Here is a 57,671-nt window from a genome sequence, read left to right as displayed (position 1 = left end):
GAAAAAGAACCTGAATAGAGATGTTTGCCCACGCCACGCAGTGAGCCAGGGCTGAATAACGAAAGCGTGGTTGTTTATTAGCTTTTTTAAAACGTGACATTGAGATAATTTCCTGATGAACGAATTAACGAACATAAGCAAACGCAAATAAAATGTTTGCTTGTCAGAAAAACCGGGTATTTCCCGGTTTCCTTTTCCGCAGAAAAGGAAATACCTTTATGAAAGAAAGCGCATCGCCACCCTGAATATTCAGTGGTTGCAATAACTCGTCTGGTGACAGGGCCGGGATTATATTTTTGTTTGTAAATATGAATTTAGCTTTTTGTGCAAGAGCTAATATAAAGGGGCAAGTTCTATTGGATGCTGACTAAATTATGGTTACCTGGTTATTTAGAATTGGATTGTTTAGGTATCGTTACTGGCCTTTTATAGCGGAAAGGCATTTCAGTCAAAATAAGTCAATAAGCCTTCGGTGGTATGCCAATCCTCATTTATAGTCATGTGTTCTTCGATTAGGAAATATCTTAATCACTCGCGATAGACATTACTTAATTTTTCTCATAGTCATTATCTGCATACATCTATACTGGACGATTGCTGAAGGAATAAAAACCTCACCCGCCAGCATGGTTGGCAGAGATTTCAGTAATAACCTTTGTTATTTGACAATCTTATCCATCGCTTTCATAAATTAATGACGAGCGAATAATGATATTTTACGAGCTGATTTTTATGTGATAATCATGCCGCGTAGTAAAATCACAGAAAAATAACAACATATCACTCAAAACCCCTTATCGGAAACTGTTGTATCTCATTGTAATTAATTATGAAAAATACACTGCGCTTATTCCGAAAATCAAAAATCGGTTAGGATTTTGTTATTTAAAACCCAAGCCATTACGCTTGCTTACTTTATCGATAAATCCTACTTTTTTTAATGCGATCCAATCATTTTAAGGAGTTTGAAATGGATAAGAAGCAAGTAACGGATTTAAGGTCAGAACTACTCGATTCACGTTTTGGTGCGAAATCTATTTCCACTATCGCGGAATCTAAACGTTTTCCGCTGCACGAAATGCGCGATGACATCGCATTCCAGATTATCAATGATGAATTATACCTGGATGGCAATGCCCGACAAAACCTTGCCACATTTTGCCAGACCTGGGACGACGAAAATGTTCATAAGCTGATGGATCTGTCGATCAACAAAAACTGGATCGATAAAGAAGAATATCCGCAGTCCGCAGCTATCGACCTGCGTTGTGTAAACATGGTTGCCGACCTGTGGCACGCGCCTGCGCCGAAAAACGGTCAGGCCGTTGGCACCAACACCATTGGTTCTTCCGAGGCCTGTATGCTCGGTGGGATGGCAATGAAATGGCGTTGGCGCAAACGAATGGAAGCCGCAGGTAAACCGACCGATAAACCCAACCTGGTGTGCGGGCCGGTGCAAATCTGCTGGCATAAATTTGCCCGCTACTGGGATGTGGAACTGCGCGAGATCCCTATGCGCCCCGGTCAGTTGTTCATGGATCCGAAACGCATGATTGAAGCCTGCGACGAAAACACCATCGGCGTGGTGCCGACTTTTGGTGTGACCTACACCGGTAACTATGAGTTCCCGCAACCGCTGCACGATGCGCTGGATAAATTCCAGGCCGACACCGGTATCGACATCGACATGCACATCGACGCCGCCAGCGGTGGCTTCCTGGCACCGTTCGTGGCTCCGGATATTGTCTGGGACTTCCGCCTGCCGCGCGTGAAATCGATCAGTGCTTCAGGCCATAAATTCGGTCTGGCTCCGCTGGGCTGCGGCTGGGTTATCTGGCGTGATGAAGAAGCACTGCCGAAAGAACTGGTGTTCAACGTTGACTATCTTGGCGGGCAAATCGGGACTTTCGCCATCAACTTCTCTCGCCCTGCCGGTCAGGTGATTGCGCAATACTATGAATTTCTGCGCCTCGGTCGTGAGGGTTACACCAAAGTACAAAACGCCTCTTATCAGGTCGCCACTTACCTGGCGGATGAAATCGCTAAACTGGGGCCGTATGAGTTCATCTGTACAGGTCGCCCGGACGAAGGTATTCCGGCGGTTTGCTTCAAACTGAAAGACGGGGAAAATCCGGGATACACCCTGTATGACCTCTCTGAACGTCTGCGTCTGCGCGGCTGGCAGGTTCCGGCCTTTACCCTCGGCGGTGAAGCCACCGACATTGTGGTGATGCGTATTATGTGCCGTCGTGGTTTCGAAATGGACTTCGCTGAACTGTTGCTGGAAGACTACAAAGCTTCCCTGAAATATCTCAGCGATCACCCGAAACTGCAGGGTATTGCCCAGCAGAACAGCTTTAAACATACCTGATAACGTTTAAGTGGTAACGGTGTCCCGGAACGCTCTCGTTTCGGGACAAATTCCAAAGTCTGTTCACTGGCATTAGCAATGGAAAATATTGCTCTGAATACGCTTCAGAACAAGACAGGCGCGGTTCCGACAGGAATACCGTTTTAGGGGGAAAATATGGCTACATCAGTACAGACAGGTAAAGCTAAGCAGCTAACATTACTTGGGTTCTTCGCTATTACGGCATCGATGGTAATGGCTGTTTATGAATACCCTACCTTTGCAACATCCGGTTTTTCATTAGTTTTCTTCCTGCTATTAGGCGGGATTTTATGGTTTATCCCCGTTGGACTCTGTGCTGCGGAAATGGCTACCGTGGACGGTTGGGAGGAAGGCGGCGTTTTCGCCTGGGTATCGAATACCCTGGGGTTAAAATGGGGATTTGCAGCGATCTCATTTGGTTATTTGCAAATCGCTATCGGCTTTATTCCGATGCTCTATTTCGTGTTAGGGGCACTCTCCTACATTCTTAAATGGCCAGCACTGAATGAAGACCCGGTAACAAAAACCATTGCGGCACTCATCATTCTTTGGGTTCTGGCATTAACTCAGTTTGGCGGTACTAAATATACAGCGCGAATTGCTAAAGTCGGCTTCTTTGCCGGTATCCTGTTACCCGCATTTATTTTGATTGCATTAGCGGCGATTTATCTGCACTCCGGTGCGCCAGTTGCTATCGAAATGGATGCAAAAACCTTCTTCCCGGATTTCTCTAAAGTTGGCACCCTGGTTGTGTTTGTTGCCTTCATATTGAGTTATATGGGTGTAGAAGCCTCCGCAACCCACGTCAATGAAATGAGCAATCCGGGGCGAGATTATCCGCTGGCAATGTTATTGCTGATGGTGGCGGCAATCTGTTTAAGCTCGGTTGGTGGTTTGTCCATTGCGATGGTCATTCCGGGTAATGAAATCAATCTGTCCGCTGGGGTAATGCAAACCTTTACCGTTCTGATGTCCCATGTGGCACCGGAAATTGAGTGGACGGTTCGCGTGATCTCCGCACTGCTGCTGCTGGGTGTTCTGGCAGAAATCGCCTCCTGGATTGTCGGTCCTTCTCGCGGGATGTATGTCACAGCGCAGAAAAACCTGCTACCTCCAGCGTTCGCCAAAATGAACAAAAATGGCGTGCCGGTCACTCTGGTTATTTCTCAGCTAGTGATTACCTCTATCGCCTTGATTATCCTCACCAATACCGGTGGTGGTAACAACATGTCCTTCCTGATCGCACTGGCGCTGACGGTGGTGATTTATCTGTGTGCTTATTTCATGCTGTTTATTGGCTACATTGTGTTAGTCCTTAAACATCCTGACTTAAAACGCACATTTAATATCCCTGGTGGTAAAGGCGTGAAACTGGTTGTGGCTATTGTCGGCCTGCTGACCTCAATCATGGCGTTTATTGTTTCCTTCCTACCGCCGGATAATATCCAGGGTGACTCTACCGATATGTATGTCGAATTACTGGTCGTTAGCTTCCTGGTGGTACTTGCCCTGCCCTTTATTCTCTATGCCATCCACGATCGTAAAGGCAAAGCGAATACCGGTGTGACACTGGAGCCAATTAACAGCCAGAACGCACCGAAAGGTCACTTCTTCCTGCATCCACGTGCTCGTTCACCGCACTATATTGTGATGAACGATAAGAAACATTAACAATCTCTGAAGGGGATAAGACAAGGGAGCGATAGTTAATCGCTCCCTTTTTCGTACCTGTTATCGTATTGACTTGCCCCAGATAAGTACGAGAATGAGCAACACATCTGTTTACCGGAAACCAGCATATATGGATATCTGCTCCCGAAACGTGAAATTAACGATCAAAAAGCCAGCCACACTCGTTGCTCTGGCTCTTTTACTGTGTAGTTGTAAGACCACACCGCCAACGCCAATAACTACACCACCAGCAGGTTCAAAACCACCAGCGACAACACATCAACCAGCGCAGCCGATGCGAGGTATCTGGCTGGCTACTGTCTCTCGCCTCGACTGGCCCCCCGTTTCCTCGGTTAATATCAGTAACCCCACCAGCCGAGCCCGCGCACAACAACAGGCGATGATTGACAAGTTAGATCATCTACAACGTCTCGGCATAAATACGGTCTTTTTCCAGGTAAAGCCCGATGGTACAGCCCTTTGGCCATCGAAAATTTTACCGTGGTCCGATCTTCTGACCGGCAAGATTGGTGAAGATCCAGGTTACGATCCGCTGCAATTTATGCTCGACGAAGCCCACAAGCGTGGGATGAAAGTGCACGCATGGTTTAATCCCTACCGCGTGTCGGTTAATACAAAACCCGGAACTATCAGGGAATTGAATAGCACCCTGTCACAGCAACCAGCCAGTGTCTACGTGCAGCATCGCGACTGGATCAGAACGTCGGGCGACCGTTTTGTTCTCGACCCTGGTATCCCTGAGGTTCAGGATTGGATCACATCAATAGTTGCGGAAGTGGTTTCCCGTTATCCGATAGATGGCGTGCAGTTCGACGATTATTTCTATACTGAATCACCGGGTTCGCTGCTGAACGATAACGAGACGTACCGCAAATATGGGAGAGCTTTTGCATCAAAAGCAGACTGGCGGCGCAACAATACTCAGCAATTAATTGCAAAGGTATCGCACACCATCAAAAGCATTAAGCCTGAGGTTGAATTTGGCGTTAGCCCGGCGGGCGTCTGGCGCAACCGATCACACGATCCGCTCGGTTCCGATACACGAGGCGCAGCAGCCTATGACGAATCCTATGCAGATACCCGCCGTTGGGTAGAACATGGTTTACTGGATTATATTGCCCCACAAATTTACTGGCCTTTCTCACGTAGCGCAGCACGCTATGACGTACTGGCAAAATGGTGGGCAGATGTCGTCAAACCGACCAAAACCCGGCTATATATCGGCGTTGCCTTCTATAAAGTGGGTGAACCCTCAAAGATAGAACCTGACTGGATGGTTAACGGCGGCGTGCCAGAACTAAAAAAGCAGCTTGATCTTAACGATGCTGTACCCGAAATTAGCGGCACGATTCTGTTCCGCGAAGATTACCTTAATAAACCACAGACCCAACAAGCCGTTAGTTATCTGCAAAGTCGTTGGGGAAGTTAAACGCCCTCTTTTACTGTGTCATGCCGGTGATGCAAGCACCGGCTTGTCACCCTGCAAAAATGCCGTAACCTCTTAAATAAAATTATCTCCATATAAGCCGATTGCTATAATCCTCTGATTAATTAGTATCAACATGAAAAACAATACGATATTCGTCACCACCGAAAAATAATCACGATGGGCTATACTCTTCAGAAGAACAGTAGCGTAGATTAAAACTGTCTAATCCGTTTATTTCTTTTCATTATATCCTCATATTTCAGGAGAATATGGTGCGATAAGTCTGTCCAGTATGTTGCGTTTCGTTTTTCGATCCCATCTGCCTTTCCAGTCGTATAAGGGGCTGAATTATGGAGATGTACTTTAAAAGAATGAAAGATGAGTGGACTGGATTAGTTACCCAGGCTTCCCCTCTCATTCGCGCTAAAGCCGCAGAAATTGCTGTTGCACATGCCCATTACCTGAGCAATGAGTTTTATCGTATTGTACGTACTGACCCACATGCCGAAGAGTTTTTGAGTAACGAACAGGTTGAAAGGCAGCTTAAAAGTGCTCTGGAAACATGGATTATCGATGTGCTCTCTGCGCAAGCGGACGATGTTGATAGGCTTATACAAATCCAACATACCGTGGCCGAAGTACATGCCCGTATTGGCATTCCCGTAGAAATCGTTGAGATGGGTTTTCGTGTATTGAAGAAAATCCTCTATCCAGCGATATTTTCCTCTGATTATTCGCCAGCGGATAAACTTCAGGTTTATCATTTTTCGATTAACAGTATTGATATAGCCATGGAAGTTATGACCCGGGCGTTTACCTTTAGCGACAGTAGTGCGGCTAAAGAAGACGAGAATTATCGTATCTTCTCACTACTTGAAAATGCCGAAGAAGAAAAAGAACGGCAAATAGCCTCATTACTTTCATGGGAATTAGATGTTATTTATAAAGTCCTGTTGGATTCTGATTTAGGCAGCAGCTTACCGTTAAGCCAGGCTGATTTTGGCTTATGGTTTAACCATAAAGGTCGGCATTATTTTAGCGGTATTGCCGAAGTCGGTCATATCTCCCGCCTTATTCAGGATTTCGACGGGGTTTTTAATCAGACAATACTCCATGCCAAGAATCTGAGTAACAAAAGTCTGCGAGTGAAGTTTTTATTGCAGATACGAAATACCGTATCGCAAATTACAACCTTATTGCGAGAACTGTTTGAAGAAGTTTCTCGCCATGAAGTGGGAATGGATGTGTTGACTAAGCTACTTAACCGCCGTTTCCTGCCGACTATCTTCAAACGTGAAATTGCCCATGCCAATCGGGCTGGCACGCCGTTATCTGTTCTCATCATCGATGTTGATAAATTCAAAGAGATCAATGATACATGGGGACATAACACCGGCGACGAAATTCTGCGTAAAGTCTCGCAGGCGTTTTACGACAACGTCCGTAGTAGTGATTATGTTTTCCGCTACGGTGGTGATGAATTTATCATTGTACTGACGGAAGCCTCAGAAACTGACACTTTACGTACCGCAGAACGTATTCGCAGTCGGGTAGAAAAAACCAAACTGAAAGCTGCAAACGGCGAAGATATTTACCTCTCTCTGTCCATTGGTGCCGCCATGTTTAATGGACATCCGGATTATGAACGTTTAATTCAAATAGCCGACGAAGCTCTGTATATCGCCAAAAGACGAGGTAGAAACCGTGTTGAACTCTGGAAAGCCAGTCTTTAGATTCGCCCGGATGCAGAGGTAATCATGAAGCTAACCGATGCAGAAAATGCCGCTGACGGCATTTTTTTCCCCGCGCTTGAGCAAAATATGATGGGCGCGGTGTTAATCAACGAAAATGATGAAGTCATGTTTTTCAACCCCGCTGCAGAGAAGCTTTGGGGATATAAACGCGAAGAGGTCATTGGCAATAACATCGATATGCTGATTCCCCATAATTTGCGCCCAGCACACCCTGAATACATCCGGCATAACCGCGAAGGAGGTAAAGCGCGTGTCGAAGGAATGAGCCGGGAATTGCAGCTGGAGAAAAAAGATGGCAGTAAAATATGGACACGATTTGCCCTGTCAAAAGTGACTGCCGAGGGGAAAATTTATTACCTGGCGTTGGTGCGAGATGCCAGCGTTGAAATGGCGCAGAAAGAACAGACCCGGCAGTTGCTCATTGCCGTGGATCATCTCGACCGACCTGTGATTGTGCTTGATCCTGAGCGTCATATCGTTCAGTGCAATCGCGCGTTTACAGAAATGTTCGGCTATTGCATCAGCGAAGCCAGCGGTATGCAGCCCGATGCGCTGCTTAACATTCCTGAATACCCGACAGATAACCGCATCCGCTTACAGCAGCTTTTGTGGAAAACCTCCCGCGATCAAGATGAATTTTTGCTATTAACGCGCACGGGTGAAAATATCTGGATTAAAGCGTCTATCAGTCCGGTCTATGACGTGCTTGCTCATCTACAAAACCTGGTAATGACCTTCTCAGATATCACTGAAGAACGGCAAATCCGCCAACTGGAAGGCAACATCCTCGCCGCCATGTGCAGCAGCCCGCCGTTTCACGAAATGGGTGAAATCATTTGCCGTAATATTGAAGCCATTCTTCATGAATCGCATGTGTCACTGTATGCATTGCGTAATGGGATGCCAGTGCATTGGGCGTCGTCCTCTCATGGGACAGAAGTAAAGAATGCACAAAGCTGGGCTGTTACCATTCGCCAGCGCGATGGCGCACCAGCGGGAGTTCTGCAAATCAAGACGGCTGCAGGGACAGAAACCAGTGCATTTGTCGAACGCGTGGCAGACATCAGCCAGCATATGGCCGCACTGGCGCTGGAACAGGAGAAAAGCCGCCAGCACATCGAACAGCTAATCCAGTTTGATCCGATGACCGGTCTGCCAAATCGCAATAATCTGCACAATTACCTCGATGACCTTGTCGATAGAGCTGTATCTCCGGTGGTTTATCTTATTGGCGTCGACCATATTCAGGATGTGATCGACAGCCTCGGCTATGCGTGGGCCGATCAGGCATTGTTAGAAGTCGTTAATCGCTTTCGCGAAAAACTCAAACCCGACCAGTATCTCTGCCGCGTTGAAGGTGCACAGTTTGTCCTCATTAGTCTGGAGGATGAAGTCAGCAACATTACCCAAATCGCTGATGAACTACGCAACGTCGTTAGCAAACCGGTCATCATTGACAATCAGCCTTTTCCTTTAACCTTAAGTATTGGTATCAGTTACGACGTTGGCAAAAACCGTGACTACCTGCTTTCTACCGCCCACAATGCGATGGATTTCATTCGCAAAAACGGCGGTAACGGCTGGCAGTTCTTTAGCCCGACAATGAACGAGATGGTTAAAGAGCGGTTGATATTAGGCGCGGCGCTGAAAGAAGCAATCAGCAACAACCAGTTGAAGCTGGTTTACCAGCCGCAGATCTTCGCCGAAACGGGCGAACTGTATGGTATTGAAGCTCTTGCTCGCTGGTATGACCCGCAGCATGGACATGTTCCCCCTTCCCGGTTTATTCCCCTCGCAGAAGAGATTGGTGAAATTGAAAATATTGGTCGTTGGGTAATTGCTGAAGCCTGTCGCCAGTTAGCAGAATGGCGAAGCCAGAATATTCATATCCCGGCGTTATCCGTAAACTTATCTGCGCTGCATTTTCGCAGTAATCAGCTACCCAATCAGGTTTGCGATGCGATGGAAGCCTGGCAGATTGACGGCCACCAGCTGACGGTGGAAATCACTGAAAGCATGATGATGGAACACGATACGGAGATCTTTAAACGCATCCAGATCCTGCGGGATATGGGCGTAGGTTTATCTGTCGACGATTTCGGTACAGGCTTTTCCGGCCTGTCACGCTTAGTCAGCCTGCCGGTAACGGAAATTAAAATCGATAAAAGTTTTGTCGATCGTTGCCTGAGCGAAAAACGCATCCGTGCCTTATTAGAAGCCATTACCAGCATTGGGCAAAGCCTGAACTTAACCGTAGTGGCAGAAGGTGTGGAAACGAAAGAACAGTTTGAGATGTTACGCAAGATCCACTGCCCTGTGATTCAGGGTTATTTCTTCTCACGTCCTTTGCCCGCTGAGGAGATCCCTGGCTGGATGTCTACTACGCTACCGCTTCAAATCGACGCTTAGAACATCTTGCCCGCGCAGGCGGGCAAGATTTCATGTATTCATATTCCGCCATTCGCCCGACGCTATATTAAAATTTGTACTGAATGCCCGCGCCAATAATGTAATTATAGTTTTGCATCCCTGGCGAATCTTTCTCTTTTACGCTTTCACCCTTGTCTTTATAAGAAATTACTGTGTTACCAATATCATTAGAGAATCTACTCCATGATATTTCTGTGAAAATCCGCGCCTGTGAGTTAATGTTATACCCCGCATTAATAAGACCTGAATAATATTTTTGGTTGGATACTTTATCTTTAAATGTAATGTTGCGCAAATAATGCTGATCTGTTCCTTTCCCTTCTCCCCAGGCACTATATTTAAATTGAGCAATAATATCAAAATCATGATAGACATATTTACCAGAAAGACCTAAATAAGGCGCACTGAATTTTTGTTGGTAGCCAATAACTCTTTGGTCATGAGGAATATCTCCAGTGTCGGCACCATTATCATAACTATAGTAACCTCCTTTCGCCAGCCAACTGAAACGCGTCTCCTGATAGCCTAACATAGCGCCGAGTTGGTAACTCGGATCCGTTAAAAACCAACCTGTCATATTGAGATCAAACTGATTTGCAAAATTCAACCGCGTTGCCGGGTGATGTGACCAATCGCTCCAGTGGTGCTGCCCCGGCTCCAGCCAGTCATAATCATCCATTAGCGTACCGGCAGACGCAATCGTCGTCCAGCCTTTAGCATTAAGCGTCAGCCATGAGATTGCATCCCAGGTTAGCCCCATTTTAATAATGGGGGTATTTTGAATTTTCCAGTCCAGTTGGCTAAGTTTACCGCCATCGCTATAAACAAACTCACCTGACTCACCATTCAGAAATGAAAGAGAAGCATCACCAAAAACATTGTCAGATAAGAAATTAAATTCTGAAGATGCGCTTGCATACTGACTTAGAGAAATTAAAGCAATAGCAAAAGAGACCTTTTTCATCAACATAGTTTCATCCTTATTAAACAATGTTAATTAGCTCATTAATTAAATTTAATTAATTCAAATTAATTAAATCAACTGAATCTTACAATGCCATAAATGTTTCTCACCATCAAACAGAGAACATAAATAAACAGAGTTTTACTGTTATTCTGAACGAAATAGGAGTTTACAACCTGATGCAATAATGATTGTTCGGGAACAGGCGGGAATAACGAAAAGAATGACGATGCAGTTGAAATGCGAGATTTCATTGAGATAAGCAGAAAATATTGGTGTAAATGCTTGCCGGATGACAACATCATCCGGCGAGTACTTATGCTTTCAACTGGTAATCCAGCGTAATTTCCGCTTTCAGTACCTGAGAAACCGGGCATCCGGCTTTTGCTTTCTGAATAATGCCGTCAAAGGTTGAGGCATCAATACCCGGTACGGCAACTTCACTCTTCAGTGCGATTTTGGTAATCGCGAAACCAGCATCGACTTTATCCAGCGATACATCGGCAGTGGTATCAATCGATGTTGGCGTGAATCCCGCTTCCCCCAGCATTAATGAAAGCGCCATCGAGAAACAAGCGGCATGTGCCGCGCCAATCAATTCTTCAGGGTTGGTTCCTTTTTCGCCTTCAAAACGCGTGTTAAACCCATACGGCTGTTGGTTCAGCACGCCGCTCTCGGTGGATACTGTTCCCTTCCCGCGTTTGATATCGCCTTCCCAGTGTGCCTGACCTTTCTTATGGATTGTCATTGTTGCTCTCCTGTGGGCTTAAAAAGGAAATTATAGACTACGTGAGAAACCGCACGAGGATAAGCAGGATATTCCGAATAAAATCCGGCGAAAATATTACCTCCGAACTTAAATAAAATTACCACAACAGAAGGCGGGGAATATATGGTTTAAAAGATATTACAGCAATATCAAGCAACGAATGCCAATAACAATAGTCATGAATATCATGCAGTTAAAATATAAAACACATCAACCAGGACTAATCTTAACAACGAAGCGGCAAATATTTGCCATGCTGAATGTGCTTTATAAATCTGCGATCCGTAGCAGACACCATAAATACACAGACACGGAGAATCACTATGTTTACTTATTATCAGGCAGAAAATTCAACAGCAGAACCCGCTCTGGTTAATGCCATTGAGCAAGGCCTTCGGGCAGAGCACGGTGTTGTCACTGAAGATGACATTCTCATGGAGCTGACCAAATGGGTGGAAGCTTCTGATAACGACATCCTCAGTGATATCTACCAGCAAACGATCAATTATGTGGTCAGTGGCCAGCACCCTACGCTTTAAGCTGCTATGCTTGATCGGCAACCTAATTTAGGGGTTTAGCACGTGTTTCTTCGCTACGGCGATGTTGTCCTTAAAACTAGCAACAGGATTGAGGAGTTAAAATGAAATCGAACCGTCAGGCACGTCATATTCTTGGACTGGATCATAAAATTTCTAACCAGCGCAAAATAGTTACCGAAGGTGACAAATCCAGCGTGGTAAATAACCCAACCGGCAGAAAACGCCCCGCTGAAAAGTAATCCTTAACAATCAGTCCTCAATGACGATTAAACACCATTGCCTGCGCAATGGTGTTTTTGTTTTTATCTGCTTTATACTTGGGGGCGACGCCCTGGAGGTAAAGCAAAGACGATAAAAACCCCAGGGATGGATATTCAAAAAAGAGTGAGTGACATGGAACCAAAAACAAAAAAACAGCGTTCGCTTTATATTCCTTACGCTGGCCCTGTACTGCTGGAATTTCCGTTGTTGAATAAAGGCAGTGCCTTCAGCATGGAAGAACGCCGTAACTTCAACCTGCTGGGGTTACTGCCGGAAGTGGTCGAAACCATCGAAGAACAAGCGGAGCGTGCATGGATCCAGTATCAGGGATTCAAAACCGAAATCGACAAACACATCTACCTGCGTAACATCCAGGACACTAACGAAACCCTCTTCTACCGTCTGGTAAACAATCATCTTGATGAGATGATGCCCGTTATTTATACCCCGACCGTTGGCGCAGCCTGTGAGCGTTTTTCTGAGATCTACCGCCGTTCGCGCGGCGTGTTTATCTCTTACCAGAACCGCCACAATATGGACGACATTCTGCAAAACGTGCCGAACCATAATATTAAAGTGATTGTGGTGACGGATGGCGAACGTATCCTGGGTCTTGGTGACCAGGGCATCGGCGGGATGGGTATTCCGATCGGTAAACTGTCGCTCTATACCGCCTGTGGCGGCATCAGCCCGGCGTATACACTGCCGGTGGTGCTGGACGTCGGCACCAACAACCAGCAACTGCTTAACGACCCGTTGTATATGGGCTGGCGTAATCCGCGCATCACTGACGATGAATACTATGAATTCGTTGACGAATTTATCCAGGCAGTGAAGCAACGCTGGCCGAACGTGTTGCTGCAGTTTGAAGACTTTGCACAAAAAAATGCGATGCCGTTGCTTAACCGCTATCGCCATGAAATTTGTTCTTTTAACGATGACATTCAGGGCACTGCGGCGGTAACAGTCGGCACACTGATCGCAGCCAGCCGCGCAGCAGGTGGTCAGTTAAGCGAGAAAAAGATTGTCTTCCTCGGCGCCGGTTCAGCGGGATGCGGCATTGCCGAAATGATTATCGCCCAGACCCAGCGCGAAGGATTAAGCGAAGAAGCGGCGCGACAGAAAGTGTTTATGGTCGATCGCTTTGGTCTGCTCACCGACAAGATGCCAAACCTACTGCCTTTCCAGACCAAACTGGTGCAGAAACGCGAAAATCTTAGTGACTGGGATACCGACAGCGATGTGCTGTCACTGCTGGATGTGGTGCGCAATGTAAAACCAGATATTCTGATTGGCGTCTCAGGACAGACCGGGCTGTTTACGGAAGAGATCATCCGTGAGATGCATAAACACTGTCCGCGTCCGATCGTGATGCCGCTGTCTAACCCGACGTCACGCGTGGAAGCCACACCGCAGGACATTATCGCCTGGACCGAAGGTAACGCGCTGGTCGCCACTGGCAGCCCGTTTAATCCAGTGGTATGGAAAGATAAAATCTACCCTATCGCCCAGTGTAACAACGCCTTTATTTTCCCGGGCATTGGGCTGGGTGTTATTGCTTCCGGCGCGTCACGTATCACCGATGAGATGCTGATGTCGGCAAGTGAAACGCTTGCCCAGTATTCGCCGCTGGTCCTGAACGGCGAAGGTCTGGTACTACCGGAACTAAAAGATATTCAGAAAGTCTCCCGCGCAATTGCGTTTGCGGTTGGCAAAATGGCGCAGCAGCAAGGCGTGGCGGTGAAAACGTCTGCCGAAGCTTTGCAACAAGCCATTGACGACAACTTCTGGCAAGCCGAATACCGCGATTACCGCCGTACCTCCATCTAAGCCTCCGCCCGGTAGTGAATGTTACCGGGCAATTTCCCTCTCCCTTTTTCAGATCTCATCCATACTGGGTAGTGGCAAATAAATCTCATTTGCCTCACCTGCTATGCAGAACATCATCCGAAAAGGAGGAACTATGAAGGCTGCGGTTGTTACGAAGGATCATCATGTTGACGTTACGGATAAAACACTGCGCTCACTGAAACATGGCGAAGCCCTGCTGAAAATGGAGTGTTGTGGTGTATGTCATACCGATCTTCATGTTAAGAATGGCGATTTTGGTGACAAAACCGGCGTAATTCTGGGCCATGAAGGCATCGGTGTGGTGGCAGAAGTTGGCCCAGGTGTCACCTCATTAAAACCAGGCGATCGTGCCAGCGTGGCGTGGTTTTACGAAGGATGCGGTCATTGCGAATACTGTAACAGTGGTAACGAAACGCTCTGCCGTTCAGTTAAAAATGCCGGATACAGCGTTGATGGCGGGATGGCGGAAGAGTGCATCGTGGTCGCCGATTACGCGGTAAAAGTGCCAGATGGTCTGGACTCGGCGGCGGCCAGCAGCATTACCTGTGCGGGGGTCACCACCTACAAAGCGGTTAAACTGTCAAAAATTCGTCCCGGTCAGTGGATTGCTATCTACGGTCTTGGCGGTCTGGGTAACCTCGCCCTGCAATACGCGAAGAATGTCTTTAACGCCAAAGTGATCGCCATTGATGTCAACGATGAGCAGTTAAAACTGGCGACTGAAATGGGGGCAGATTTAGCGATTAACTCACGCACCGAAGACGCCGCCAAAATTGTGCAGGAGAAAGCGGGCGGTGCACACGCTGCGGTTGTTACAGCAGTAGCCAAAGCCGCATTTAACTCGGCGGTTGATGCCGTTCGTGCAGGCGGGCGTGTTGTGGCAGTCGGTCTGCCGCCGGAGTCCATGAGCCTGGACATCCCACGCCTTGTGCTGGATGGTATTGAAGTGGTCGGTTCACTGGTCGGCACGCGCCAGGATCTCACCGAAGCTTTCCAGTTTGCCGCCGAAGGCAAAGTGGTGCCGAAAGTCGCCCTGCGTCCGTTAGCGGACATCAACACCATCTTTACCGAGATGGAAGAAGGCAAAATCCGTGGCCGTATGGTGATTGATTTCCGCCGCTAAGAGGCCTTTGCTGCGACTGCCATATTCGGGTCGCAGCCTGTTTTGCGAGACGCTTTCCGCAATTTCACTCTTCTTCTTTTCCTCACCCATCTTTCCCCTCACAATTCGCGAAAACGTAGCGAAATTTGTTGCGCTGCACGGAACAATAGTGATAGTGTTCCTTTTGAGGGAACAAGGATGAAGAGATGATAATGAATTTCAGACACAAGGGATTGCGTGACTTGTTTCTTCTCGGCAAAACCTCCGGCGTTATACCGACGCAAGTCAAACGATTACGCCACCGACTCGCTGTGATTGATGCAGCAAGCTGTCTTGCTGATATCGATATGCCCGGTTACCGCCTACACCCGTTAAGCGGCGATCGCGATGGAATTTGGGCAATATCTGTCTCGGGCAACTGGCGAATCACGTTTGAGTTCGTCAATGGCGATGCATACATACTGGATTACGAGGACTATCACTAATGAAAATGGCCAATCATCCCCGCCCGGGGGACATTATTCAGGAATCACTGGACGAACTTAATGTCAGCCTGCGCGAGTTTGCCAGAGCAATGGAAATTGCTCCCTCAACGGCAAGCCGATTGCTGACCGGAAAAGCAGCTTTGACGCCAGAAATGGCAATTAAACTTTCCGTGGTGATCGGCAGTTCGCCGCAAATGTGGCTGAATCTGCAAAACGCCTGGAGTCTGGCTGAGGCGGAAAAGACGGTGGATGTGTCGCGACTGCGCCGTCTGGTTACGCAATAAAAAATGGCACCTTATAAAGCGCCATTTGAAACTGATGACAAACGCGACATTGCCTGATGCGCTACGCTTATCAGGCCTACAAGTTCACTGCAATCTATTGGATTTGAAGGGTTTGTAGGCCGGATAAGGCGTTCACGTCGCATCCGGCATGAACAAAGCCTACGTTGTCTACAATATGAAAATGACGCCTTTTACAGCGCCATTTTCAGCTTAAAGTTCAAAAGAGATTATATCCCTTCTTCACTCTCTTTTTTCGCTTCTGCCTTCTCGATTTCACGATACCAGCGCGGATGGTGTTTCTTCGCCCAGCGACGGCTCACCTTCCCTTCGATCATCCCTTTAATCGATCCTTTCACCCAAAATGCCATATACATATGGATCAGGATGGCGTGGATCAGGATGATACCGGCAGCCGCGTGGATCAGCAGGCTGTAGCGAACAACCTGCATCGGGAAGTACTGCGCAAAGTACGGACGCCAGATAATCACCCCGGTCACCAGCAGCACGAAAATCATGCTCATGATCGACCAGAACATCATCTTTTGCCCGGCGTTGTACTTACCAACATCCGCCACTTTGTGCTCATTGCCTTTTAATACTTCGACAATGTTCAACAGCCACGGAATATCTTTCTTATCCGGGATGTTGTGATGCACAAAGCGGAAGAACATAAACATCAGCGCAACGAAAATCGCAATGCCGAAGAACGGGTGCAAAATGCGTCCCATCTGCGGCGTACCGAAGGTTTGCGTCAGCCATTGCAGCGTCGGGAAGAAGAACGAAATCCCGGACAGCGCCACCAGGAAGAAGCAAATCACCACGGTCCAGTGACAGGCGCGATCAATAAATTTGGTGCGCACAATCATTTTCGACTTACTCATGATGCTCCTCCTCGTCATCGTCCACTTCCTTATTCGGGCCAATACCGATGTAGTGGAAAATCAACCCGGCAAAAGTGGCGATAAAGCCAGCCGCTGCCAGCGGTTTCAACGCGCCTTTCCACAAGTTCACCGAGGTATCGATCTTCGGATCTTTCGGCAGACCGTGATACAGCTCCGGCTGATCGGCGTGATGCAGCACGTACATAACGTGAGTACCACCGACACCTTCCGGGTTGTAGACGCCAGCATGTTCGTAACCACGCGCTTTCAGTTTCGCCACGCGCTGTTCCGCCAGCTCCAGCATCTCCTTCTTGGTGCCGAAGTGGATAGCCCCGGTCGGACAGGTTTTCACACAAGCCGGTTCCTGGCCGACGCTGACGCGATCGACGCAGAGCGTGCATTTATATACCCGGTTATCCTCTTTGTTGAGGCGCGGAATATTAAACGGACACCCGGCAATGCAGTAACCACAGCCGATGCAGTTTTCCGACTGGAAATCGACAATCCCGTTAGCGTACTGAATGATTGCACCAGCAGACGGGCACGCCTTCAGGCAGCCCGGATCTTCACAGTGCATACAGCCGTCTTTACGGATCAGCCACTCCAGCTTGCCGTTCTGTTCGGTTTCGCTAAAGCGCATCACCGTCCAGGACTTGGCGCTCAGATCGGCGGGGTTATCGTAAACCCCGACGCAGTGCCCCACTTCATCACGGATGTCGTTCCACTCCGAACACGCCACCTGACAGGCTTTACAGCCGATACAGGTGGAAACGTCGATAAGTTTCGCGACTTCTGCTTTGTAATCACGCACCTGAGAAGGCGGCGTGATGGAGTTAGTTGCGGACCTTTTGATAATGTCCTGCGTTTCCATAGCCATCTGTTCGCCCCCTTACGCCTTCTCGATGTTTACTAAGAACGCTTTATATTCCGGCGTTTGCGAGTTTGCATCACCGACATTTGGCGTCAGAGTGTTAGCGATATAACCTTTACGCGCGACACCCTCAAAGCCCCAGTGGATTGGAATACCCACCGTTTCAACCTGCTGACCGTTTACATTCAGCGGTTTCAGACGGCGCGTTACCACAGCCACCGCGCGGATAAAGCCACGCTTGCTGGAGACAGTGACACGGTCACCATTGGCAATGCCTTTCGCCGCCGCCAGCGTTTCGCTGATCTCCACAAACTGTTCCGGCTGGGCGATTGCGTTGAGCAATGCGTGCTTGGTCCAGGTGTGGAAGTGCTCGGTCAGACGATAGGTCGTACCCACATACGGGAACTGCTCTTTTTTACCCATCCGCAGTGCGTCTTGTTCATACAGACGAACCACCGGGTTAGAAACCACGTTCGGATGCAGCGGGTTAGTGCCCAGCGGCGTTTCAATTGGCTCGTAGTGTTCCGGGAACGGACCTTCCGCCATTTTGTTAATGGCAAACAGGCGTCCCATCCCTTCCGGCTGCATGATAAACGGCCCGGTTGGCGTACCCGGCGCGGCATTGCCGAAGTCAGGAATATCGTTACCCGTCCACTTGCTGCCGTTCCACTGGATCAGCATTCGTTTCGGATCCCACGGTTTACCGTTGATATCCGCTGAAGCACGGTTGTACAGCACGCGACGGTTGAGCGGCCACGCCCAGGCCCATCCCAGCGTGTTCCCCAGACCGGACGGGTCGGAGTTATCACGGTTGGCCATCTGGTTGCCCTGCTCTGTCCAGCTACCGGTATAGATCCAGCAAGAAGATGCAGTCGTACCGTCATCACGCAGATGCGCAAAGCTACTCAGCAACTGACCTTTCTTCGCAATCAGCACGCCATTGGCATCATAGAGATCTTCCAGCGCATAGCCGTTGTTCTCTTTTGCCACTTCGTCAGACTGCGGCTCGTGCGGTTGCTTGTAGTTCCAGCTCATCTTCATCAGCGGTTCTACGCCTTTACCACCTTCGGCCTGGTACAGCTCGCGCAGATGATGGTAGATACCCGCCAGAATTTCGCCGTCGTTACGCGCTTCGCCCGGCGCATCCTGACCTTTCCAGTGCCACTGCAACCAGCGACCGGAGTTAGCGATAGAACCATCTTCTTCGGCAAAGCAGGTCGAAGGCAGACGGAATACTTCAGTCTGAATAGACGCCGGATCGACATCGTTCGACTCGCCGTGGTTCTGCCAGAAGGTAGAGGTTTCAGTCACCAGCGGATCGATAACCACCATGTACTTCAGTTTGCTCAGGCAGCTCACCACTTTGTTTTTGTCCGGGAAGGACGCAACCGGGTTAAAGCCCTGGCAGAAATAACCGGTGACTTTGCCTTCGTCCATCATGTTGAAATACTTGATGACGTCGTAGGTCTGGTCCCACTTCGGCAGCCAGTCATAGCCCCAGTTGTTCTCTTTCTGCGCGGCATCGCCATAGAAAGATTTCATCAGGCTAACGAAGAACTTCGGATAGTTGCTCCAGTAGTTCACCTGATCCGCCAGCGTCGCTTTCGGCGTGTTCGCTTCCAGATACGACTGCAAATCAACCTGTTTTTCTGACGGCAGCGTCAGATAACCCGGCAGGCTGGTAGAGAGCAGACCTAAGTCAGTCAGCCCCTGAATGTTGGAGTGACCACGCAGTGCGTTCACGCCGCCGCCAGCCATACCCATGTTGCCGAGCAGCAACTGGATCATCGCCATAGTACGGATGTTCTGCGCACCGACGGTGTGCTGCGTCCAGCCCAGCGCGTACAGGAAGGTGGTTGTGCGATCCGGTGCGCTGGTGGAGGCCAGCACTTCACACACTTTCAGGAAGTCGGCTTTTGGCGTACCGCAGATGTTTTCCACGACGTCCGGCGTATAGCGGGAAACGTGCTCTTTTAGCAGGTTCCACACACAGCGCGGATGAGTCAGCGTGTCATCGCGTTTCGCATAGCCGTTTTCATCGAACTGATAGTTCCAGGACGATTTATCGTACTGGCGTTTTTCAGCGTCATAACCGCTGAACAGACCGTCTTCGAAAGCAAAATCATCACGCACCAGCAGGCTGGCGTTGGTGTAATGCTTAACGTATTCGGCATTGATTTTGTTGTTTTCGATCAGGTAGCGCAGAACACCAGACAGGAACGTAATGTCCGTACCGGAACGAATAGGTGCGTAAATATCCGCCACAGAAGCGGTACGCGTAAAACGGGGATCGACAACGATCAGGGTTGCATCGTTGTTATTTTTCGCTTCCATCGCCCAGCGGAAACCGACGGGATGCGCTTCAGCAGCGTTACCGCCCATCACCATCACGACGTTAGCGTTTTTGATATCCACCCAGTGGTTGGTCATCGCACCGCGACCAAATGTTGGAGCAAGACTTGCTACCGTTGGTCCGTGTCAGACGCGCGCCTGGTTGTCTACCGCCAGCATCCCGAGGGAGCGGGCAAATTTTTGGGTCAGCATCCCGGTTTCGTTGCTGGCGCCGGAGGCACACAGCATACCGGTAGAAAGCCAACGGTTTACCGTTACGCCCTGCTCATTCTTTTCAATAAAGTTGGCGTCACGGTCAGCTTTCATCAGCTTCGCAATACGGGAGAATGCTTCTTCCCAGCTAATGCGCTGCCATTTGTCAGAACCAGGCGCACGATATTCCGGGTAACGCAGACGGTTTTCGCTGTTGACGTAATCCAGCAAACCGGCCCCTTTCGGGCACAGCGCACCACGACTTACCGGATGATCCGGGTCACCTTCAATGTGATAAATCGCTTCTCTGGCGTTTTTCGCGCCATCACCCAGGCTATACATCAATAGCCCGCAACCTACGGAACAGTATGTGCAGGTGTTACGGATCTCTTTAGCGCGTAATAATTTGTAGTTTCGCGCCTGAGCCAGTGCTTGCTTCGGGGCAAAGCCCAATGCCGCTACTGTTGTTCCCGCCATACCGCCCGCGCAGATTTTAAAAAATTGTCTGCGACTGACGTCCATTGCTTTCCTCTTTTTTCAGGGGTATTACTGCGCGAGGAAACTAACAGTAAAATTCTGAATCTTTTTGCGCGAAATCAAAAAGAACACGTGTTTGCCACAAAATAATCCGCCTGCGCAAATTGACCTACCTCAATGGCGGTAGAAAAACACACCACTGCCTGACAGGCCGGTTAAAAAAATGCTATAAATTTCAGCTTAATTTTTAACGGCAAGAGAGACTAAACAACGCGCATGACACGACAAAAAGCAACGCTCATAGGGCTAATCGCGATCGTCCTGTGGAGCACCATGGTAGGATTGATTCGCGGTGTCAGCGAGGGGCTCGGCCCGGTCGGTGGTGCGGCGGCGATCTATTCATTAAGCGGGCTGCTGTTAATCTTCACCGTTGGATTCCCGCGTATCCGGCAGATCCCGAAAGGCTATTTACTTGCTGGCAGCGTATTGTTCGTGAGTTATGAAATCTGCCTCGCGCTTTCCTTAGGTTATGCTGCTACCCGTCATCAGGCGATAGAAGTAGGCATGGTGAACTATTTATGGCCCAGCCTGACGATACTTTTCGCCATTCTTTTTAATGGTCAGAAAACAAACTGGCTGATTATTCCCGGATTGCTTTTAGCTTTGATGGGTGTCTGTTGGGTATTAGGCGGCGACAACGGGCTACAATATGATGAAATCATCAATAATATTACCACCAGTCCATTAAGTTATTTTTTGGCGTTTATTGGTGCGTTTATCTGGGCAGCTTATTGCACAGTCACTAATAAATATGCCCGTGGATTTAACGGCATTACTGTTTTCGTTCTTCTGACGGGGGCAAGTCTATGGATTTACTATTTTATAACGCCACAACCAGAGATGGTTTTTAACTTTCCTGTCATCGTTAAACTCATATCTGCGGCATTTACTTTAGGATTTGCTTACGCCGCCTGGAATGTCGGTATTTTACATGGCAACGTAACGATTATGGCGGTTGGTTCTTATTTTACGCCTGTACTTTCTTCTGCTCTGGCTGCCGTGCTACTCAACGCACCGCTATCGTTCTCATTCTGGCAAGGCGCACTCATGGTCTGTGGCGGCTCTCTGCTCTGTTGGCTGGCGACACGTCACCGATAAGTTTCATGCTGCAACAAAGTTCGTTCAGGGTATGCGGATTGAAATATTAGTGAAGGCAATGGGTAATGCTGCCAACTTACTGATTTAGTGTATGATGGTGATTTTAAGGTGCTTGCGTGGCTTCCATTTCCATCAGATGTCCTTCCTGCTCCGCTACTGAAGGCGTAGTGCGTAACGGCAAAAGCACTGCCGGACATCAGCGCTATCTCTGCTCTCATTGCCGTAAAACATGGCAACTACAGTTCACTTACACCGCCTCTCAGCCCGGTACGCACCAGAAAATCATTGATATGGCCATGAATGGCGTTGGATGTCGCGCCAGTGCACGCATTATGGGCGTTGGCCTCAACACGGTTTTACGTCACTTAAAAAACTCAGGCCGCAGTCGGTAACCTCGCGCATACAACCGGGCAGTGATGTGATTGTCTGCGCTGAAATGGACGAACAGTGGGGCTACGTCGGTGCTAAATCACGTCTTCGGTGAACGCACGATGGCGACGCTGGGGCGTCTTATGAGCCTGCTGTCGGCCTTTGAGGTCGTGGTATAGATGACGGATGGCTGGCCGCTGTATGAATCCCGCCTGAAGGGAAAACTGCACGTTATCAGCAAGCGTTACACTCAGCGCATTGAGCGACATAATCTGAATCTGAGACAACATCTGGCAAGGCTGGGACGGAAGTTACTGTCGTTCTCAAAATCGGTGGAGCTGCATGACAAAGTCATCGGGCATTATCTGAACATAAAACACTATCAGTAAGTTGGAGTCATTACCAAGGCAATGATATATCTTTGTTACATTCAGTAACACATAACCCTTCAGATAATCCGCATTCTCACCGCGCGGCTGCGCTTTCTTATCTATTCTTTCAGTCAGTATCTCACCTGATTCTCTTAATTCTAAAAGTGGGTCATCGCGCCCAACGTCCTGTCTTTCTTTTTTTCATTACCAACGTGTGCATGTGAGGAAGAATATGGCACTGCAAAATGAGAAAAGTAATCGTTATCTTTTGCGCGACTGGAAGCCAGAAAATCCGGCCTTCTGGGAAAATAAAGGAAAACATATAGCACGAAGAAATCTCTGGATATCAGTCAGTTGTTTACTTCTTGCATTCTGTGTCTGGATGTTATTTAGCGCAGTCACCGTTAATCTCAATAAAATTGGCTTTAATTTTACGACCGATCAGCTTTTTTTATTAACCGCATTACCCTCCGTTTCTGGCGCATTATTACGTGTCCCCTACTCCTTTATGGTGCCTATATTTGGTGGGCGTCGCTGGACTGTTTTTAGTACCGCGATCCTGATTATTCCCTGCGTCTGGCTCGGTATTGCCGTACAAAATCCCCATACTCCTTTTGGAATATTTATTGTTATTGCCTTGCTGTGTGGTTTCGCTGGCGCGAATTTTGCTTCCAGTATGGGCAATATCAGTTTTTTCTTCCCGAAAGCAAAACAAGGTAGCGCATTAGGGATTAATGGCGGATTAGGCAATTTAGGCGTCAGCGTGATGCAACTGGTTGCGCCACTGGTGATTTTTGTTCCGGTATTTGCCTTTCTCGGTGTTAATGGCGTACCACAGGCCGATGGCTCAGTGATGTCGCTGGCGAACGCCGCATGGATTTGGGTGCCACTGCTGGCAATTGCCACTATCGCCGCCTGGTTTGGGATGAACGATATCGCCAGTTCACGCGCGTCAATTGCCGACCAGTTGCCCGTTTTACAACGTCTGCATCTCTGGCTGTTGAGTCTGCTCTATCTCGCCACCTTCGGTTCGTTTATCGGTTTTTCCGCTGGTTTTGCCATGCTGGCGAAAACTCAGTTCCCGGATGTGAATATACTGCAACTGGCGTTCTTTGGGCCGTTTATCGGCGCGATTGCCCGGTCAGTTGGCGGTGCTATCTCCGATAAATTTGGCGGCGTGCGGGTGACGCTTATCAACTTTATTTTTATGGCGCTTTTCAGTGCCCTGTTGTTCCTCACTCTGCCTGGTACAGGTTCCGGCAATTTCATCGCATTTTTCGTCGTGTTTATGGGGTTGTTCCTGACAGCGGGTCTGGGTAGTGGCTCCACCTTCCAGATGATTGCTGTCATCTTCCGCCAGATAACCATTTATCGCGTCAAGATGAAAGGTGGCAGCGATGATGAAGCGCAGCGAGAAGCGATCACCGAAACGGCGGCGGCGCTGGGCTTTATCTCAGCCATTGGCGCAGTGGGCGGCTTTTTTATTCCGCAGGCGTTTGGCATGTCGCTGAATATGACAGGCTCTCCGGTGGGCGCGATGAAAGTGTTTTTAATCTTTTACATCATCTGTGTACTGCTGACCTGGCTGGTCTATGGTCGGCGGAAGTTTAGCCAAAAATAAGAGATCGATGCCTGATGCAACGTGTCGCACCCGTAGGTCGGATAAGGCGTTTATGCCGCATCTGACAAGGCATCAGAGCCCAAATCATTCCTGGAGCAGGAGTCATGTCATGAGTAAACTTTTGGATCGCTTTCGCTACTTCAAACAAAAGGGCGAAACTTTTGCCGATGGTCACGGACAGGTGATGCATAGCAACCGCGACTGGGAGGACAGCTATCGCCAGCGTTGGCAGTTCGACAAAATCGTGCGTTCCACCCACGGCGTTAACTGTACCGGCTCCTGTAGCTGGAAAATCTACGTTAAAAATGGCCTGGTGACCTGGGAAATTCAGCAGACCGACTACCCACGCACTCGCCCTGACCTGCCCAATCATGAACCACGCGGCTGCCCGCGTGGCGCAAGTTACTCCTGGTATCTCTACAGTGCAAACCGTCTGAAATACCCGCTAATTCGTAAACGGCTGATTGAACTGTGGCGCGAAGCACTTAAACAACACAGCGATCCGGTACTGGCGTGGGCATCAATTATGAATGACCCGCAAAAGTGCCTGAGCTACAAGCAGGTACGCGGGCGCGGTGGGTTTATCCGCTCCAACTGGCAGGAACTGAATCAACTGATTGCTGCCGCTAATGTCTGGACCATCAAAACTTACGGCCCTGATCGCGTTGCCGGTTTCTCACCGATCCCGGCGATGTCGATGGTCTCTTACGCCGCCGGAACACGCTATCTGTCACTGCTAGGCGGCACCTGCTTAAGTTTCTATGACTGGTATTGCGACCTGCCGCCCGCCTCGCCGATGACCTGGGGCGAACAAACCGACGTACCGGAATCCGCCGACTGGTATAACTCCAGCTACATCATCGCATGGGGGTCTAACGTACCGCAGACGCGCACGCCAGACGCTCACTTCTTTACCGAAGTGCGCTACAAAGGCACCAAAACTATCGCCATTACCCCGGACTACTCGGAAGTGGCAAAATTGTGCGATCAGTGGCTGGCGCCAAAGCAAGGCACCGATAGCGCGCTGGCAATGGCGATGGGCCATGTGATCTTAAAAGAGTTCCACCTCGATAACCCCAGCGACTACTTTATCAACTACTGCCGCCGCTACAGCGATATGCCGATGCTGGTAATGCTGGAACCGCGCGACGATGGCAGCTACGTTCCGGGACGCATGATCCGCGCGTCTGACCTGGTGGATGGACTGGGTGAAAACAACAATCCGCAGTGGAAAACCGTGGCGTTTAATATCGCTGGAGAACTGGTGGTGCCGAACGGTTCGATTGGTTTTCGCTGGGGAGAAAAAGGCAAATGGAATCTGGAATCCATTGCCGCAGGTTCAGAAACCGAATTGTCGTTAACCCTGCTCGGTCAACACGACGCTGTTGCTGGCGTGGCTTTTCCCTACTTTGGCGGCATTGAAAACCCGCATTTTCGCAGCGTAAAACACGATCCGATTCTGGTACGCCAGCTTCCAGTGAAAAATCTGACGCTCGCCGATGGCAGTACCTGTCCGGTGGTCAGCGTTTATGATCTGGTGCTAGCAAATTACGGTCTTGATCGCGGGCTGGAAGACGAAAACAGCGCGAAAGATTACGCTGAAATCAAAGCCTACACGCCGGCATGGGGCGAGCAAATTACCGGCGTGCCGCGCCAGTATATTGAAACCATCGCCCGTGAATTTGCCGATACCGCCCATAAAACCCACGGACGTTCGATGATTATCCTCGGTGCTGGTGTTAACCACTGGTATCACATGGATATGAACTATCGGGGAATGATCAATATGTTGATCTTCTGCGGTTGTGTCGGGCAAAGCGGCGGGGGCTGGGCGCACTATGTCGGTCAGGAAAAACTGCGTCCGCAAACCGGTTGGTTACCACTGGCCTTTGCGCTTGACTGGAACCGCCCACCGCGCCAGATGAACAGCACCTCATTTTTTTACAATCACTCAAGCCAGTGGCGCTATGAAAAAGTCACCGCTCAGGAATTGCTCTCACCGCTCGCCGATGCCAGTAAATACAGCGGTCATCTGATTGATTTCAACGTTCGCGCCGAACGCATGGGCTGGCTACCTTCTGCGCCGCAGTTGGGGCGTAATCCGCTCACGTTGAAAGCTGAAGCCGACAAGGCCGGATTATCACCCACTGAATTTACCGCTCAGGCGCTGAAATCGGGTGATTTGCGTATGGCCTGCGAGCAGCCAGATAACGGCAGCAATCATCCGCGTAACCTGTTTGTCTGGCGTTCTAACCTGCTTGGCTCCTCCGGCAAAGGCCATGAGTATATGCAGAAATATCTGCTGGGTACGGAAAGCGGTATTCAGGGGGAAGAACTTGGGCCAACGGAGGGAATTCAACCGGAAGAAGTCGAGTGGCAAACCGCCGCGATAGAGGGCAAGCTCGACCTGCTGGTGACGCTCGACTTCCGCATGTCCAGCACTTGTTTATTCTCCGATATCGTCTTGCCCACCGCGACCTGGTACGAAAAAGACGATATGAATACCTCGGATATGCATCCGTTTATTCATCCACTTTCTGCGGCGGTCGATCCCGCCTGGGAATCACGCAGCGACTGGGAAATCTACAAAGGTATCGCCAAAGCATTTTCGCAAGTCTGCGTGGGGCATCTTGGCAAAGAAACAGATATTGTACTGCAACCGTTATTGCACGACTCTCCGGCAGAACTCTCCCAACCATGTGAAGTGCTCGACTGGCGCAAAGGCGAATGCGACCTAATCCCAGGTAAGACCGCGCCGAATATTGTGGCGGTGGAGCGCGACTACCCTGCTACCTATGAACGTTTTACCTCGCTGGGGCCGTTGATGGACAAACTTGGCAACGGCGGTAAAGGGATTTCGTGGAATACCCAGGATGAAATCGATTTCCTCGGCAAACTCAATTACACCAAACGCGATGGCCCGGCACAGGGGCGTCCGCTGATTGACACCGCCATTGATGCATCAGAGGTCATTCTGGCGCTGGCACCGGAAACCAACGGCCATGTAGCGGTAAAAGCCTGGCAGGCGCTGGGCGAGATCACCGGGCGCGAACATACTCATCTGGCGCTACACAAAGAGGATGAGAAGATTCGCTTTCGCGATATTCAGGCGCAACCACGTAAAATCATTTCCAGCCCCACCTGGTCCGGTCTGGAAAGCGATCACGTCTCCTATAACGCGGGATACACCAACGTTCACGAGTTAATTCCGTGGCGCACGCTGTCGGGACGCCAGCAGCTCTATCAGGATCATCCCTGGATGCGCGCCTTTGGTGAAAGCCTGGTGGCTTATCGCCCGCCTATCGACACCCGCAGTGTCAGTGAAATGCGCCAGATCCCGCCAAACGGCTTCCCGGAAAAAGCACTTAACTTCCTGACGCCGCACCAGAAATGGGGCATTCACTCTACCTACAGTGAAAACCTGCTAATGCTGACGCTCTCGCGCGGCGGGCCGATTGTCTGGATCAGCGAAACCGATGCCCGCGAACTGACCATTGTTGATAACGACTGGGTGGAAGTGTTTAACGCCAACGGTGCGCTGACGGCTCGTGCGGTAGTCAGTCAGCGAGTGCCGCCGGGCATGACCATGATGTATCACGCTCAGGAACGCATTATGAATATCCCCGGTTCAGAAGTGACCGGAATGCGCGGCGGTATTCACAACTCAGTCACCCGCGTTTGCCCGAAGCCGACGCATATGATTGGCGGTTACGCGCAACTGGCCTGGGGCTTTAACTACTACGGCACCGTCGGCTCGAACCGCGATGAGTTCATCATGATCCGTAAGATGAAAAACGTTAACTGGCTGGATGATGAAGGTCGCGATCAGGTACAGGAGGCGGAAAAATGAAAATACGTTCGCAAGTCGGCATGGTGCTTAACCTCGATAAATGTATCGGCTGCCACACCTGTTCGGTGACCTGTAAAAACGTCTGGACCGGGCGCGAAGGCATGGAGTACGCCTGGTTTAACAACGTCGAAACCAAACCGGGCATTGGTTATCCGAAAAACTGGGAAGATCAGGAAGAGTGGCAAGGCGGCTGGGTGCGTGATGTGAATGGCAAGATCCGCCCGCGCCTGGGCAGCAAGATGGGCGTAATAACCAAAATCTTCGCCAACCCGGTGATACCGCAGATTGACGACTACTACGAACCTTTCACATTCGACTACGAACATTTGCATAGCGCGCCGGAAGGTAAACACATTCCCACTGCCCGCCCACGTTCGCTGATTGACGGCAAACGGATGGACAAAGTGATCTGGGGGCCAAACTGGGAAGAATTGCTGGGCGGCGAGTTTGAAAAACGCGCCCGCGACCGCAACTTCGAAGCCATGCAAAAGGAGATGTACGGTCAGTTTGAAAACACTTTCATGATGTACCTGCCGCGCCTTTGCGAACACTGCCTCAACCCCAGCTGCGTGGCGACCTGCCCCAGCGGCGCTATCTACAAACGCGAAGAAGACGGCATTGTGCTGATCGATCAGGATAAATGTCGTGGCTGGCGCTTGTGCATTAGCGGTTGTCCGTACAAAAAAATCTACTTCAACTGGAAAAGCGGCAAGTCGGAAAAATGCATCTTCTGTTATCCGCGAATTGAGTCCGGTCAGCCCACGGTCTGCTCCGAAACCTGCGTGGGGCGCATTCGTTATCTTGGTGTACTGCTCTACGACGCCGACCGCATCGAGGAAGCAGCGAGCACCGAGCGCGAAGTTGATCTCTATGAACGCCAGTGCGAAGTGTTCCTCGATCCGCACGATCCATCAGTGATCGAAGAAGCCCTGAAACAAGGTATCCCGCAAAACGTGATTGAAGCCGCCCAGCGTTCGCCGGTTTACAAAATGGCAATGGACTGGAAACTGGCGCTACCGTTGCACCCGGAATATCGCACCCTGCCGATGGTCTGGTACGTGCCGCCGCTGTCGCCGATTCAGTCTTACGCCGACGCGGGCGGACTGCCCAAAAGCGAAGGCGTACTTCCCGCCATCGAAAGCCTGCGTATTCCGGTGCAATACCTCGCCAATATGTTGAGTGCGGGCGATACCGGCCCTGTACTGCGGGCGCTGAAACGGATGATGGCAATGCGCCACTATATGCGTTCGCAAACCGTAGAAGGTGTAACTGATACCCGCGCGATCGACGAAGTCGGGCTGAGCGTCGCCCAGGTGGAAGATATGTATCGCTATCTCGCTATCGCCAACTATGAAGATCGGTTTGTCATTCCGACCAGTCATCGGGAAATGGCGGGCGACGCCTTCGGTGAACGCAACGGCTGCGGCTTTACTTTTGGCGACGGTTGCCACGGCTCTGATACTAAATTCAACCTGTTCAACAGTAGCCGGATCGATGCTATCGACATTACCGAAGTACGCAATAAAGCGGAGGGGGAATAATGCAAATCCTCAAAGTGATTGGCCTGTTGATGGAGTACCCGGACGAGCTGCTATGGGAGAACAAAGACGACGCGCTGGCGCTGATTCGCCACGACGCGCCGATGCTCACCGATTTCACCTGCGACCTGCTTAATGCGCCGCTGTTGGATAAACAGGCTGAATGGTGTGAAGTGTTTGACCGTGGACGTACCACCTCGCTGCTGCTATTTGAACATGTTCATGCCGAGTCACGCGATCGCGGTCAGGCAATGGTGGATCTGCTGGCGGAGTATGAAAAAGTCGGCCTGCAACTAAATTGTCGCGAGTTGCCTGATTATCTGCCTTTGTATCTGGAGTATTTAAGTGTGCTACCCGACAACCAGGCTAAAGAAGGTTTGCTCAACGTTGCGCCAATCCTCGCCCTGCTCGGCGGGCGCTTAAAACAACGTGAGGCGCCGTGGTATCCGTTGTTTGACGCCCTGCTGCATCTGGCGGGAAGTACACTCTCAAGTGACAGTGTCACAAAACAGATACGCAGCGAGGAGCGCGACGACACCCGTCAGGCACTGGATGCGGTGTGGGAAGAGGAACAGGTGAAGTTTATTGAAGATAACGCCACGGCGTGTGACAGCTCGCCGCTTAATCAATATCAGCGACGCTTTAGTCAGGATGTCGCACCGCAGTATGTGGACATCAGTGCGGGAGGTGGGAAATGATTCAGTATTTGAACGTCTTTTTTTACGATATCTACCCGTACTTGTGTGGCACGGTTTTTATCCTCGGAAGCTGGTTGCGCTACGATTACGGGCAGTACACCTGGCGTGCCTCCTCAAGCCAGATGTTGGATAAACGCGGAATGGTGCTGTGGTCGAACTTGTTCCATATCGGTATTCTGGGGATCTTCTTCGGTCATCTGTTCGGCATGTTAACGCCGCACTGGATGTACGCGTGGTTCCTTCCGGTGGCGGTAAAACAGCAGATGGCGATGATCCTCGGCGGTATTTGCGGGGTGTTGACGCTGATTGGCGGTGCGGGGCTGCTGGTGCGTCGTTTAACAAATCCGCGTATCAGGGCGACGTCTTCTGGTGCGGATATCCTGATCCTCGCCATTTTGTTAATTCAGTGCATTCTTGGGTTAACCACCATTCCCTTTTCAGCACAACATCCGGACGGCAGTGAAATGATGAAGCTGGTGGGATGGGCGCAAAGCATCGTCACTTTCCAGGGCGGCGCATCGACGCATCTTGATGGCGTAGCTTATATCTTCCGCGTTCATTTGGTGTTGGGAATGACCATCTTCCTGCTCTTCCCGTTCACCCGACTGGTGCATGTATGGAGCGCACCGTTTGAGTACTTTACCCGTAGGTATCAGATTGTGCGCTCACGGCGATAATTCTCATGCCGGCCGGATAGCCTTTCGCTCTCCGGCCGATTGCAGGCTATGATAGTTCTCCAGCCACAGGAGAACAGTAATGAAACCGCAGATTTACCACGTCGATGCTTTTACCTCTCAACCGTTTCGCGGCAATTCTGCCGGTGTTGTATTCCCTGCCGATAATCTTAGCGAAGCGCAAATGCAACTTATCGCCCGCGAGTTAGGCCATTCGGAAACGGCTTTTCTGCTGCGCAGTGACGACAGCGATGTACACATTCGCTACTTTACGCCAATGGTTGAAGTGCCAATTTGCGGTCACGCGACGGTAGCAGCGCACTATGTACGTTCAAAGGTATTGGGTTTGGGAAATTGCACCGTCTGGCAAACATCGTTGGCGGGAAAGCACCGTGTCACTATCGAAAAACAAAACGGTGATTATCGTATTTCTCTGGAGCAAGGCACGCCGGGCTTTGAACCGCCGCTGGAAGGTGGAGCTCGCGCGGCAATTATCAACGCGCTTCATCTCACTGAGAACGATATTCTGCCAGGCTTGCCAATTCAGGTGGCAACAACAGGACACTCAAAAGTGATGATCCCGTTGAAACCAGAAGTGGATATCGATGCCCTTTCGCCTGACCTTGCTGCGCTGACCGCTATCAGTAAACAGATTGGCTGCAATGGTTTCTTCCCCTTCCAGATCCGCCCAGGCAAAAATGAAACCGATGGTCGCATGTTCTCGCCTGCGATTGGTATTGTGGAAGATCCGGTGACCGGCAATGCCAATGGCCCAATGGGCGCATGGTTAGTGCATCACAACGTATTGCCCCACGATGGCAACGTGTTGCGTGTTAAAGGCCATCAGGGACGAGCTCTGGGGCGTGACGGCGTGATTGATGTGACGGTGACTATTCGGGACAACCAACCGGAGAAAGTCACCATTTCTGGCACAGCGGTGATTTTGTTTCATGCCGAATGGGCCATTGATCTCTGAAACCGTTGCCGGTTCCAATTGCCTGATGCGCTTCGCTTATCAGACCTACAAGCGTGAATCTGTTGGCTAATTTAGGCCGGATAAGGCGTTTACGCCGCATCCGGCACATACTATTTCCCCGCCTCCGGATGTGTGTCGAACGCTGCCATCACCAGTGCCAGTTCATCCACGGTAAACCCATGTTTCGCATCATCCACGCCCAGCCCAAATTGTTCCTGCATCACGGCATATAACGACGCCACATCCGGTAGATTCCGCTGATCCACCGCGTGCCCATTTTCATAATGGGTGAAATGGAAATTGGTCAGCGTCAGCTTGCCACCGTCCGGCAAATGGCGGCACATCAACAGATGATGGCGAAAATGCGACTGCGGCCAGTGCGCCGACCAGAAATTGCCCATCACATAATCACTTTGTTGCTGCTCGCAGAGATCAAAACGGTACATCGACTGCCAGTGCTGATGATGATTAAACTGCAAAACCCAGTTATCACCCTCCTGCAACAACCGATACTCTCCGTGTGGCGTGGTTTGCGCGATATCCGGCACTAAACGGATTGGCGCGGTCAGCGTCTGACCACCAAAACCGACGTCGGCAATCCATTGTTCACCCTTCAGTTCTACTAACAACAGACGGTGCGTGCGCGGCGGCAACGATGGTGGGTTAGATAACACCACGCGACCTAACAAACTGCGAACGTTAAATCCCAGCTCACGTAACACTCGCTCAAACACACCATTCTGCTCAAAACAGTAACCGCCACGTCGCGCAGTCACCAGCTTCTCTTCAAGCGATTGATCATCAAGCTGGATTTCTCTCGGCAGCAAAACGTCGAGATTTTCAAATGGAATAGTGCAATTGTGTTTCAGGTGTAATGCTCGTAGCGTATCAATATTGACCGCAGCAGCACCCGTCCAGCGAATACGGGCAAAATAGTGATTCAGAATGGGCGTCATCAGGCGTTTCCCTTAGTGGTTTTCTCAATTTATAACCTGGAATGGACGCCACACCGGCTATTTTGTGCGATCGCGGACAAGCATCACGTTCGCAAATCGCCAATCCCGTTAATTTCGTTACTTATTGCGTTACGAGCTACGCTTTTAAAACCACTTTCTTAGCGAGGCGATACCGTGAGCCAATTTATTCCCGTTGAGTTGCATCATGCCAGCCGTCTGTTAAACCACGGCCCTACCGTCCTGATCACCAGTTTCGATGAGCAATCCCAGCGACGTAACATTATGGCTGCGGCCTGGTCGATGCCCGTGGAGTTCGAACCACCACGCGTGGCAATTGTGGTCGATAAATCGACATGGTCACGGGAGTTGATTGAACGTAGTGGCATGTTTGGCATTGTGATCCCAGGCGTCGCAGCAACAAACTGGACGTGGGCAGTGGGCAGCATTTCTGGGCGTGATGAAGATAAGTTTAACTGTTATGGCATTCCGGTTGTGAAAGGTCCGGTGCTTGGCTTGCCGGTGGTCGAAAAGAAATGTCTGGCATGGATGGAGTGCCGCTTGCTTCCCGCGACTTCTGCGCAAGAAAAATACGACACGCTGTTTGGCGAAGTGGTATCAGCAGCGGCAGACGCTCGTGTTTTTGTCGAAGGCCGCTGGCAATTTGATGACGATAAACTCAATACGCTACATCATTTAGGCGCTGGCACCTTTGTTACCAGCGGCAAGCGTGTTACGGCTGGTTAAGCAATTACATGCTGTAACCGGGTTTCTTTATCAAAGTCTCCATTTGGGGCGCGATTTCGGCGTCCCAGACAGCTTGCCACGATTCCGGTTGTATCTGGTGTAGGGCAATGCTTATCGAACTTTCTTTACTGTTCAGATGGCGAATAATGACGTCGGTAATCTCCGCCGCCAGTGCCGTTTTTTGTTGCTCATCCAGTTCACGGGGAAAACATTTAATGTCTATGTGCGGCATTGTTGTGCTCCTTTTTAAAGACTGCCAGCAAATTTAGCACAAGCCGAAAACGTCATGTGTTATTTGATGCGAAATGATGTGCGATATATACGCCGTCACTTTAATAACGTACATATACTATTAGCTTCCGCGCCAATAAGCACCCGTCCTGTAACATACAGAATCTATTCTTTATTTATTATCATATTAAGAAAATTCACGACATCCAGCTTGCTGATTTATTAATGCCAATTATAGTTATTCTTGCCCTCAATCATAATTTTCAATCGTAATATCCTTTCTTTTATAAAGTCTTTCTGGAGACACTTGCGATGCAGCTTAACCATATTGCTAAAAGTCTGCTAGTCATGGGATTATTCACAACAAGTTCACTTCCTCTCATCGCAGCAGAAGCGCCCAAAGAGGCCTCCGCTGCCACCCAACAAGCGAATAACGCACTTTATAGTCAATTGCCGTTTTCCGATAACAGCGATTTTGCTGATGCTCATAAAGGTTTTATTGCTCCTTTACCTCAGGAAGTGATTAAGGGTGAACAAGGGAATGTTATCTGGAACCCACAGCAATATTCTTTTATCAAAGAAGGCGATAAAGCACCTGATACTGTCAATCCAAGTTTATGGCGTCAGGCGCAACTGATAAATATCAGCGGCTTATTTGAAGTGACTGAAGGCGTCTATCAGATTCGCAATCTCGATTTATCAAATATGACCATCATTGAAGGTAAAGAAGGTATTACCGTTGTTGATCCACTGGTTTCAGCAGAAACAGCTAAAGTTGGCATGGATCTTTATTATAAAAATCGCGGTCAAAAACCAGTGGTGGCGGTTATCTACACGCACAGTCATGTCGATCACTACGGCGGCGTTCGCGGTGTGGTTGATGAAGCTGACGTTAAATCAGGAAAAACAAAAATTTATGCGCCAGCCGGATTTTTAGAAGAGGCTGTTTCAGAAAATATTATGGCTGGCAATGTAATGAGCCGTCGAGCCAGTTATATGTACGGTAATTTGTTGAAACCTGATGCTAAAGGTCAGGTCGGCGCTGGGCTGGGAACAACGACCTCAGCCGGAACGGTTACATTGATTGCCCCTACCAACTACATCACCAAAACCGGACAAAAAGAGACTATTGACGGGCTGACCTATGATTTTTTGATGGCGCCCGGTTCCGAAGCACCTTCCGAAATGCTGTGGTTTATTGAAGAAAAGAAACTGATCGAAACCGCAGAAGATGTCACGCACACCCTCCACAACACCTATTCGCTGCGTGGTGCCAAAATTCGTCAACCTCTTCCGTGGTCTAAATACATCAACGAAGCCCTCAATCTGTGGGGCGATAAAGCGGAGATTATTCTTGCCCAGCATCACTGGCCAACCTGGGGTAACGATAACGTTGTCAAACTGCTAAAAAGCCAACGCGATTTGTACCGTTATATCAACGATCAAACGCTACGCATGGCGAATCAGGGGCTGACTCGTGATGAAATTGCCGCAAACTTCAAATTGCCCTCTTCACTTGCTAACACCTGGGCGAATCGCGGTTATTACGGTTCAGTGAGCCATGATGTGAAAGCAACTTATGTGCTTTATCTTGGCTGGTTTGATGGTAACCCCGCGACTCTTGATGAACTGCCACCAGAAGAAGCCGCTAAAAAATTCGTGGAGTATATGGGCGGTGCTGATGCCATTTTACAAAAAGCCAAACAGGATTATGACCAGGGAAATTTCCGCTGGGTTGCCCAGGTTGTCAGTAAGGTGGTGTTTGCCGATCCAAACAACCAGGCTGCAAGGAATCTGGAAGCCGATGCGCTTGAACAGTTAGGCTACCAGGCCGAATCCGGGCCGTGGCGTAATTTTTATCTCACTGGCGCACAGGAATTACGCAATGGTGTGCAAAAACTGCCTACGCCAAATACAGCCAGTCCTGACACCGTTCGTGCCATGACGCCGGAAATGTTCTTTGATTATCTTGCTGTGCATATAAATGGCGAGAAAGCGGCAGACGCTAAAGCAGTATTGAATTTTGATTTCGGTGAAGATGGCGGCACTTATAAAGTGGAACTGGAAAACGGTGTGCTCAATCACACGGCTGATACGCAAGCCTCTGACGCCGATGCGACTATCACCCTCTCCCGCGATGTCCTGAATAAAATCATCCTGAAGGAAGAGACATTAAAAGAAGCCACGGATAAAGGCGAAGTAAAAATCACTGGAAATGAGGAAAAACTCAACGAACTGTTAGGTTATATGGACAACTTTGAATTCTGGTTCAATATTGTAACGCCATAATTTTTGTGTAAGTCGGGCAGGTTCCCTGCCCTTTTTGGGTTATAAACAAACATGTATTCTGACAAAAGAAAACACCCTCATTATTCATGGAAAAACCGCCAGGATATGGTTATTCGCGGTATGGCGATTAGCCTGCCGTGGTTTGCGTTGATTAACATCAGTTTTTCATCGTTGGTTTTGCTTCGAGGGGTATTGTTTAATGAAGGCACGACTCCATGGTTTAATGAGAAAAATCTTGTACATACGATTGATATTTCATCATTAGGTATTCTGCTAATCAGTGGTCTTTTATTAGTTAGCCCACGCAACAAAGTACAGTATATTCAGCAGTTATTGGTTATTCTAAGCCTACTATGGTCATGGTGTTGTTTTTATTTTATTGCACACTGGACGCTGCCTTTTGCATATCCACTGTGCGTATTACTAATGCTTAGTGCCGTTGTTGCGCTATATTTCCACACCCCATCACTCCTCGCATTTGTCATTCCATTATGGTTTACCATCCCGTTAGCCAGTCTTGTGCTCAATCAGTATGTGAATATTCATTTCGCTGTTATCTGGAGCATTTTTTCACTGGCTCTCTATGGCGGACGTTTTATTTTGTTGCGTTGGTTTGAAGAAGCATGGCAACAAAATAAGTACAACAACCAGTTGATTCATCGCCTCGATGCATTAGCTCATCGCGATCCCTTAACTGGAGTGGCAAACCGACGAGCGTTGGATAGTATTTTACGCGATGCCGTCGAACAAAAGACGTCGTTCGTTTTAATTATGCTGGATGTCGATTTTTTCAAACGCTACAACGACACTTATGGGCACCCTGCTGGCGATCGTTGTCTGATACAAGTTGCCAACGCACTGCAACGTGCAATTCGCCAGCCCGAAGATGTAGTTACGCGCTATGGCGGTGAAGAGTTTGCCATTATTCTTTTCAATGCGGGCTTGCAGGAAGCCGAAGCGATAGCAGCCAGAGTTAAGCAAGAACTTAAACTGGCGGCTATCCCGCATCAGGCATCTGCTGTTAGTGCATTTGTTACGGTTAGTCAGGGGATTGCCTGTTCTGCTCCTGCAAAAACGGCTGAACAAATAGTTGCTGATGCCGATGCCTCGTTATATCGGGCGAAAGAAAGTGGGCGAAATCGGTGGGCTAAATAACTCTATTCCGCTGACATCAACAAACTTATAGGGAATATCAGCCAAAGTCAGCATCAGTTCACTCATGGTGGAACCCCATACACCTTAATCATATTTCCCCCACACAGCGTTAAAGCTTAAGTGTAGGTCAGTAAACAGGGCGGCCAGGACTAAGATTTGTCATTTTTTCAGCAATCCTTTTAATCCCCACTCAACTTGTAAGGGGATATTTTGCATCGTTTATCGATAACAGGTAGGATTCTGCGCCGACCGTTATACCCATAAAGAATAATGGTAATAACTGTCATCGCCAGGATGAATAAACATTGTTCATGGCGGCTTATAAGACTTTTTCAACGAAGCAATCAGGGAGAGCAATGAGTAAACACGACACCGACACTTCAGATCAACACGCCGCGAAACGCCGCTGGCTTAATGCCCATGAAGAGGGTTATCACAAAGCGATGGGTAATCGCCAGGTGCAGATGATCGCCATTGGCGGCGCGATTGGGACTGGTTTGTTTTTAGGCGCGGGTGCCCGACTGCAAATGGCCGGCCCGGCACTGGCACTGGTCTATTTAATCTGCGGCCTGTTTTCGTTTTTTATTTTGCGTGCGTTGGGTGAGTTGGTATTACATCGCCCTTCCAGTGGTAGTTTTGTCTCTTATGCCCGTGAGTTTTTGGGTGAGAAAGCCGCTTATGTTGCCGGCTGGATGTACTTCATCAACTGGGCGATGACCGGGATTGTCGATATCACCGCCGTCGCACTGTATATGCATTACTGGGGCGCGTTTGGCGGCGTGCCGCAATGGGTATTTGCGCTCGCTGCGCTGACCATCGTTGGCACCATGAATATGATTGGTGTGAAATGGTTCGCAGAGATGGAGTTCTGGTTTGCGCTGATTAAAGTGCTCGCCATTGTGACCTTTTTGGTCGTGGGGACAGTGTTCCTCGGTAGCGGTCAGCCGCTGGATGGCAACACCACTGGCTTTCATTTAATTACCGATAATGGCGGCTTCTTCCCCCACGGTTTGCTGCCTGCGCTGGTGTTAATTCAGGGCGTGGTATTTGCTTTTGCCTCCATCGAAATGGTCGGCACTGCCGCCGGAGAATGTAAAGATCCGCAGACTATGGTGCCAAAAGCAATTAACAGCGTGATTTGGCGTATTGGCCTGTTTTATGTCGGTTCCGTGGTGTTGCTAGTTATGTTATTGCCGTGGAGTGCCTATCAGGCCGGTCAAAGTCCCTTTGTGACCTTCTTCTCTAAACTCGGTGTGCCGTACATTGGCAGCATCATGAATATTGTGGTATTGACCGCTGCCCTCTCCAGCCTGAACTCTGGCCTGTACTGCACCGGGCGTATTTTGCGCTCGATGGCGATGGGCGGATCTGCGCCGGGTTTTATGGCGAAAATGAGTCGCCAACATGTGCCGTATGCCGGGATTCTGGCGACGCTGGTTGTGTATGTCGTTGGCGTATTCCTCAATTATCTGGTGCCGTCGCGCGTATTTGAGATTGTCCTGAACTTCGCGTCATTGGGAATTATCGCCTCGTGGGCGTTTATCATTGTTTGTCAGATGCGCCTGCGTAAAGCCATCAAAGAAGGTAAAGCGGCAGATGTCAGTTTTAAACTGCCTGGCGCGCCCTTCACTTCCTGGCTGACATTACTGTTTTTACTGAGTGTTCTTGTGCTGATGGCGTTCGATTACCCGAACGGGACTTATACCATCGCGGCGCTGCCGATTATCGGTATTCTGCTGGTTATAGGCTGGTTTGGTGTGCGCAAACGCGTTGCTGAAATTCACAGCACTGCGCCAGTCGTCAAGGAAGATGAAGAACAACAGGAAATTGTGTTTAAGCCTGAAACGGCGAGTTAATTGCAAAATTGCCCGGCTACGTGCTGGGCAAATTCAAATTACTGACGAAGGTGCCGGATGCGGCGTGATAAAAGTCAGGCAAGTCACTCCATTTTCACCCTCGCCATATCTATTACAGCGCAATACGAATCACATCGTCCGGCTGAGTGGCTTCTTGCTGTTTAGTCGATTTTTGCTTCACGCTGACATACAACGTTTTGCCATCGGCAGACAGCGCAAGGCTGTTAGGATGAGTCGGCGTATCGAACGTTTTCACCACTTTGTAGTTTTTCGCGTCAATCACACTGACTTTACCCGCCTGCCGATGCGTCACGTAGGCTTCATTACGCGCCGGGTTAAACAACACAGCCAGGGATTCCGGTGCTGCTACCTTCGCCAGAATATTGCCGTTACGGGTATCGACCACCAGCACTTCTGCCGCTTTGGAGTCAGTGATAAACGCTCGCTGGTTGGCAGTATCGAGACTGATGTTGATAAAGAAATGCTCTTTGCCATCATCCAGCAACTTTTTACGGCTCAGGATTTTGTTGTCGGCAGTGTCGATGGTAATCAGTTCACCATCGGCGTTAGTGGTGTAGAGACGTTTGCCTTTGCTATCCAGCGCCAGGCCGGTGCTCATTTTACCGGTGTTCTGGATGGCGGTTTTCAGTTTGATATTCTCGCCATCAACCACCCAAATCACACTCTCTTTCCCAATACCGCTGATGTAAACAGTGTTCGTGGCATCGTCAGCAACCAGCTCACGTGGCTGCAGCGGACGCACCTCTTCTGTACGTTTGCGATCGTCCAGCACCAGACGCCCTTTCACTTCGCCCGTTTTGGCATCAATTGCCGTGACCGCACTGTTTACTGTGTTACCAAACCACAGCGTTTGCGTCGCGTTGTTGATAGTGGCACCAAACGGCTTGAGATCGTTATGGATCGCCTGAGTGACTTCCAGAGTCACCGGATCGAGACGATAAACCACACCGCCTTTGTCCAGTTTGCGGCTTTGCGAAGTGGCGAGCCACAGCGCGTTTTCTTGCTGGCTATAAGCCATTTCGTAGGCACCTTTACCTACCGCTTTACGCAGCATTTCTTCTGCGGCCTGCGTACTGAATGATGAAGCAACAAGCAATGAACCTAACAGTAATGAACCACGCAGGCGCGATGAAAACAGATGACGTAAATGCATGACGACTCCCTTTGATGAACCGATTTATAGCTGCTTCACAATGCTTCGTTGAGCATAATCTTCGTTACGCCCTTGTTATAAATGGGAATGGTAATCATTATTTTCTCAAATGTGGAGCATTTCTTGTTGTTACGACTACAATTTTCTCAATTGATTAACGTATTGTGCCGTTTCGTTTTCTATAAATTTACAAATTTATTACCATTGAGGCGTTTTCCCATTCTTAACCTGGCTTTTTTCATGAAGATTTTTTCCGTCCGACAGACCGTTTTACCCGCACTGATTCTCCTTTCTCCTTCCACTTTTGCCGCTAATGAACAAACCATGATTGTTAGCGCCGCGCCGCAGGTAGTTTCTGAACTGGACACACCCGCTGCGGTAAGCGTGGTCGATGGCGAGGAGATGCGTCTGGCAACGCCGCGCATCAATTTGTCTGAATCACTGACCAGTGTGACTGGTTTGCAGGTACAAAACCGGCAGAACTATGCGCAGGATCTACAACTGTCTATTCGCGGATTTGGCTCCCGTTCCACTTACGGTATTCGCGGTATTCGCCTGTATGTTGATGGTATTCCCGCTACCATGCCCGACGGACAAGGGCAAACATCCAATATCGATTTAAGCAGTGTGCAAAATGTGGAAGTGCTGCGAGGCCCCTTCTCTGCCCTGTATGGCAATGCGTCCGGCGGCGTAATGAACGTCACTACCCAAATCGGCGAACAGCCGCCAACTATTGAGGCCAGCAGTTACTATGGCAGTTATGGTAGCTGGCGCTATGGACTGAAAGCAACGGGCGCAACGGGCGACGGCACACAGCCTGGCGATGTCGATTACACCGTTTCGACCACGCGTTTTACAACTCACGGCTATCGTGACCATAGCGGCGCACAGAAAAATTTAGCCAATGCCAGACTGGGCGTACACATTGATGACGCCAGTAAGTTAAACCTGATTTTCAACAGTGTGGATATCAAAGCCGATGACCCTGGTGGGTTGACCGAAGCTGAATGGAAAGCGAATCCGCAACAAGCGCCTCGCGCTGAACAGTACGACACGCGAAAAACCATCAAGCAAACTCAGGCAGGGTTGCGTTATGAGCGCAGCCTGAGTTCGCGGGATGATATGAGCGTGATGATGTACGCAGGTGAACGGGAAACGACCCAGTATCAATCGATTCCGATGGCACCCCAACTTACCCCATCTCATGCGGGCGGCGTAATTACTCTGCAACGTCATTACCAGGGTATAGACAGCCGCTGGACACATCGTGGAGAGCTGGGAGTTCCGGTCACTTTCACTACTGGCCTGAACTATGAAAACATGAGTGAAAAACGCAAGGGTTACAATAACTTCCGCCTTAATAACGGCGTGCCGGAGTACGGGCAAAAAGGTGATCTGCGCCGCGACGAGCGCAATCTGATGTGGAACGTCGATCCCTATTTACAAACCCAGTGGCAACTAACTGACAAACTATCGTTGGATGCTGGTGTGCGCTACAGCTCCGTGTGGTTTGACTCTGACGATCATTACGTTACCCCGGGTAACGGTGATGACAGCGGTGATGCCAGTTATCACAAATGGCTTCCTGCGGGATCGTTGAAATACGCCATAACCGATGCCTGGAACATCTATCTGGCAGCCGGGCGCGGTTTTGAAACACCAACCATTAACGAGCTTTCTTACCGTGCTGACGGGCAAAGTGGCATGAACTTTGGTTTAAAACCGTCCACCAACGACACAATCGAAATCGGCAGTAAAACGCGTATTGGCGATGGCTTGTTTACCGCTGCGTTATTCCAGACTGATACCGATGATGAAATCGTTGTTGATAGCAGTAGCGGCGGGCGTACCACGTATAAAAATGCCGGGAAGACGCGCCGTCAGGGGGCTGAACTGGCCTGGGATCAGCGTTTTGCCGGAGATTTCCGTGTGAAAGCGTCGTGGACGCGGCTTGACGCAACTTATCGCAGCAATGTTTGTAACGCTCAGGACTGTAATGGTAACCGAATGCCCGGGATCGCCCGCAATATGGGCTTTGCGTCATTAGGTTATGTACCAGAAGAAGGCTGGTATGCAGGCACAGAAGCACGTTATATGGGCGATATCATGGCGGATGACGAAAATACGGCAAAAGCGCCCTCTTACACTCTCGTCGGTTTGTTCACCGGTTACAAATATAATTATCGTAATATGACAATAGATTTATTTGGTCGTGTCGATAATTTATTCGATAAAGAATATGTCGGCTCGGTGATTGTTAATGAATCGAATGGTCGATATTACGAGCCTGCGCCTGGGCGGAATTATGGTGTAGGCGTAAATCTCGCATGGCGATTTGAATAATATTCATTAGTGGCGGCAAGAATGCCGCCACCTGAAATGTTAATCATCATCCGCAACACGGATCACGACTTTGCCGAAGTTTTTACCATTCAGCAGACCAATGAATGTCTGCGGGGCGTTCTCTAAACCATCGGTAATTTGTTCACGATAGTGAATTTTCCCCGCCTTCACCCATTGCCCCATCTCTTGCTGGAACTCATGGATGCGATGACCATAATCCTGGCTAATAATAAACCCTTGCAGGCGAATACGTTTTTTCAGCACCGTAGCCATAAGTAGCGGTAAACGATCCGGCCCGGAAGGCAGGTCGGTGGCGTTATAGCCGCTCACTAAACCGCAAACGGGAATACGCGCGGATGTATTGAGTAAAGGCAGCACCGCATCAAACACCTTACCACCAACGTTTTCATAATAGATATCAACGCCTTTCGGACACGCGTTCACGAGTTGTTCGGCAAAATCATCTGCATGATGATCAAGGCAAACATCAAAACCGAGAACGTCTGTGGCATGGCGACATTTTTCCGCGCCACCGGCAACACCCACCACGCGGCAACCTTTTAGTTTGCCGATTTGCCCCACTGTCGCACCGACCGGCCCCGTTGCTGCAGCAACCACTAGCGTTTCACCCTCTTTAGGTTGACCGATATCCAGCAGCCCCATATAAGCCGTAAAGCCTGGCATCCCCAGCACACCCAGTGACCACGAAGGATTTTCCGGATGATCGCCAAGTTTCACCAGATCATCGCCACTGGATATGTCGTAATCCTGCCAACCGCTGTAACCCAGCACCCAGTCGTCAGGCTGGTAATCCGGATGATTAGATTCCACCACCCGACTCACCGTGCCTCCGACCATCACGCCACCAATATCAACCGGTGGTGAATAAGATGGCTCATCGCTCATGCGCCCGCGCATATACGGATCGAGCGACAGGTAGACCGTGCGCAGTAACACCTGTCCTTCACCCGGCGTGGCGACATCATCTTCTTCAAGACGGAAATTCTCCGGAACCGGCGCGCCGTGTGGACGCGACGCCAGAACCCAACGGCGATTACGTTGCTTTTGTTGACCCATAATGCTCTCCTGTGCTTTTGGCATGAATCCATCAATAGTAGCAGGCTCACTGGATTGGTTTAGTTTGCAGCCGTCACATCACTACTGCGACACGCAATAATTTCATCGAGGAATCCGTTGCTTCGGGCTGTTTTCGATAGTATTGATAACGTCATCATCATTATTTTATCGAGGCTTAAGATGTCCATCCGTTCTGCCCGCAAAGCCGATTGTGCTGCAATTGCGGAAATTTATAACCACGCTGTACTGCATACGGCAGCTATCTGGAACGACCAGACTGTAGATACAGATAACCGCATTGCCTGGTTTGAAGCACGAACTTTATCGGGTTATCCGGTGCTGGTGAGCGAAGAAGATGGCGTGGTTACAGGATATGCCTCGTTTGGTGACTGGCGTAGTTTCGACGGTTTTCGCCATACCGTGGAACATTCGGTTTATGTCCATCCGGATCATCAGGGCAAAGGTCTTGGGCGAAAATTGTTACGCGCGTTGATTGATGAAGCGCGGAACTGCGGTAAGCATGTGATGGTTGCCGGCATAGAATCACAAAATCAAGCGTCGTTGCATCTGCACCAGTCACTGGGATTTATCGTCACGGCGCAAATGCCCCAAGTTGGTACTAAATTTGGTCGCTGGTTGGATCTCACCTTTATGCAATTGCAGCTTGACGATCGTAGCGAACCGGACTCACTTGGATGAACCAGTCGCTTACCCTTGCCTTTTTGATCGCTGCCGGGATTGGTCTTGTGGTGCAAAACACATTGATGGTACGCATCACCCAGACATCCTCCACCATTCTCATCGCCATGCTGCTGAATTCACTGGTGGGGATTGTGCTGTTCGTGTCTATTTTATGGTTTAAGCAAGGAACAGCAGGCTTTGGCGAACTGGTGTCCAGCGTGCGCTGGTGGACTCTAATCCCTGGTTTGTTGGGATCGTTTTTTGTTTTCGCCAGTATCAGCGGATATCAGAATGTTGGCGCGGCAACGACCATTGCGGTACTGGTCGCCAGTCAACTTATTGGTGGTCTGGTGCTGGATATTTTCCGCAGTCATGGCGTACCACTTCGGGCGCTGATTGGCCCAATTTGCGGGGCAGTTTTGTTGGTAGTTGGCGCCTGGCTGGTGGCCAGACGCACGTTTTAATCAGAGGATGGTGCCGCCTTTGGTTAATTGTTCGTGGCGCGCCTCCATATCTTCTTTATGCTTGCGTCCGTGATGAGCGATTGCGGTACGCAAACGCTGCTGCTGTGTGTAGCGATCTTCCCGGCTTAACTCTGCGTCATCACTCAGGGCGATTAACAACTCGTTCATATGGGCAATGACGCTCTCCTCAATCGCGGCATCCACGCGCGCGATGACTTCATCCAGATGCGACATACTTTCTCCTCAGCCACTTGTGAAATTTATCGATTCACTCAAATGATATAAGTCTGCGTTGTGCCGTCAAGCCAGCGTGTAAGATTTAAAATAGTGAAAACAGTAGCGCCACCGGAAAACTCATTGGCCATGTAATCCCCACCAGAAAGGCGCTCAGAAAGCGAATGCTCTTCTTATCGTGGGAAAGAAACCAGGTAATGAGAAAGGCGATTGCTGCCATGGCAGCATAAAAAACAAGCATATATTGATAAAGAGACATGTATGGGCGTCCAGCCAGATGAATAAAACGCGCGCAAATATGCGTCATTTCTTGATGTGTATCAAGTTTTCAGTCCATTTGAGATAAATTCAATAACCTACCGCATGTTCTTGTCCATCTTCAGAATAAGTATGATTGCGGATTTTCTTAACCCGTACTATACACATAAGGGCTATGACAAAAGGTGGCAAAAATGAACGTTTCCAGTAGAACTGTAGTGCTGATAAATCTCTTTGCTGCTGTTGGGTTGTTTACTCTTATCTCTATGAGATTTGGATGGTTTATCTGATGTAGCAAAATTGCACGCAGTACGCACTGTCAGAGAAAAATCAACTCTCTGACAGTGCGTTAGATCTTCTCACACTCTCCAGATTTACAACATTATCCTTAATGTTTAACCATTACGTGGCGTACTACGGTGTAATCTTCCAGCCCATAAAGTGACATATCTTTGCCATAACCTGAAAGTTTCTGCCCGCCGTGCGGCATTTCACTCACCAGCATGAAATGGGTATTAACCCAGGTGCAGCCATATTGCAGACGTGCGCTGACGCGGTGCGCTCTACCCACATCTTTCGTCCATACTGAAGAAGCTAAGCCATACTGGCTGTCATTCGCCCAGTTAACTACTTGCTCTTCGTTGTCGAAGACCGTCACGCTGACTACCGGCCCAAATACCTCTCTTTGGACGATAGCATCTTCTTGTAACGCACCAGCCAGCAGTGTAGGCGCATAATAATAACCATTACCCTGCCGCTTTTCACCGCCGGTGATCACCTTAATGTGTCCCGTCGCCTTCGCCTCTTCCACCGCCCGGCTGACGCGTTCGAGATGCGCCAGTGAACTTAACGGGCCAAGCTCTGTGGATTCATCACCCGGCGCGCCTGATTTCAACGTTGCCACTGCGGCACCGAGTTTTTCTACCAGCACGTCGTAAATGCCTTTTTGCGCGTAGATACGGCAGGCAGCAGTACAATCTTGCCCGGCATTGTAATAGCCAAATGTACGGACACCTTCGACAACCGCTTCAACGTCAGCATCATTAAAGACAATCACTGGCGCTTTACCGCCAAGTTCCATATGAGTGCGCTTGATGGACGGTGCCGTATGACTGATGATGTGCTCACCAGTGGCGATAGACCCCGTCAGCGACACCATGCGCACTTTTGGATGTCCGGTCAGCGGATCACCCACCGTTTTGCCTCTGCCAAACAACACGTTAATCACGCCTGCCGGAAAGATATCTTTCGCCAGTTCTGCCAGCTTCAACGCTGTTAGCGGGGTGATTTCTGATGGTTTAAGCACCACGCAGTTCCCTGCCGCCAGCGCCGGAGCCAGTTTCCACGCTGCCATCATCAGCGGGTAATTCCACGGCGCGATAGAAGCCACAACCCCCAACGGATCCCGACGGATCATCGAAGTATGACCTTCAAGATATTCACCTGCCGCCAGACCATTCAGACAGCGCGCCGCACCAGCGAAAAAGCGAAAAACATCGACAATCGCCGGGATTTCATCATTGAACGCACTATGCAGCGGTTTGCCACAATTACGGGACTCCAGTTCGGCAAAAACCTGACCATTTTCTTCGATAACATCAGCCAGTTTCAGCAGGCATTCCGCACGCACTTTCGGCGTGGTTTGCCCCCATTCGGCAAATGCTGCATCTGCCGCGCGCACAGCAGCATCGACCTGCTCTGCGGAGGCCTCGGCAATCTCCAGTAATACTTCCCCCGTTGCCGGATTATAGACAGGCTGTTTTTCCCCTTCGCCGCTAACCAGTTCTCCGTTAATCAGTAACTTATGTTGCATAGCATATTCCTGTATCAGTGGTTATTGACCATTGTCGCCTTCGCGGGTTAGCCACCAGGCTCCCAGGATCGGCAAGGTTGTTACCAACATAACCAGCAGTGCCACCACGTTGGTTACCGGTACATCACGTGGTCGCCCAAGCTGATTGAGCAACCACAACGGTAACGTTCGTTCATGACCTGCCGTAAAGGTCGTAACGATGATTTCATCGAACGACAAGGCAAACGCCAGCATTCCTCCTGCCAGTAGCGCCGAACTGAGATTCGGTAACACCACGTAGCGGAAGGTTTGCCAGCCATTGGCCCCAAGATCCATTGACGCCTCAACCAGACTCCATGAGGTACGGCGAAAACGGGCGATGACATTGTTAAACACCACCACTACACAAAAAGTCGCATGACCGACTACGATGGTGAAAAACCCCGGCTCCAGATTGATAGTTTTAAACGCGGTTAATAACGCCAGGCCTGTGACAATGCCCGGCAGCGCAATGGGCAGCAGCAATAACAGCGAAATGGCGTTTTTGCCGAAAAAGTCTCGTCGCCACAGCGCGGCGGCGGCCAGCGTCCCTAATACCAGCGCAATTAATGTCGCCAGCGCCGCCACTTTAAGTGACAGTGTCACGGAATCAAGAATATCACTACGCTGTGCTGCCACGCTAAACCAGTGCAGCGTCAGACCTTGCGGTGGAAAACTAAACGCCGCATCTTCAGTGTTAAAAGCATAGGCCGCGATAATCAGGATGGGAAAATGGAGGAAAACCACGCCGCCCCAGGCCGCCAGTTTGAGGAAAAACGGTGCGCGCTCAGAGTGCATCGAACGCTCCCAGACGTTTCACGAACGCCAGATACAGTGCGATCAAAACAATCGGCACCAGGGTGAACGCTGCTGCCATCGGCATATTGCCAATCGCGCCTTGCTGCGAGTAAACCATGTTGCCGATAAAATACCCCGGCGGGCCAACCAGCTGCGGGACAATAAAATCGCCCAGCGTTAGCGAGAAGGTAAAAATAGAGCCGGCTGCAATGCCAGGGATCGCCAGCGGTAACACCACATAACGGAAGGTTTGCCGTGGACGTGCGCCTAAATCCGCTGAGGCTTGCAAAAGTGACGAGGGCAAACGCTCCAGCGCCGCCTGCACCGGCAGAATCATGAACGGCAGCCAGATGTAGAGAAACACCAGAAAGCGTCCCAGTCCGGAAGTTGACAGTGTATTACCGCCCACCGCCGGTAGCGTGAGAAACGCAGTTAATAACGGTTCCAACCCCAAATGCTGTAAAAACCACTGCGCCACGCCATCTTTCGCCAGCAATAACGTCCAGGCATAGGCTTTGACGATATAGCTCGCCCACATCGGCAACATTACCGCAATGTAAAAAAACGCTTTCATCTTACCGCTGGTGTAGCGCGCCATATACCACGCCATCGGAAAGGCCAAAAAAGCACTGGCGATGGTCACAGCAACTGCCATGGTTAACGTGCGCAGAATGATGTCGTAATTGGCCGGATTAAACAGCGCGCGGATATTCGCCAGTGTCAGTTCCGGTGTTACCGACATGGTGAAATCATCAAAAGTATAAAAGCCCTGCCATAACAGCGTCAGCAGCGAACCGAAATAGACGATGCCAAACCACATCAACGGGCCAAGCAGCAGCAAAAACAGCCCCAGCCCCGGATTCCGGCAGAAGAAACCTGACACCTTGCCCAGACCTGGACGTGAAGGTGATTGCAATACGTTCATCGCCATTCACCTCTCCTCAACCAGCGGCACCATCACATCGCGCGCCCAGGAAACCATCACCTGTTGTCCTGGAGTAAGCGTAGCGGGGAGTTCTTCCCCCGTCATATTTGCCTGACTTACCAGCAGTTTTTCACCGCCGCTCAGTGTCAGTTCAAAACGGGTCGCCGCGCCCTGATACTGCACCGCCTGGATCGTGCCATTAGCCTGCACTTCGCCAGGTGTATTGAGGCGAATATGTTCCGGGCGCAATGCGAAGCTACCCATCATTCCGCAAAGTTTCTCTGCCATCAGCGCATCAAAAACGTTGGATGTACCGACGAATCCGGCAACAAACGGCGTGCGCGGGCGCATGTAGAGATCACGTGGTGAATCGACCTGCTCAATGCGACCGTTGTTGAACACCGCCACACGGTCGGACATTGATAATGCTTCCCCCTGATCGTGGGTGACGAAGATAAACGTGATGCCGAGAGATTGTTGCAGCTTTTTCAGCTCAAGTTGCATCTGCTCACGCAACTTGAGATCCAGTGCGCCGAGTGGTTCATCCAGCAATAATACGCGTGGTTCATTTACTAATGCTCTGGCGATAGCAACCCGCTGGCGCTGACCACCAGAAAGTTGTGACGGCTTACGTTGCTGAACAAAACCCAGCGCCACTTTTTCCAGCGCCTCTTGCGCCATGATGTAACGCTTTTTTTTCTCCACACCTTTGACCATTAACCCGTAGGCCACGTTATCGAGAATCGACATATGGGGAAACAGCGCATAGTCCTGGAAAACAGTATTAACATCCCGCTCCCACGGTGGCAGATTGCTGGCGGGGTTACCAAAGATAGCGATCGCCCCGCCGGAAAGTTGTTCAAATCCGGCAATCAGGCGCAGGCAGGGGGTTTTGCCGGAGCCGGACGGCCCCAGCATTGAAAATAACTCACCATCTTTTATCGCAATACTGACGCCATCTACCGCGCGCACGTCACCGTACAACCGCGAGACGTTGTCAAACTCCACTGCGTACGTCATAAAACACCTCAGCGAAGTTAGCGACCGCCCATAATGGCAATGTAATCCTGCGTCCAGCGACTGTAGGGAACAAACTTGCCCCCTTCTGCTATAGGCGTTTTCCAGAAAGCAATTTTATCGAAATAGTTAAAACCGTTGGTCTCACAGCCTTTTTCGCCTAATAACGGACTGGCTTTACATCCTTCCGGCACTACCGGCAATGAGCCAAACCAGGCTGCCACATCACCCTGCACTTTTGGCGTTAATGACCAGTTCATCCATTTGTAGGCGCAAACCGGATGTTTCGCTTCGCTATGCAGCATGGTGGTATCAGCCCAGCCGGTAACCCCCTCTTTCGGGAATACTGTGGCGATTGGTTGGCCTTCGGCTTTCAACGCGTTGGCCTGATACGGCCAGGCACTAGAAGCAACCACACCCTCGTTTTTGAAATCGCTCATTTGCACGGTGGTGTCATGCCAGTAGCGATGTATCAAACTATGTTGATCGCGCAGCACTTTCAGCACCGCCTGATATTGTTCTTCGGTAAGTTGGTACGGATCGCTGATGCCCAACTGCGGCTGAGTGGCTTTAACGAACAACGCAGCGTCCGCAATGTAGATAGGGCCATCATAAGCCTGAACGCGGCCTTTATTGCTCTTGCCGTCCTGCAGATTTTGCTCAACAAAAACCACTTGCCAGCTATCCGGCGGCGTCGGGAAGGTTTTAGTGTTGTACATCAGCAGGTTCGGCCCCCATTGGTAAGGTGTGCCATAAACTTTGCCGCCAACGTTAAACCAGTCGCCTTTAACCACGCGCGGATCGAGCGTTTTCCAGTTGGGAATCAAGGCGGTATTAATCGGCTGCACGCGTTTACCCATAATCAAACGCAGCGAGGCATCGCCGGACGCCGTGACCAGATCGTAACCCCCTTTGGTCATCAGACTGACCATTTCATCGGAAGTCGCGGCGGTTTTCACATTTACCGCGCAACCTGTCTCTTTTTCGAATTGCGTTACCCAGTCGTATTGTTTATCAGTTTGTCCGCGTTCGATGTATCCCGGCCAGGCAATAATATCCAGTCGCCCTTCCGGTTTATCTAAATTGGTAGGCGGTTCGGCGGCGTGAGCGGTCATTATAGTCATGGTGAGCGCACACAGGCTGCTGCGGGCAAATGTCTTGCTCATAAGGTCTTACTCCTGTCGTAATTAATTGTTCAGCCGCCGTGCCGTAAAAATATCTCCTTGTTTAACCATAGACGGCGGCTTGCAGGCACACCTTCACCCCTGAGAAAATTTAATCAGGTTGTGAGCTAACGCGCATTATGCCGTCTGTGAAGCTATCTTCTGGAGTATAGACAAGGGGTTACGAAATATGGCTTCTATTCGAAATTCATATTACCCAACCTGAGAGGAATTAAATTGAAAGTTACTTCAGATGTTCTTGAATAAGTTTGCCTAATTCTTTTACTGCCTGTTCTTCGCGCTCTCCCCATTGCCACGCGGTATTAAAACGGAAAAAACGCGACCAGCGTTCGCCAGTAGAAAACATTTTACCCGGCGCAATACTGATGTGATGCGCCAGTGCCGTCAGACTTAATTCGCCTGCATCTAACGGTTCGGGAAGTTCCAGCCAGAGAAAATAACCACTGTCGTTATGGTGTATTTTCACCTCCGCAGGCAGGTAACGCAGCAGCGCCTGCCAGGCGCGTTGTTTGCGTTCCGCAAGCTGACGACGTAGACGACGCAGATGCGCATCGTAGCGGCGTGTAGAAAGGTAATCCACCAGGGCAAGCTGCATCGGTGAACTGGTGGAAAGTGTACTCATCAACTGCAAACGTTGGATTTTACGCGCATGTTTTCCTGCGGCGACCCAACCGATGCGAAAACCTGGCACCAGGCATTTGGAGAATGATGAACAATGCAGCACGCCATCGTGGCGATCCCACGCTTTTGCGGGCAGCGGTTTTTCCCGTCCGAAGTAAAGTTCGCTGTAGACGTCATCTTCAATCAGCATCACGTTGTACTGACTAAGGAGTTCTACCAGCCGCGCTTTTTTCTGTGGCGTTAAGGTAAAACCGAGCGGGTTCTGGCTGTTGGTCATTAACCAGCACGCTTTCACCGGATACTCTTGTAACGCCAGTTCAAGCGCCTGAAGGTCGATCCCTTCATTAACATCCGTCGCTACCGATAACGCCTTCAGCCGTAACCGCTCCAGCGCCTGCAACGCGCCGTAGAAACAAGGATTCTCGACAATCACCCAATCACCCGGCTCGGTTACCGCTTGCAAACTGAGGTTTAATGCCTCTAACGCCCCGGCGGTGATGACGATTTCATCGGGCGAAATTGTGATGCCCTGTAAGGCATAGCGACGAGCAATAGCCTGACGAAGCTCAGCATTCCCTGGAGGTAAGTTTTCAATCACGCTCATCGCCGTTGCGGTTTTGCTTACCTGTGCCAGGGAGCGATTGAGTTGTTGAAGCGGAAACAAGCGCGGATCGGGAAAAGCAGATGCAAACGGCACCACTGAAGGATCGCGGCTGGCCTGCAACATGTCAAAAATATAAGTATTGATATCGACTGTTTCATCACGTGTGACTGGAACGACTGGGGCTTTCGGCATTTTTAATGCCTGTGGTGCAACGTAATAACCCGACTGCGGTCGCGCGATAATATGCCCCTGACTTTCGAGTAACTGGTAGGCATGGCTGACGGTCATAAAGCTCATACCAGAAAGCGCCACCTGTTCACGCAACGAAGGCAAACGATCGCCGGGTTGCCAGATGCCCGACGCAATCTGCTCGCGTAATTGTTCTGCCAGTTGCTGGTATTTTTTCATTATCGGATCGTTTTTATGTGCAGATGATCCGGCAGTCTATATCAGTTGTTAAAAATGACAACTTTTCGTTAACTGTAATTAAACCATCACCAGCGATAACTCTTTGCCAAGCGCCTTAGCCGCAAGCTGGACAGCGTCGATTTTTGTCGCATGGTGCAAGTCAAATAAGCGGGTAATCTCCTGTTTAGGTTTGCCAATTCGTCTGGCTAACTCTTGCTGAGTAATGTCTGACTGCAAAAAAGCATTTAGCAGCAATATCTTAGAGGCGACGCTTAAAGGTACTTCAATAAAGTGATCGTGACTATTTAATGGCGAAGGTAACGGGATAAGCTCGTTGTCTTCAAAATAAAAATCAAATGCGGTCAGTAAAGCATCTTTTGCCGCTTCCATCGCTTCAGCGACAGTTTCGCCCTGGGTCAACGCTTCAGGGATATCCACAAAAGAAACCATATAACCGCCTTCCGGCACGGGTGTAAGAGTGACGGGATAACGCATAATTTCGACTGTCTCTCGCATGTCATTAACCTTTTTAATTGGCGATTAATTCAAACCGAGTTGTTTCAGAATTGCTTTACGCAATGGTTCTTTAATCTCTTCGCTGGGGTGACGCGGCATGACACTGCGCCTCCCGTGAAACCGGAGTTTCAGATGGTTGCTGCCATTCGTCACATCGACGCCCTGAGATTCGAACCAACGTCTGAACTCGTTTTGTTTCACATCGCCTCCCTGCCGCTGAGTATATCAACAAAGTAAACATTAATGTTTACCTCCGTGTGTAATTTGCTCGAAAATAGCACTTAATCGCCGCAACGGCAGAATGCGATGCCAAATAAGGAAGGCTGATTCCAGAATTTCTTTGCGCTAATTTGCAAAACTGAATAATAACCTCAAGAAACTATCGGCATCATAGCGGCAAAAGGTAAGAAAAAGGTGTCGGGATGTTTACGAAGGCGTTAGCGGTTGTCTTATTAACGTGTGCGCTGTTCTCTGGACAGTTGATGGCAGGACACAAAGGACATGAATTTTTGTGGGTAAAAAATGTGGATCATCAACTGCGTCATGAAGCGGACAGTGATGAATTGCGCGCCGTTGCGGAAGAATCGGCAGAAGGTTTGCGCGAGCATTTTTACTGGCAAAAGTCACGCAAACCAGAAGCGGGACAGCGTTGAGTCGTTTGTTGCCGGATACGGTATGAACGCCTTACCCGGCCTGTAATATCTGCAAATTCAATAAGTTGTGAACAGGTCTGAAAATTTGCGTTTTACCCTTTTCGCTTCGGCAATGTTTTCATCAGTTCATCCGGGCTTACGGAGGCGACAACACTCCCCGGTAACGGCATTTTCAGAATGTGATTTTTGATTTTGCCAATGACGTGCATCTCACACGGCCGGCAATCAAACTTTAGCGTTAACACTTCATCGCCGTTAACCAGTTGCATTGGCGTTGCTTTCCAGCTTTTGATATTGCCTTTCGCCTGTTTCGGGCACAGATTGAAGGCAAAGCGCAGACAATGCTTGGTGATCATTACCGGCACTTCGCCCTTCTCTTCATGCGCTTCATAGGCAGCATCAATCAGTTGCACACCATAGCGATGATAAAATTCACGAGCTTTCTGGTTGTATACGTTCGCGAGGAAACTCAAATGCGTTTGCGGATAAACTGGCGCAGGGTCAGCAACCGGTTTACGACTACCGCGCTGATAACTGGCAAGACGCGCAGCATCCAGCATTTCAGCAGCCTCACGGCGGAACTGATTTAACAGACTGTTTGGCACAAACAGCGCCCCCGGCAAATTAATTTGCACATCGCGGGCGTAATAGATGGTTTGCCCAAGCTTCGACAATCCCTCTTTCAGATTGAGGAGTGCTTTTTCGGCGTTATTCGCTTCGTCGAACTGCCCGTCCAGCGTATGAGTGATACTGACGCCCTCTTCGCTGGTCAGAGTCAGAATCAGTTGTTCCTGCCAGCCGCCCAGTTCAATGTCTACCGCCACCCGACGTTCGCTGGAGGTTTTGGTCAACGCCTGCTGCCAGTTATGGTCGAGGTTGCGATTAAGCGGATGGTGCGGGCGAATTTTGTGCAGCTCCACTGGCATCTCATTTGGCCAGACGCGGTACTGATTTTCCCCAGTTTTCTCTACCGTGTTGGCACGAAAGCCGACGACTTCACGCTTAATCATTACGTTCAGTCCATCGCCGTTAGCCAGCGGTTCGGTAACCTCAACATCAAGATGATCTTTCGCCACTTTCAATACTTCACCCACCGGCAGGCCGATAAATTTCGGTGAATCGAATGCGCCAATATCGCCTTTACGCGCGTTAACAAAGTAGTCGGTGCTGCCACGATGGAAGGTTTTTTCCGTCGACGGTACGAAGAAGTGCTCAGTACGACCGGATGAAGCTCGCGCCAAATCGCTACGTTCTTCAATAATGGCATCCAGCATCTGGCGATAATGGGCGGTGATATTCTTCACGTAGCTCATATCTTTGTAACGCCCTTCAATCTTGAAGGAGCGTACGCCAGCATCAATCAGCGCGCCGAGGTTGGCAGTCTGATCGTTATCTTTCATCGACAGCAGATGTTTTTCATAGGAAACCACCCGCCCCTGATCGTCTTTCAATGTGTATGGCAAACGGCACGCCTGCGAGCAATCGCCACGGTTGGCGCTACGCCCTGTTTGCGCATGGGAAATGTAGCACTGACCGGAATATGCCACGCACAGTGCACCATGAATAAAGAACTCAATGGTCGCGTCCGTGGCCTGATGAATCGCACGGATCTGCTCAAGATTCAGCTCTCGCGCCAGCACAATCTGCGTAAAACCGACGTCCGAAAGAAACTTCGCTTTCTCTACAGTGCGAATATCACACTGCGTACTGGCGTGCAGTTCAATCGGCGGAATATCAAGTTCCAGAATCCCCATATCCTGAACGATCAGCGCATCGACGCCGGTCTGGTAGAGGTCGGTAATCAGTCGCTGCGCCGGTTCCAGTTCATCGTCATGCAAAATGGTGTTAAGCGTGACGAAAATTTTTGCACCATAACGATGGGCAAATGGCACCAGCTCGGCAATATCTTTCAGGCTATTACTGGCATTATGACGGGCACCAAAACCAGGTCCGCCGATATAAACAGCATCGGCACCGTGCAAAATAGCTTCGCGGGCAATGGCGGCATCGCGTGCCGGGCTTAACAGTTCAAGACGATGAGAAGATACGGTCACTTTCTTATCCAGTAGCTGAAAAATGGCGGCTATTTTAGCCACAAGCGCGATGTTGCGAAATAGTTTTCCCGCTTAACTACGCGGGTAATGGATGAGGGAATGAAAATGTACGGTTTTCTCCCCACAATTACGATAGACATGCCTGACGTCGGCAGCAAAACGAACACCTTCTCCACAATTAAGACTACGCCATTCACCATCAACGCACAGATCAAGCTGTCCATCAATGACGACAACATGCTCAATTACCCCTTTTTCGTGCGGCGTCGATTCGCTTATTGCACCGGGTGCCATCTGAATCGAGAAGTGTTCAAAGCAGAGTTGCGGATCATAAGGAAACAGCGAAGTGATCACCATTGCCTGCTGTTGTGGATCATAAATTGATGGCGTAATGGTCTGCGGCGGCGAAATAAATGTCGAAAATGGCACGTTCATCCCGGTGGCAATTTTCCAGAGTGTCGCGACCGTCGGGCTGGACTCATTGCGCTCAATCTGCCCTAACATGGCTTTAGAAACGCCCGTGGCGTCTGCCAGTCGCGAAAGACTCCAGCCTCGCTGCTGACGAAGATGTTTAAGCGTAGTGGATAAAAAGCGAGCGAGATTTTCCATGCGACTCCTCCGGCAAAACAGGAGTTTATCACTTGTGCGTTATAACGGACAAATGCTACGGTGCCTGTACGCTATAACGCACGAGGTGACTATGCGTCTGTTTTCTATTCCTCCCCCCACGCTACTGGCGGGGGTTTTGGCGGGATTTATTGGCTACGCCAGGTCAGCAGCAATAATCTGGCAAGCGGCGGTTGTCGCCGGGGCAACCACTGCACAAAACTCCGGCTGGATGACGGCGCTGGGACTGGCAATGGGAGTCAGTACGCTGGCGCTGACATTATGGTATCGCGTGCCTGTTCTCACCGCATGGTCAACGCCTGGCGCGGCGCTGTTGGTCACTGGTTTACAGGGGCTAACACTTAACGAAGCCATCGGCGTTTTTATAGTCACCAACGCATTAATTGTCCTCTGCGGCATAACGGGACTCTTTGCTCGTCTGATGCGCATTATTCCGCACTCGCTTGCGGCGGCAATGCTTGCCGGGATTTTATTACGCTTTGGTTTACAGGCGTTTGCCAGTCTGGATGGTCAGTTTACGTTGTGTGGCAGTATGTTGCTGGTATGGCTGGCAACCAAGGCCGTTGCACCGCGCTATGCGGTAATTGCCGCGATGATTATTGGGATCGTGATCGTTATCGCGCAAGGTGACGTTGTCACAACGGATGTTGTCTTTAAACCCGTTCTCCCCATTTATATTACCCCTGAATTTTCGTTTGCTCACAGTTTGAGCGTTGCACTCCCCCTTTTTCTGGTGACGATGGCATCGCAAAACGCACCGGGTATTGCGGCAATGAAAGCGGCCGGGTATTCGGCTCCGGTTTCGCCACTGATTGTATTCACTGGCTTGCTGGCGCTGATTTTTTCCCCTTTCGGGGTTTATTCCGTCGGTATTGCGGCAATTACTGCCGCTATTTGCCAAAGCCCGGAAGCGCATCCGGACAAAGATAGGCGTTGGTTGGCTGCCGCCGTTGCGGGCGTCTTTTATTTGCTTGCGGGTCTGTTTGGTAGC

The 57,671-nt window shown here is 49.9% G+C and carries 51 protein-coding genes and 2 pseudogenes (2 of these 53 cut by a window edge); 30 read left to right on the top strand and 23 right to left on the bottom strand.

What is annotated here, in order from left to right:
* Nucleotides 1-100 carry the 5' portion of an invasin domain 3-containing protein gene (locus LG381_RS15440; protein WP_225762605.1) on the bottom strand. The gene continues 4,784 nt to the left of window position 1, outside the view, so only the first 100 of its 4,884 coding nucleotides appear in the window; its start codon is at nt 98-100; the stop codon falls past the left edge of the window.
* A gap of 870 nt (nt 101-970) precedes the next feature.
* Between LG381_RS15440 and LG381_RS15435 the strand changes: the two genes are divergently transcribed.
* The 5 genes from LG381_RS15435 to dosP all read left to right on the top strand — a co-directional run bounded on the left by LG381_RS15435 (nt 971) and on the right by dosP (nt 9,676).
* Entirely contained in the window at nt 971-2,371 is a 1,401-nt protein-coding gene (locus LG381_RS15435; RefSeq protein WP_032225179.1) for a glutamate decarboxylase, read from the top strand.
* Between the two features lie 156 nt (nt 2,372-2,527).
* Nucleotides 2,528-4,063 (top strand): acid resistance gamma-aminobutyrate antiporter GadC, encoded by a 1,536-nt coding sequence (gene gadC, locus LG381_RS15430; protein ID WP_000246004.1) that lies wholly within the window; start codon nt 2,528-2,530, stop codon nt 4,061-4,063.
* 130 nt (nt 4,064-4,193) lie between these two features.
* On the top strand, nt 4,194-5,513 hold the full coding sequence (locus LG381_RS15425; protein WP_105290247.1) for a family 10 glycosylhydrolase: 1,320 nt from the start codon (nt 4,194-4,196) through the stop codon (nt 5,511-5,513).
* Nucleotides 5,514-5,863: 350 nt separating this feature from the next.
* A complete protein-coding gene (locus LG381_RS15420; RefSeq protein WP_000426303.1) occupies nt 5,864-7,246 on the top strand; it encodes a diguanylate cyclase in 1,383 nt (460 codons plus the stop codon).
* Between the two features lie 24 nt (nt 7,247-7,270).
* Nucleotides 7,271-9,676, top strand: coding sequence for an oxygen-sensing cyclic-di-GMP phosphodiesterase DosP (gene dosP / locus LG381_RS15415; RefSeq protein ID WP_000778561.1), 2,406 nt, complete (start codon nt 7,271-7,273; stop codon nt 9,674-9,676).
* Nucleotides 9,677-9,743: 67 nt separating this feature from the next.
* Here dosP and LG381_RS15410 read toward each other — a convergent pair whose 3' ends face one another.
* Both LG381_RS15410 and osmC read right to left on the bottom strand, forming a co-directional pair.
* The gene (locus LG381_RS15410; protein WP_000928773.1) at nt 9,744-10,667 is read right to left on the bottom strand and encodes an omptin family outer membrane protease; all 924 of its coding nucleotides are present in this window, start codon (nt 10,665-10,667) and stop codon (nt 9,744-9,746) included.
* Between the two features lie 310 nt (nt 10,668-10,977).
* Nucleotides 10,978-11,409, bottom strand: coding sequence for a peroxiredoxin OsmC (gene osmC / locus LG381_RS15405; protein WP_000152304.1), 432 nt, complete (start codon nt 11,407-11,409; stop codon nt 10,978-10,980).
* Nucleotides 11,410-11,753: 344 nt separating this feature from the next.
* Here osmC and bdm point away from each other — a divergent pair, with 344 nt between their 5' ends.
* The 6 genes from bdm (at nt 11,754) to LG381_RS15375 (ending at nt 15,952) form a co-directional block, all read left to right on the top strand.
* On the top strand, nt 11,754-11,969 hold the full coding sequence (bdm, locus tag LG381_RS15400) for a biofilm-dependent modulation protein (protein WP_000495766.1): 216 nt from the start codon (nt 11,754-11,756) through the stop codon (nt 11,967-11,969).
* A 101-nt stretch (nt 11,970-12,070) separates the two neighbouring features.
* Complete coding sequence (gene sra / locus LG381_RS15395; RefSeq protein WP_000841554.1) at nt 12,071-12,208, top strand: stationary-phase-induced ribosome-associated protein; 138 nt, start codon at nt 12,071-12,073, stop codon at nt 12,206-12,208.
* Nucleotides 12,209-12,362: 154 nt separating this feature from the next.
* Entirely contained in the window at nt 12,363-14,060 is a 1,698-nt protein-coding gene (gene maeA / locus LG381_RS15390; protein ID WP_000433478.1) for a malate dehydrogenase, read from the top strand.
* Nucleotides 14,061-14,193: 133 nt separating this feature from the next.
* Nucleotides 14,194-15,204, top strand: a complete 1,011-nt coding sequence (adhP, locus tag LG381_RS15385; RefSeq protein ID WP_135522430.1) for an alcohol dehydrogenase AdhP — start codon at nt 14,194-14,196, stop codon at nt 15,202-15,204.
* 185 nt (nt 15,205-15,389) lie between these two features.
* Nucleotides 15,390-15,668 (top strand): type II toxin-antitoxin system RelE/ParE family toxin, encoded by a 279-nt coding sequence (locus LG381_RS15380; protein WP_000605676.1) that lies wholly within the window; start codon nt 15,390-15,392, stop codon nt 15,666-15,668.
* On the top strand, nt 15,668-15,952 hold the full coding sequence (locus LG381_RS15375; protein WP_000781370.1) for a HigA family addiction module antitoxin: 285 nt from the start codon (nt 15,668-15,670) through the stop codon (nt 15,950-15,952). The genes LG381_RS15380 and LG381_RS15375 overlap by 1 nt, the downstream gene beginning before the upstream one ends.
* 227 nt (nt 15,953-16,179) lie before the next feature.
* On the opposite strand, the gene fdnI is transcribed toward LG381_RS15375, so the two are convergent.
* The 3 genes from fdnI to fdnG are packed head-to-tail and all read right to left on the bottom strand — an operon-like array spanning nt 16,180 to nt 20,770.
* A complete protein-coding gene (gene fdnI / locus LG381_RS15370; protein WP_000045638.1) occupies nt 16,180-16,833 on the bottom strand; it encodes a formate dehydrogenase-N subunit gamma in 654 nt (217 codons plus the stop codon).
* The gene (fdnH, locus tag LG381_RS15365) at nt 16,826-17,710 is read right to left on the bottom strand and encodes a formate dehydrogenase N subunit beta (RefSeq protein ID WP_001240581.1); all 885 of its coding nucleotides are present in this window, start codon (nt 17,708-17,710) and stop codon (nt 16,826-16,828) included. Before fdnH ends, fdnI begins: the two co-directional genes overlap by 8 nt.
* A 12-nt stretch (nt 17,711-17,722) precedes the next feature.
* Complete coding sequence (gene fdnG / locus LG381_RS15360) at nt 17,723-20,770, bottom strand: formate dehydrogenase-N subunit alpha (protein WP_225762604.1); 3,048 nt, start codon at nt 20,768-20,770, stop codon at nt 17,723-17,725.
* A gap of 231 nt (nt 20,771-21,001) precedes the next feature.
* On the opposite strand from fdnG, the gene yddG reads away from it, so the two are divergent.
* The 9 genes and pseudogenes from yddG (at nt 21,002) to LG381_RS15320 (ending at nt 31,980) form a co-directional block, all read left to right on the top strand.
* A complete protein-coding gene (gene yddG / locus LG381_RS15355) occupies nt 21,002-21,883 on the top strand; it encodes an aromatic amino acid efflux DMT transporter YddG (protein ID WP_225762603.1) in 882 nt (293 codons plus the stop codon).
* A 116-nt stretch (nt 21,884-21,999) separates the two neighbouring features.
* Complete coding sequence (locus tag LG381_RS22385; RefSeq protein ID WP_001317300.1) at nt 22,000-22,275, top strand: IS1-like element transposase; 276 nt, start codon at nt 22,000-22,002, stop codon at nt 22,273-22,275.
* Nucleotides 22,276-22,344: 69 nt separating this feature from the next.
* Nucleotides 22,345-22,641: pseudogene (locus tag LG381_RS22380) on the top strand (IS1 family transposase).
* Nucleotides 22,642-22,855: 214 nt separating this feature from the next.
* Complete coding sequence (gene narU, locus LG381_RS15345) at nt 22,856-24,244, top strand: nitrate/nitrite transporter NarU (RefSeq protein ID WP_001207929.1); 1,389 nt, start codon at nt 22,856-22,858, stop codon at nt 24,242-24,244.
* Nucleotides 24,245-24,353: 109 nt separating this feature from the next.
* Entirely contained in the window at nt 24,354-28,094 is a 3,741-nt protein-coding gene (gene narZ, locus LG381_RS15340) for a nitrate reductase Z subunit alpha (protein WP_225762602.1), read from the top strand.
* Nucleotides 28,091-29,635, top strand: a complete 1,545-nt coding sequence (gene narH, locus LG381_RS15335; protein WP_000702538.1) for a nitrate reductase subunit beta — start codon at nt 28,091-28,093, stop codon at nt 29,633-29,635. The genes narZ and narH overlap by 4 nt, the downstream gene beginning before the upstream one ends.
* On the top strand, nt 29,635-30,330 hold the full coding sequence (gene narW / locus LG381_RS15330) for a nitrate reductase molybdenum cofactor assembly chaperone (protein ID WP_001166380.1): 696 nt from the start codon (nt 29,635-29,637) through the stop codon (nt 30,328-30,330). The genes narH and narW overlap by 1 nt, the downstream gene beginning before the upstream one ends.
* On the top strand, nt 30,327-31,007 hold the full coding sequence (gene narI, locus LG381_RS15325; RefSeq protein WP_000617141.1) for a respiratory nitrate reductase subunit gamma: 681 nt from the start codon (nt 30,327-30,329) through the stop codon (nt 31,005-31,007). Before narW ends, narI begins: the two co-directional genes overlap by 4 nt.
* Before the next feature lie 79 nt (nt 31,008-31,086).
* Nucleotides 31,087-31,980 (top strand): PhzF family isomerase, encoded by an 894-nt coding sequence (locus LG381_RS15320; RefSeq protein WP_225762601.1) that lies wholly within the window; start codon nt 31,087-31,089, stop codon nt 31,978-31,980.
* 110 nt (nt 31,981-32,090) lie between these two features.
* Here the strand turns inward: LG381_RS15320 and nhoA are convergent, their stop codons facing one another.
* Nucleotides 32,091-32,936 (bottom strand): N-hydroxyarylamine O-acetyltransferase, encoded by an 846-nt coding sequence (gene nhoA / locus LG381_RS15315; protein ID WP_105280936.1) that lies wholly within the window; start codon nt 32,934-32,936, stop codon nt 32,091-32,093.
* Nucleotides 32,937-33,110: 174 nt separating this feature from the next.
* Here nhoA and LG381_RS15310 point away from each other — a divergent pair, with 174 nt between their 5' ends.
* The gene (locus LG381_RS15310; protein ID WP_000077277.1) at nt 33,111-33,680 is read left to right on the top strand and encodes a flavin reductase family protein; all 570 of its coding nucleotides are present in this window, start codon (nt 33,111-33,113) and stop codon (nt 33,678-33,680) included.
* A 4-nt stretch (nt 33,681-33,684) separates the two neighbouring features.
* Here LG381_RS15310 and pptA read toward each other — a convergent pair whose 3' ends face one another.
* Nucleotides 33,685-33,912: a tautomerase PptA gene (pptA, locus tag LG381_RS15305; protein WP_001120152.1), complete on the bottom strand. Its 228-nt coding sequence runs from the start codon at nt 33,910-33,912 to the stop codon at nt 33,685-33,687.
* 311 nt (nt 33,913-34,223) lie between these two features.
* Between pptA and LG381_RS15300 the strand changes: the two genes are divergently transcribed.
* Nucleotides 34,224-36,200 carry an alkyl sulfatase dimerization domain-containing protein gene (locus tag LG381_RS15300; RefSeq protein WP_085460733.1) on the top strand — a complete coding sequence of 659 codons (1,977 nt, stop codon included), beginning with the start codon at nt 34,224-34,226 and terminating at the stop codon, nt 36,198-36,200.
* 105 nt (nt 36,201-36,305) lie between these two features.
* Nucleotides 36,306-37,355 (top strand): GGDEF domain-containing protein, encoded by a 1,050-nt coding sequence (locus LG381_RS15295; protein ID WP_225762600.1) that lies wholly within the window; start codon nt 36,306-36,308, stop codon nt 37,353-37,355.
* Here LG381_RS15295 and LG381_RS15290 read toward each other — a convergent pair.
* A pseudogene (locus tag LG381_RS15290) lies at nt 37,356-37,421 on the bottom strand (glutathione S-transferase); the annotation flags it as partial.
* A 290-nt stretch (nt 37,422-37,711) separates the two neighbouring features.
* On the opposite strand from LG381_RS15290, the gene ansP reads away from it, so the two are divergent.
* Nucleotides 37,712-39,211 (top strand): L-asparagine permease, encoded by a 1,500-nt coding sequence (gene ansP / locus LG381_RS15285; RefSeq protein ID WP_032225162.1) that lies wholly within the window; start codon nt 37,712-37,714, stop codon nt 39,209-39,211.
* 112 nt (nt 39,212-39,323) lie between these two features.
* Here the strand turns inward: ansP and LG381_RS15280 are convergent, their stop codons facing one another.
* On the bottom strand, nt 39,324-40,385 hold the full coding sequence (locus tag LG381_RS15280; protein ID WP_000550658.1) for a YncE family protein: 1,062 nt from the start codon (nt 40,383-40,385) through the stop codon (nt 39,324-39,326).
* A gap of 240 nt (nt 40,386-40,625) precedes the next feature.
* Between LG381_RS15280 and pqqU the strand changes: the two genes are divergently transcribed.
* Nucleotides 40,626-42,728, top strand: a complete 2,103-nt coding sequence (gene pqqU / locus LG381_RS15275; protein ID WP_225762599.1) for a TonB-dependent receptor PqqU — start codon at nt 40,626-40,628, stop codon at nt 42,726-42,728.
* Between the two features lie 39 nt (nt 42,729-42,767).
* On the opposite strand, the gene curA is transcribed toward pqqU, so the two are convergent.
* The gene (gene curA / locus LG381_RS15270) at nt 42,768-43,805 is read right to left on the bottom strand and encodes an NADPH-dependent curcumin/dihydrocurcumin reductase (protein ID WP_000531446.1); all 1,038 of its coding nucleotides are present in this window, start codon (nt 43,803-43,805) and stop codon (nt 42,768-42,770) included.
* Between the two features lie 180 nt (nt 43,806-43,985).
* Here curA and mddA point away from each other — a divergent pair, with 180 nt between their 5' ends.
* Both mddA and LG381_RS15260 read left to right on the top strand, forming a co-directional pair.
* Nucleotides 43,986-44,504 carry an L-methionine sulfoximine/L-methionine sulfone acetyltransferase gene (gene mddA / locus LG381_RS15265; protein WP_137325995.1) on the top strand — a complete coding sequence of 173 codons (519 nt, stop codon included), beginning with the start codon at nt 43,986-43,988 and terminating at the stop codon, nt 44,502-44,504.
* On the top strand, nt 44,501-44,950 hold the full coding sequence (locus tag LG381_RS15260; protein WP_021550811.1) for a DMT family transporter: 450 nt from the start codon (nt 44,501-44,503) through the stop codon (nt 44,948-44,950). Before mddA ends, LG381_RS15260 begins: the two co-directional genes overlap by 4 nt.
* Here LG381_RS15260 and ydcY read toward each other — a convergent pair whose 3' ends face one another.
* A complete protein-coding gene (ydcY, locus tag LG381_RS15255; RefSeq protein ID WP_000018633.1) occupies nt 44,951-45,184 on the bottom strand; it encodes a DUF2526 family protein YdcY in 234 nt (77 codons plus the stop codon).
* 85 nt (nt 45,185-45,269) lie between these two features.
* Nucleotides 45,270-45,443, bottom strand: a complete 174-nt coding sequence (locus tag LG381_RS15250; protein WP_000061189.1) for a GhoT/OrtT family toxin — start codon at nt 45,441-45,443, stop codon at nt 45,270-45,272.
* Between the two features lie 193 nt (nt 45,444-45,636).
* Here LG381_RS15250 and yncL point away from each other — a divergent pair, with 193 nt between their 5' ends.
* Nucleotides 45,637-45,732: a stress response membrane protein YncL gene (gene yncL, locus LG381_RS15245; RefSeq protein ID WP_071598995.1), complete on the top strand. Its 96-nt coding sequence runs from the start codon at nt 45,637-45,639 to the stop codon at nt 45,730-45,732.
* A gap of 98 nt (nt 45,733-45,830) precedes the next feature.
* On the opposite strand, the gene patD is transcribed toward yncL, so the two are convergent.
* The 8 genes from patD to LG381_RS15205 all read right to left on the bottom strand — a co-directional run bounded on the left by patD (nt 45,831) and on the right by LG381_RS15205 (nt 53,547).
* Nucleotides 45,831-47,255 carry an aminobutyraldehyde dehydrogenase gene (gene patD, locus LG381_RS15240; protein ID WP_225762598.1) on the bottom strand — a complete coding sequence of 475 codons (1,425 nt, stop codon included), beginning with the start codon at nt 47,253-47,255 and terminating at the stop codon, nt 45,831-45,833.
* Nucleotides 47,256-47,276: 21 nt separating this feature from the next.
* The gene (locus tag LG381_RS15235; RefSeq protein ID WP_000555451.1) at nt 47,277-48,071 is read right to left on the bottom strand and encodes an ABC transporter permease; all 795 of its coding nucleotides are present in this window, start codon (nt 48,069-48,071) and stop codon (nt 47,277-47,279) included.
* Entirely contained in the window at nt 48,061-49,002 is a 942-nt protein-coding gene (locus LG381_RS15230) for an ABC transporter permease (RefSeq protein WP_225762597.1), read from the bottom strand. The genes LG381_RS15235 and LG381_RS15230 overlap by 11 nt, the downstream gene beginning before the upstream one ends.
* A complete protein-coding gene (locus tag LG381_RS15225; RefSeq protein ID WP_225762596.1) occupies nt 49,003-50,016 on the bottom strand; it encodes an ABC transporter ATP-binding protein in 1,014 nt (337 codons plus the stop codon). It abuts the gene before it with no gap.
* A gap of 17 nt (nt 50,017-50,033) precedes the next feature.
* Nucleotides 50,034-51,179: a putative ABC transporter substrate-binding protein YdcS gene (ydcS, locus tag LG381_RS15220; RefSeq protein WP_222679765.1), complete on the bottom strand. Its 1,146-nt coding sequence runs from the start codon at nt 51,177-51,179 to the stop codon at nt 50,034-50,036.
* A gap of 241 nt (nt 51,180-51,420) precedes the next feature.
* Nucleotides 51,421-52,830 carry a PLP-dependent aminotransferase family protein gene (locus LG381_RS15215; RefSeq protein WP_000760661.1) on the bottom strand — a complete coding sequence of 470 codons (1,410 nt, stop codon included), beginning with the start codon at nt 52,828-52,830 and terminating at the stop codon, nt 51,421-51,423.
* Nucleotides 52,831-52,908: 78 nt separating this feature from the next.
* Nucleotides 52,909-53,325, bottom strand: coding sequence for a type II toxin-antitoxin system antitoxin HicB (hicB, locus tag LG381_RS15210; protein WP_225762989.1), 417 nt, complete (start codon nt 53,323-53,325; stop codon nt 52,909-52,911).
* A 45-nt stretch (nt 53,326-53,370) separates the two neighbouring features.
* On the bottom strand, nt 53,371-53,547 hold the full coding sequence (locus tag LG381_RS15205; protein ID WP_000812245.1) for a type II toxin-antitoxin system HicA family toxin: 177 nt from the start codon (nt 53,545-53,547) through the stop codon (nt 53,371-53,373).
* A 221-nt stretch (nt 53,548-53,768) separates the two neighbouring features.
* Here LG381_RS15205 and LG381_RS15200 point away from each other — a divergent pair, with 221 nt between their 5' ends.
* Nucleotides 53,769-53,999 carry a DUF2554 family protein gene (locus LG381_RS15200; protein ID WP_000494236.1) on the top strand — a complete coding sequence of 77 codons (231 nt, stop codon included), beginning with the start codon at nt 53,769-53,771 and terminating at the stop codon, nt 53,997-53,999.
* Between the two features lie 92 nt (nt 54,000-54,091).
* Here the strand turns inward: LG381_RS15200 and rlhA are convergent, their stop codons facing one another.
* Together rlhA and LG381_RS15190 are read right to left on the bottom strand one after the other, a co-directional pair.
* The gene (gene rlhA / locus LG381_RS15195) at nt 54,092-56,053 is read right to left on the bottom strand and encodes a 23S rRNA 5-hydroxycytidine C2501 synthase (RefSeq protein WP_175119463.1); all 1,962 of its coding nucleotides are present in this window, start codon (nt 56,051-56,053) and stop codon (nt 54,092-54,094) included.
* A gap of 72 nt (nt 56,054-56,125) precedes the next feature.
* Nucleotides 56,126-56,662: a helix-turn-helix domain-containing protein gene (locus tag LG381_RS15190; RefSeq protein WP_225762595.1), complete on the bottom strand. Its 537-nt coding sequence runs from the start codon at nt 56,660-56,662 to the stop codon at nt 56,126-56,128.
* 52 nt (nt 56,663-56,714) lie between these two features.
* On the opposite strand from LG381_RS15190, the gene ydcO reads away from it, so the two are divergent.
* Nucleotides 56,715-57,671 carry the 5' portion of a BenE family transporter YdcO gene (gene ydcO, locus LG381_RS15185; RefSeq protein ID WP_225762988.1) on the top strand. The gene runs 255 nt beyond the window's last position, so the window shows 957 of its 1,212 coding nt (coding positions 1-957); it begins with the start codon at nt 56,715-56,717; the stop codon falls past the right edge of the window.

The organism is Escherichia sp. Marseille-Q3837, assembly GCF_916618735.1.
Classification (GTDB): Bacteria; Pseudomonadota; Gammaproteobacteria; order Enterobacterales; family Enterobacteriaceae; genus Escherichia; species Escherichia ruysiae.
The sequence above is the reverse complement of the archived record's forward strand: the minus strand, read 5'-3'. Positions and strand labels throughout refer to the sequence as shown.

What these genes read in the sequence shown, in the direction of transcription:
- narI (WP_000617141.1), top strand. Translation starts at nt 30,327, where the DNA reads ATGATTCAGTATTTGAACGTCTTTTTTTACGATATCTACCCGTACTTG.
- adhP (WP_135522430.1), top strand. Translation starts at nt 14,194, where the DNA reads ATGAAGGCTGCGGTTGTTACGAAGGATCATCATGTTGACGTTACGGAT.
- hicB (WP_225762989.1), bottom strand. Translation starts at nt 53,325, where the DNA reads ATGCGTTATCCCGTCACTCTTACACCCGTGCCGGAAGGCGGTTATATG.
- LG381_RS15250 (WP_000061189.1), bottom strand. Translation starts at nt 45,443, where the DNA reads ATGTCTCTTTATCAATATATGCTTGTTTTTTATGCTGCCATGGCAGCA.
- LG381_RS15190 (WP_225762595.1), bottom strand. Translation starts at nt 56,662, where the DNA reads ATGGAAAATCTCGCTCGCTTTTTATCCACTACGCTTAAACATCTTCGT.
- dosP (WP_000778561.1), top strand. Translation starts at nt 7,271, where the DNA reads ATGAAGCTAACCGATGCAGAAAATGCCGCTGACGGCATTTTTTTCCCC.
- curA (WP_000531446.1), bottom strand. Translation starts at nt 43,805, where the DNA reads ATGGGTCAACAAAAGCAACGTAATCGCCGTTGGGTTCTGGCGTCGCGT.
- mddA (WP_137325995.1), top strand. Translation starts at nt 43,986, where the DNA reads ATGTCCATCCGTTCTGCCCGCAAAGCCGATTGTGCTGCAATTGCGGAA.
- LG381_RS15375 (WP_000781370.1), top strand. Translation starts at nt 15,668, where the DNA reads ATGAAAATGGCCAATCATCCCCGCCCGGGGGACATTATTCAGGAATCA.
- yncL (WP_071598995.1), top strand. Translation starts at nt 45,637, where the DNA reads ATGAACGTTTCCAGTAGAACTGTAGTGCTGATAAATCTCTTTGCTGCT.
- ydcS (WP_222679765.1), bottom strand. Translation starts at nt 51,179, where the DNA reads ATGAGCAAGACATTTGCCCGCAGCAGCCTGTGTGCGCTCACCATGACT.
- sra (WP_000841554.1), top strand. Translation starts at nt 12,071, where the DNA reads ATGAAATCGAACCGTCAGGCACGTCATATTCTTGGACTGGATCATAAA.
- LG381_RS15320 (WP_225762601.1), top strand. Translation starts at nt 31,087, where the DNA reads ATGAAACCGCAGATTTACCACGTCGATGCTTTTACCTCTCAACCGTTT.
- pptA (WP_001120152.1), bottom strand. Translation starts at nt 33,912, where the DNA reads ATGCCGCACATAGACATTAAATGTTTTCCCCGTGAACTGGATGAGCAA.
- nhoA (WP_105280936.1), bottom strand. Translation starts at nt 32,936, where the DNA reads ATGACGCCCATTCTGAATCACTATTTTGCCCGTATTCGCTGGACGGGT.
- LG381_RS15225 (WP_225762596.1), bottom strand. Translation starts at nt 50,016, where the DNA reads ATGACGTACGCAGTGGAGTTTGACAACGTCTCGCGGTTGTACGGTGAC.
- LG381_RS15280 (WP_000550658.1), bottom strand. Translation starts at nt 40,385, where the DNA reads ATGCATTTACGTCATCTGTTTTCATCGCGCCTGCGTGGTTCATTACTG.
- bdm (WP_000495766.1), top strand. Translation starts at nt 11,754, where the DNA reads ATGTTTACTTATTATCAGGCAGAAAATTCAACAGCAGAACCCGCTCTG.
- LG381_RS15380 (WP_000605676.1), top strand. Translation starts at nt 15,390, where the DNA reads ATGATAATGAATTTCAGACACAAGGGATTGCGTGACTTGTTTCTTCTC.
- LG381_RS15215 (WP_000760661.1), bottom strand. Translation starts at nt 52,830, where the DNA reads ATGAAAAAATACCAGCAACTGGCAGAACAATTACGCGAGCAGATTGCG.
- maeA (WP_000433478.1), top strand. Translation starts at nt 12,363, where the DNA reads ATGGAACCAAAAACAAAAAAACAGCGTTCGCTTTATATTCCTTACGCT.
- LG381_RS15260 (WP_021550811.1), top strand. Translation starts at nt 44,501, where the DNA reads ATGAACCAGTCGCTTACCCTTGCCTTTTTGATCGCTGCCGGGATTGGT.
- patD (WP_225762598.1), bottom strand. Translation starts at nt 47,255, where the DNA reads ATGCAACATAAGTTACTGATTAACGGAGAACTGGTTAGCGGCGAAGGG.
- LG381_RS15295 (WP_225762600.1), top strand. Translation starts at nt 36,306, where the DNA reads ATGGTTATTCGCGGTATGGCGATTAGCCTGCCGTGGTTTGCGTTGATT.
- LG381_RS15230 (WP_225762597.1), bottom strand. Translation starts at nt 49,002, where the DNA reads ATGGCGATGAACGTATTGCAATCACCTTCACGTCCAGGTCTGGGCAAG.
- pqqU (WP_225762599.1), top strand. Translation starts at nt 40,626, where the DNA reads ATGAAGATTTTTTCCGTCCGACAGACCGTTTTACCCGCACTGATTCTC.
- narW (WP_001166380.1), top strand. Translation starts at nt 29,635, where the DNA reads ATGCAAATCCTCAAAGTGATTGGCCTGTTGATGGAGTACCCGGACGAG.
- LG381_RS15420 (WP_000426303.1), top strand. Translation starts at nt 5,864, where the DNA reads ATGGAGATGTACTTTAAAAGAATGAAAGATGAGTGGACTGGATTAGTT.
- yddG (WP_225762603.1), top strand. Translation starts at nt 21,002, where the DNA reads ATGACACGACAAAAAGCAACGCTCATAGGGCTAATCGCGATCGTCCTG.
- LG381_RS15300 (WP_085460733.1), top strand. Translation starts at nt 34,224, where the DNA reads ATGCAGCTTAACCATATTGCTAAAAGTCTGCTAGTCATGGGATTATTC.
- fdnI (WP_000045638.1), bottom strand. Translation starts at nt 16,833, where the DNA reads ATGAGTAAGTCGAAAATGATTGTGCGCACCAAATTTATTGATCGCGCC.
- LG381_RS15410 (WP_000928773.1), bottom strand. Translation starts at nt 10,667, where the DNA reads ATGTTGATGAAAAAGGTCTCTTTTGCTATTGCTTTAATTTCTCTAAGT.
- ydcY (WP_000018633.1), bottom strand. Translation starts at nt 45,184, where the DNA reads ATGTCGCATCTGGATGAAGTCATCGCGCGCGTGGATGCCGCGATTGAG.
- narZ (WP_225762602.1), top strand. Translation starts at nt 24,354, where the DNA reads ATGAGTAAACTTTTGGATCGCTTTCGCTACTTCAAACAAAAGGGCGAA.
- gadC (WP_000246004.1), top strand. Translation starts at nt 2,528, where the DNA reads ATGGCTACATCAGTACAGACAGGTAAAGCTAAGCAGCTAACATTACTT.
- LG381_RS15235 (WP_000555451.1), bottom strand. Translation starts at nt 48,071, where the DNA reads ATGCACTCTGAGCGCGCACCGTTTTTCCTCAAACTGGCGGCCTGGGGC.
- LG381_RS15435 (WP_032225179.1), top strand. Translation starts at nt 971, where the DNA reads ATGGATAAGAAGCAAGTAACGGATTTAAGGTCAGAACTACTCGATTCA.
- osmC (WP_000152304.1), bottom strand. Translation starts at nt 11,409, where the DNA reads ATGACAATCCATAAGAAAGGTCAGGCACACTGGGAAGGCGATATCAAA.
- LG381_RS15425 (WP_105290247.1), top strand. Translation starts at nt 4,194, where the DNA reads ATGGATATCTGCTCCCGAAACGTGAAATTAACGATCAAAAAGCCAGCC.
- narH (WP_000702538.1), top strand. Translation starts at nt 28,091, where the DNA reads ATGAAAATACGTTCGCAAGTCGGCATGGTGCTTAACCTCGATAAATGT.
- fdnH (WP_001240581.1), bottom strand. Translation starts at nt 17,710, where the DNA reads ATGGCTATGGAAACGCAGGACATTATCAAAAGGTCCGCAACTAACTCC.
- ansP (WP_032225162.1), top strand. Translation starts at nt 37,712, where the DNA reads ATGAGTAAACACGACACCGACACTTCAGATCAACACGCCGCGAAACGC.
- LG381_RS15200 (WP_000494236.1), top strand. Translation starts at nt 53,769, where the DNA reads ATGTTTACGAAGGCGTTAGCGGTTGTCTTATTAACGTGTGCGCTGTTC.
- narU (WP_001207929.1), top strand. Translation starts at nt 22,856, where the DNA reads ATGGCACTGCAAAATGAGAAAAGTAATCGTTATCTTTTGCGCGACTGG.